The 57,671-nt window shown below is 57.8% G+C and carries 41 protein-coding genes and 1 pseudogene (1 of these 42 running past the window's edge); 10 read left to right on the forward strand and 32 right to left on the reverse strand.

Annotated elements, in window-relative coordinates:
- Both AC2I9W_RS15120 and AC2I9W_RS15125 read right to left on the reverse strand, forming a co-directional pair.
- Window positions 1-836: tyrosine-type recombinase/integrase (locus AC2I9W_RS15120; RefSeq protein ID WP_486410749.1), on the reverse strand; the 836-nt coding region annotated here is incomplete at its 3' end.
- A 26-nt stretch (window positions 837-862) separates the two neighbouring features.
- Window positions 863-1,021, reverse strand: a pseudogene (locus AC2I9W_RS15125) (Arm DNA-binding domain-containing protein); the annotation flags it as partial.
- Window positions 1,022-1,438: 417 nt separating this feature from the next.
- Here AC2I9W_RS15125 and AC2I9W_RS15130 point away from each other — a divergent pair.
- The 3 genes from AC2I9W_RS15130 (at window position 1,439) to AC2I9W_RS15140 (ending at window position 3,658) form a co-directional block, all read left to right on the forward strand.
- Window positions 1,439-1,894: a thermonuclease family protein gene (locus AC2I9W_RS15130; RefSeq protein WP_486410750.1), complete on the forward strand. Its 456-nt coding sequence runs from the start codon at window positions 1,439-1,441 to the stop codon at window positions 1,892-1,894.
- A 195-nt stretch (window positions 1,895-2,089) separates the two neighbouring features.
- Window positions 2,090-2,491, forward strand: a complete 402-nt coding sequence (locus tag AC2I9W_RS15135; protein WP_486410751.1) for a LexA family protein — start codon at window positions 2,090-2,092, stop codon at window positions 2,489-2,491.
- Window positions 2,492-2,881: 390 nt separating this feature from the next.
- Complete coding sequence (locus AC2I9W_RS15140; RefSeq protein ID WP_486410824.1) at window positions 2,882-3,658, forward strand: Abi family protein; 777 nt, start codon at window positions 2,882-2,884, stop codon at window positions 3,656-3,658.
- 14 nt (window positions 3,659-3,672) lie between these two features.
- Here the strand turns inward: AC2I9W_RS15140 and AC2I9W_RS15145 are convergent, their stop codons facing one another.
- The 3 genes from AC2I9W_RS15145 to AC2I9W_RS15155 are packed head-to-tail and all read right to left on the reverse strand — an operon-like array spanning window position 3,673 to window position 5,119.
- Window positions 3,673-4,194 (reverse strand): hypothetical protein, encoded by a 522-nt coding sequence (locus tag AC2I9W_RS15145; protein ID WP_486410752.1) that lies wholly within the window; start codon window positions 4,192-4,194, stop codon window positions 3,673-3,675.
- Complete coding sequence (locus AC2I9W_RS15150; protein WP_486410753.1) at window positions 4,191-4,826, reverse strand: glycoside hydrolase family protein; 636 nt, start codon at window positions 4,824-4,826, stop codon at window positions 4,191-4,193. The genes AC2I9W_RS15145 and AC2I9W_RS15150 overlap by 4 nt, the downstream gene beginning before the upstream one ends.
- The gene (locus AC2I9W_RS15155; RefSeq protein WP_486410754.1) at window positions 4,823-5,119 is read right to left on the reverse strand and encodes a hypothetical protein; all 297 of its coding nucleotides are present in this window, start codon (window positions 5,117-5,119) and stop codon (window positions 4,823-4,825) included. Before AC2I9W_RS15155 ends, AC2I9W_RS15150 begins: the two co-directional genes overlap by 4 nt.
- Before the next feature lie 152 nt (window positions 5,120-5,271).
- Here AC2I9W_RS15155 and AC2I9W_RS15160 point away from each other — a divergent pair, with 152 nt between their 5' ends.
- Window positions 5,272-5,679 (forward strand): hypothetical protein, encoded by a 408-nt coding sequence (locus tag AC2I9W_RS15160; protein WP_486410755.1) that lies wholly within the window; start codon window positions 5,272-5,274, stop codon window positions 5,677-5,679.
- 35 nt (window positions 5,680-5,714) lie between these two features.
- Here the strand turns inward: AC2I9W_RS15160 and AC2I9W_RS15165 are convergent, their stop codons facing one another.
- From AC2I9W_RS15165 to AC2I9W_RS15220, 12 genes are all read right to left on the reverse strand, one after another.
- A complete protein-coding gene (locus AC2I9W_RS15165; RefSeq protein WP_486410756.1) occupies window positions 5,715-7,529 on the reverse strand; it encodes a hypothetical protein in 1,815 nt (604 codons plus the stop codon).
- Window position 7,530: 1 nt separating this feature from the next.
- Window positions 7,531-7,965, reverse strand: coding sequence for a hypothetical protein (locus AC2I9W_RS15170; protein ID WP_486410757.1), 435 nt, complete (start codon window positions 7,963-7,965; stop codon window positions 7,531-7,533).
- Window positions 7,966-7,973: 8 nt separating this feature from the next.
- A complete protein-coding gene (locus tag AC2I9W_RS15175) occupies window positions 7,974-10,223 on the reverse strand; it encodes a hypothetical protein (protein ID WP_486410758.1) in 2,250 nt (749 codons plus the stop codon).
- A gap of 41 nt (window positions 10,224-10,264) precedes the next feature.
- On the reverse strand, window positions 10,265-11,431 hold the full coding sequence (locus tag AC2I9W_RS15180) for a hypothetical protein (RefSeq protein ID WP_486410759.1): 1,167 nt from the start codon (window positions 11,429-11,431) through the stop codon (window positions 10,265-10,267).
- Complete coding sequence (locus AC2I9W_RS15185) at window positions 11,425-12,120, reverse strand: hypothetical protein (protein ID WP_486410760.1); 696 nt, start codon at window positions 12,118-12,120, stop codon at window positions 11,425-11,427. Before AC2I9W_RS15185 ends, AC2I9W_RS15180 begins: the two co-directional genes overlap by 7 nt.
- Window positions 12,121-12,124: 4 nt before the next feature.
- A complete protein-coding gene (locus tag AC2I9W_RS15190) occupies window positions 12,125-13,363 on the reverse strand; it encodes a hypothetical protein (protein ID WP_486410761.1) in 1,239 nt (412 codons plus the stop codon).
- A gap of 10 nt (window positions 13,364-13,373) precedes the next feature.
- Window positions 13,374-14,174 carry a hypothetical protein gene (locus tag AC2I9W_RS15195; protein WP_486410762.1) on the reverse strand — a complete coding sequence of 267 codons (801 nt, stop codon included), beginning with the start codon at window positions 14,172-14,174 and terminating at the stop codon, window positions 13,374-13,376.
- Window positions 14,175-14,250: 76 nt separating this feature from the next.
- Entirely contained in the window at window positions 14,251-17,529 is a 3,279-nt protein-coding gene (locus AC2I9W_RS15200) for a type I restriction endonuclease subunit R (RefSeq protein WP_486410763.1), read from the reverse strand.
- Between the two features lie 35 nt (window positions 17,530-17,564).
- Window positions 17,565-18,893 carry a restriction endonuclease subunit S gene (locus tag AC2I9W_RS15205; protein WP_486410764.1) on the reverse strand — a complete coding sequence of 443 codons (1,329 nt, stop codon included), beginning with the start codon at window positions 18,891-18,893 and terminating at the stop codon, window positions 17,565-17,567.
- Window positions 18,890-21,214 (reverse strand): type I restriction-modification system subunit M, encoded by a 2,325-nt coding sequence (locus AC2I9W_RS15210; protein ID WP_486410765.1) that lies wholly within the window; start codon window positions 21,212-21,214, stop codon window positions 18,890-18,892. Before AC2I9W_RS15210 ends, AC2I9W_RS15205 begins: the two co-directional genes overlap by 4 nt.
- Window positions 21,215-21,438: 224 nt before the next feature.
- Entirely contained in the window at window positions 21,439-31,434 is a 9,996-nt protein-coding gene (locus AC2I9W_RS15215) for a PLxRFG domain-containing protein (protein ID WP_486410766.1), read from the reverse strand.
- A gap of 204 nt (window positions 31,435-31,638) precedes the next feature.
- Window positions 31,639-32,079, reverse strand: coding sequence for a hypothetical protein (locus AC2I9W_RS15220; RefSeq protein WP_486410767.1), 441 nt, complete (start codon window positions 32,077-32,079; stop codon window positions 31,639-31,641).
- A gap of 265 nt (window positions 32,080-32,344) precedes the next feature.
- Here AC2I9W_RS15220 and AC2I9W_RS15225 point away from each other — a divergent pair, with 265 nt between their 5' ends.
- Window positions 32,345-32,959 carry a hypothetical protein gene (locus tag AC2I9W_RS15225; protein WP_486410768.1) on the forward strand — a complete coding sequence of 205 codons (615 nt, stop codon included), beginning with the start codon at window positions 32,345-32,347 and terminating at the stop codon, window positions 32,957-32,959.
- 287 nt (window positions 32,960-33,246) lie between these two features.
- On the opposite strand, the gene AC2I9W_RS15230 is transcribed toward AC2I9W_RS15225, so the two are convergent.
- Window positions 33,247-35,328 carry a heavy metal translocating P-type ATPase gene (locus tag AC2I9W_RS15230; protein ID WP_486410825.1) on the reverse strand — a complete coding sequence of 694 codons (2,082 nt, stop codon included), beginning with the start codon at window positions 35,326-35,328 and terminating at the stop codon, window positions 33,247-33,249.
- Between AC2I9W_RS15230 and AC2I9W_RS15235 the strand changes: the two genes are divergently transcribed.
- Together AC2I9W_RS15235 and cadR are read left to right on the forward strand one after the other, a co-directional pair.
- A complete protein-coding gene (locus AC2I9W_RS15235; protein ID WP_486410769.1) occupies window positions 35,327-35,710 on the forward strand; it encodes a hypothetical protein in 384 nt (127 codons plus the stop codon). The two genes, AC2I9W_RS15230 and AC2I9W_RS15235, sit on opposite strands and share 2 nt — an antisense overlap.
- Before the next feature lie 114 nt (window positions 35,711-35,824).
- The gene (gene cadR / locus AC2I9W_RS15240) at window positions 35,825-36,259 is read left to right on the forward strand and encodes a Cd(II)/Pb(II)-responsive transcriptional regulator (protein WP_486410770.1); all 435 of its coding nucleotides are present in this window, start codon (window positions 35,825-35,827) and stop codon (window positions 36,257-36,259) included.
- 100 nt (window positions 36,260-36,359) lie between these two features.
- Here the strand turns inward: cadR and AC2I9W_RS15245 are convergent, their stop codons facing one another.
- The 4 genes from AC2I9W_RS15245 to AC2I9W_RS15260 form a co-directional block, all read right to left on the reverse strand.
- The gene (locus tag AC2I9W_RS15245) at window positions 36,360-36,704 is read right to left on the reverse strand and encodes a DUF4148 domain-containing protein (RefSeq protein WP_486410771.1); all 345 of its coding nucleotides are present in this window, start codon (window positions 36,702-36,704) and stop codon (window positions 36,360-36,362) included.
- Window positions 36,705-36,894: 190 nt separating this feature from the next.
- Window positions 36,895-40,056, reverse strand: coding sequence for an efflux RND transporter permease subunit (locus AC2I9W_RS15250; protein WP_486410772.1), 3,162 nt, complete (start codon window positions 40,054-40,056; stop codon window positions 36,895-36,897).
- A gap of 12 nt (window positions 40,057-40,068) precedes the next feature.
- Entirely contained in the window at window positions 40,069-41,433 is a 1,365-nt protein-coding gene (locus AC2I9W_RS15255) for an efflux RND transporter periplasmic adaptor subunit (RefSeq protein ID WP_486410773.1), read from the reverse strand.
- 2 nt (window positions 41,434-41,435) lie between these two features.
- Window positions 41,436-42,773 (reverse strand): TolC family protein, encoded by a 1,338-nt coding sequence (locus AC2I9W_RS15260; protein ID WP_486410774.1) that lies wholly within the window; start codon window positions 42,771-42,773, stop codon window positions 41,436-41,438.
- Window positions 42,774-43,035: 262 nt separating this feature from the next.
- On the opposite strand from AC2I9W_RS15260, the gene AC2I9W_RS15265 reads away from it, so the two are divergent.
- Together AC2I9W_RS15265 and AC2I9W_RS15270 are read left to right on the forward strand one after the other, a co-directional pair.
- Window positions 43,036-43,722, forward strand: a complete 687-nt coding sequence (locus AC2I9W_RS15265; protein WP_486410775.1) for a heavy metal response regulator transcription factor — start codon at window positions 43,036-43,038, stop codon at window positions 43,720-43,722.
- The gene (locus tag AC2I9W_RS15270; RefSeq protein ID WP_486410776.1) at window positions 43,719-45,083 is read left to right on the forward strand and encodes a heavy metal sensor histidine kinase; all 1,365 of its coding nucleotides are present in this window, start codon (window positions 43,719-43,721) and stop codon (window positions 45,081-45,083) included. The genes AC2I9W_RS15265 and AC2I9W_RS15270 overlap by 4 nt, the downstream gene beginning before the upstream one ends.
- Before the next feature lie 203 nt (window positions 45,084-45,286).
- On the opposite strand, the gene AC2I9W_RS15275 is transcribed toward AC2I9W_RS15270, so the two are convergent.
- The 9 genes from AC2I9W_RS15275 to AC2I9W_RS15315 all read right to left on the reverse strand — a co-directional run bounded on the left by AC2I9W_RS15275 (window position 45,287) and on the right by AC2I9W_RS15315 (window position 55,934).
- Entirely contained in the window at window positions 45,287-47,209 is a 1,923-nt protein-coding gene (locus AC2I9W_RS15275; RefSeq protein WP_486410777.1) for a hypothetical protein, read from the reverse strand.
- 8 nt (window positions 47,210-47,217) lie between these two features.
- Window positions 47,218-47,892 carry a phage adaptor protein gene (locus tag AC2I9W_RS15280; protein WP_486410778.1) on the reverse strand — a complete coding sequence of 225 codons (675 nt, stop codon included), beginning with the start codon at window positions 47,890-47,892 and terminating at the stop codon, window positions 47,218-47,220.
- 1 nt (window position 47,893) lies between these two features.
- Entirely contained in the window at window positions 47,894-48,349 is a 456-nt protein-coding gene (locus AC2I9W_RS15285; protein ID WP_486410779.1) for a hypothetical protein, read from the reverse strand.
- A 92-nt stretch (window positions 48,350-48,441) separates the two neighbouring features.
- Entirely contained in the window at window positions 48,442-48,918 is a 477-nt protein-coding gene (locus tag AC2I9W_RS15290; RefSeq protein ID WP_486410780.1) for a hypothetical protein, read from the reverse strand.
- Between the two features lie 85 nt (window positions 48,919-49,003).
- Complete coding sequence (locus AC2I9W_RS15295) at window positions 49,004-50,293, reverse strand: phage capsid family protein (RefSeq protein ID WP_486410781.1); 1,290 nt, start codon at window positions 50,291-50,293, stop codon at window positions 49,004-49,006.
- 79 nt (window positions 50,294-50,372) lie between these two features.
- Entirely contained in the window at window positions 50,373-51,353 is a 981-nt protein-coding gene (locus tag AC2I9W_RS15300; RefSeq protein ID WP_486410782.1) for a hypothetical protein, read from the reverse strand.
- Between the two features lie 223 nt (window positions 51,354-51,576).
- The gene (locus AC2I9W_RS15305; protein WP_486410783.1) at window positions 51,577-53,886 is read right to left on the reverse strand and encodes a portal protein; all 2,310 of its coding nucleotides are present in this window, start codon (window positions 53,884-53,886) and stop codon (window positions 51,577-51,579) included.
- A gap of 12 nt (window positions 53,887-53,898) precedes the next feature.
- Complete coding sequence (locus AC2I9W_RS15310; RefSeq protein ID WP_486410784.1) at window positions 53,899-55,209, reverse strand: PBSX family phage terminase large subunit; 1,311 nt, start codon at window positions 55,207-55,209, stop codon at window positions 53,899-53,901.
- Window positions 55,206-55,934, reverse strand: coding sequence for a hypothetical protein (locus AC2I9W_RS15315; RefSeq protein ID WP_486410785.1), 729 nt, complete (start codon window positions 55,932-55,934; stop codon window positions 55,206-55,208). The genes AC2I9W_RS15310 and AC2I9W_RS15315 overlap by 4 nt, the downstream gene beginning before the upstream one ends.
- 241 nt (window positions 55,935-56,175) lie before the next feature.
- On the opposite strand from AC2I9W_RS15315, the gene AC2I9W_RS15320 reads away from it, so the two are divergent.
- A complete protein-coding gene (locus tag AC2I9W_RS15320; RefSeq protein ID WP_486410786.1) occupies window positions 56,176-57,402 on the forward strand; it encodes a hypothetical protein in 1,227 nt (408 codons plus the stop codon).
- Between the two features lie 194 nt (window positions 57,403-57,596).
- Here the strand turns inward: AC2I9W_RS15320 and AC2I9W_RS15325 are convergent, their stop codons facing one another.
- Window positions 57,597-57,671 carry the 3' portion of a ferredoxin reductase family protein gene (locus tag AC2I9W_RS15325; protein ID WP_486410787.1) on the reverse strand. The gene runs 1,296 nt beyond the window's last position, so the window shows 75 of its 1,371 coding nt (coding positions 1,297-1,371); the start codon falls outside the window, past its right edge; the stop codon is at window positions 57,597-57,599.

The raw sequence follows: 57,671 nt of genomic DNA on the forward strand, positions 1-57,671 counted from the left end.
ACCGCTGGTTTTGCGGGGGGATTACCGAGGCTATACAAGGCCGTACGCACAGAGTTATCTGACATGGGCCTATCATGATCTCGCTGGCCAGGGAAAACATAACGGCCACGTCCACTGAGAGGCTTCAACTCACGAAGCATCGCCACCGGCTGTTTGGGCAACGGCACAACATGCGGCTCGCCGTTTTCCTTCTCTTGCACAGAGCGCTTCATTTTTGCGCTAGGAATCGTCCACAGCTGCCCATCCAAATCAAGCTCCTCCCACTCCATCATCCGCAGATTGGCTGGGCGCTGATAAAGCAACGGTGCCAGCAAAAGTGCCGTTCGCACGAATGGGCCACCTTTGTAGGCATACATTGCCCTCAAAAGTTCGCCAAAGCGCTCCGGCTCCACGATCGCTGGGAAATTGCTTCCACGATAAGGGGTCAACCGTGCCTTCAACCCCTCTGTGATGTCACGCTGAGTGTTGCTGGCCGTTGGTAGCCAATAGCGCCAGACTTGCCGAGCTAGCATCAAAGCACGGTCTGCTGTTTCAATCGCACCACGCTCCTCCACCTTTTGAAGTACCGCTAAAAGCTCCATGGGCTGAATCTGTGACATTTCCCTATCACCAATCCAGGGGAACAAGTCACGCTCCAACTGCCGAAGTGTGCGCTCCGCATGCCCTGGACTCCAGCGAGCAACCTGCCGCCCATGCCATTCCAAAGCCACTGATTTGAAAGAATTGTCAAACCCAGTCGGATTGACCAGCTTTTCAACCTTGCGCGCTTTAGCAGGGTCAATGCCTTCAGACTTTTGCAGCCGAGCAATGTCTCGCGCTTTGCGCGCAGCTGACAAGCTGACCTGCGGGTATAACTTCCCAGCGCCAAACGACCTTCTTTACCGTCTTTACGGTACTTCCAGAACCAACGCCGTGATCCTGCGGGACTGACCTCCAAGTACAGCCCTCCAGAGTCAGAAAAACGCTCTCTCTTAGCGCCGGGGGAACAAGTGGCATTTCTGCACTGAGCATCGGTCAACATGGGGGAACAACGGGGGTAAATCTACCATTTCCATCGTCTGTTCCCCCATCTGTTCCCCCTCTCGTTATTGGCAGAGGTGGAATCTCTTTAGACTCAATTGCACGCTAAGTCATTGATTTTTCAAAAGAAAAAGGGGTTCAATGAATTTCATTGAACCCCTTTGGATGGGTGGATGGTGGAGCTGGCGGGAATTGAACCCGCGTCCGCGCTTGGCTCCATGCGGCTCTCAGGGCATCAGTGCGAAATCGGTGCGATTTCTCAGTCCTCACACGACACAGCAGGACACCGAATGCGCTTTTCACAGCACCAGAACCGTTGCTTTATTGCCCAAAAAACGAGCCTTTAGAGCATCTGGATGCGGGTTATTTGTATCAATTTGAAATGCAAAATTCCCACTCACTCATACCAAAATAGTCCATGCTTGCGACTACCCTCATCTACCTCGTTGTCGGCATCTCAGACGGCGACACCCTGACCGCCCGATGCGGAGAACCTGGTCAATATCAGCAGGTCAAGGTAAGGCTGCAGGGCATCGACGCCCCTGAGCGCAAGCAGCCCTTCGGTGAGCGAGCCCGGCAAGCGCTAGCCGAGCTGACCTTCCAGAAAGAGGCTGAGTTGCGCTGCACCAAGACTGACCGCTACAAGCGGCAGATTTGCTCAGTATGGGTAGCACCGGCACCAGCCCTAGATGGCCCTCGCACGCTGGATGCTGGTCTGGCCATGGTCACTCAAGGCATGGCCTGGTGGTACCGAGCCTATGCGCAGGAGCAATCCCCACAGGAGCACGGTCAGTATGAGTTTGCCGAGCAGGAGGCTGTGGCGCGCAAAGTAGGGTTGTGGCGCGATTCCGATCCAATCGCGCCATGGGTATGACGCAAACTCACGCGGGAGCAGCGGCCACCACGCTGATTGGCACAAGGACTGAGATACAGACCGGACTGCTGAAAGTCACTGCTCACTATCCCAAACACAGGTCGAAATAGTACAGAACTCCGGCAGGAATATACTGTATGTATGTACAGTTAAACAATAAAAACCGGCGAACCAGTACCGGTGACGGCATCCCTGATGTCGCTCATACTGGCAGACAGCTCTGTGCGCGCAGGGTTTCCAAGCCCTGCTGAGGACTTCGGAGGGCGCCGTCTCGACCTCTCCGACATCCTGATCGAACACCCGCAGACCACCTTCCTGATGCGCGTGGCGGGTTCCTCTGTGACTGAGTACGGTATTGATGATGGCGACCTGATCGTTGTGGATCGCGCTTTGCGCCCTCGCCACGGCCAGATCGTTGTAGCGGTCATCGATAGCGACTTCACGGTCAAAAAGCTCCACCACGCTTGTGGGAGCATCAAGCTCAAAGCAGGCAACCCTACCTATCCAGACATCGTGCCGAAAGAAGGCCAGACGCTGGAGATCTGGGGCGTGGTGACCAGTTGCATCAAACGTTTTTCGCAACGCAAGGCGGCGTAGCGCTAGGAGTCTCAAATCGCAACAAAACAACAACAGTCACTAGATATAGCGCTTTCCACATCTAATCCACAGAAAAAAACACTACATCTAGTGCATCGCGCACCTTACCACCCAATCACACAAGCTCTAATCTGTCAATAAAAGGTTTAATTTATTAAAGCAGTGCGTTACACTTCACAGCAACACACCCGCCACACGTCTTAGCTTAGGTTAAGGTCTGCCCTCAAAGGCAGCGTGCAAAAGGCGGGTTTTTCATGCCCGAAAGTTCTTAGTGTGGCCCTAACCACTTTCACAAAAACAGCATCTAGCCCTGCGAGCCTTCTATCGAAACTGGAAGGGCAGGGCCTCTCAATACCCGATCGAAAGAAGGCATTGAGCTATCTGCAGTATGTGGGCGGATACAGGCTCAAGGGCTACTGGCACCACCTAGTTGACCCCGCAACAAAACGATTCCCACCAGGTCTCTCATTTGCCGTCATAACTGATCGGTGCGAATTTGATCGTGAACTACGCGCAGCGACAATTGAGGCTATCGACCGACTAGAGGTGGCCATTCGGACCACGATAGCCAACTACCTAAGTCAAAGTCACGGTCCCCACTGGTTTCTAAAACCTTCCGCTTTCAAGCCAACTCAAACTTGGGGGCTGGGTCAATTGCTACAAAAAATCGAAAGTGAAGTGCTTCGGGGAAAAAACACATTTGTTCGACACTACTTTCAAAAACACGATGACCCCTACCTACCTCCCAGCTGGTCAGTCAGCGAGTGCGTGAGCTTCGGGCTATGGTCTAGAACATATGAAATTTTGCGAGATGCTTCCGACAAAAAGGCTATCGCAATGAAGTTCAACATTGATCAACCCGAAGTCTTCAAATCATGGATACACGCAGTCACCGTGCTTCGTAATGTCGTTGCTCACCACGGGCAATTGCTCGGAAAGACACTTAGCGTAGGTCCCTCTGCATATACAAAACTTGGCATTCGATTTAGTCGCAGCAAAGAATTCTTCGCAGTCGCCACAGTCATTGAATACCTTCTGACGCAAACCGAGTTGCCCAATAGATGGCGATCAGATCTCAAGGACATTTTTGCTAGATACCCTGCCATAAGCCCCTCGGAAATCGGTTTTCCGGCATCCTGGGAAACGGAGCCCGGCTGGGTCATCTAGCCGAGCTCTCGCTATCAGTCTTCTATTAACTTGTTGATCAGCGCTCGGTCAGTACTGATCTGTCCAAGCAGCAACTCTACTTGGGCATCTCTGCGCTCGACCAGTCCGACAAGCTGGCCAACCACGCCCACGCCTTCAGCCGCCAAGGCTGCGAGTCTTTCGTGTCGATCTGCGAGATCTCGGCAGGCAGCGGCGTCACCGGCAAGCTGGGCGTTACGGGTGGCGGCGGCGCGGAGGTCGTGCTGCAGGCCTGCAATGCGGGCAGCATCAGCAGTGCGGCCAGCCTCCAGAGCGGCCAGTTGTTGCGTGTAGTCATGGGTGTTGTCTTGCTGGGCTTCTGCGTGTTTCAGCACCGCTGTTGCTTTCTTTTCAGTAGCTGCTTGCGCCTGCTGTGCCTGAGTTTGAGCCTGTTTTGACTGTGATCCCTCGGCGCGCGCAACGCGGGCGTCAACGCGCCATCCGTTGACGAGCCAGCCTGCAGCAAAAGCCAGTACCAGCAGCGAGATACGAAAAAAGGCAAAGACATTCGAGCTCATTGCGCAGCCAAACTCCACTCGCGGCATATCTCGTCGTTGGCGTCACCGCGCAGCTGCAGGCCAGGCAATACGGTCTGCACGCCCTTGACCGTGCCTTTGTTCCAGCGCGTGTTCTCACGGCATGCGCCCACCAGGTCCCCCGCATTGGCCTTGCGGCGCATGGTGCTGGTGCTGAAAGCGCCCTCCCCCTTGTTGTGCAGGAAGTCGATGAACGTGGCCTGGGCGAATGCGTCATAGCTGGCCCAGTAGGCAAGCTGGCGCGCGGCCACACGCTCAGACTGCTGATACCGTCCCTTTTCCAGCTGGTAGCACTGCGCAGGGCTGTACCACTTGCCTGCAATCACATCCTTGCCCGTAATACCGTTACACACGGTCAGCGTCTGGCCTTTGCCCAGCTTGTCGATGTAGGGGGTGCCAATGTGGCGGTTGCTGGATTCGTAGTACGCGCCCATCACCATGGCAATACGAACCGCAGTGGACACATCGGGGTCAGCAGCAACCGCCTGTATGTACTGGTTTTGCTGTGCCACGGCAGTCGCGGCCTGATCCATGAAGTAAGTGCTACTGCCCAGGCCCGCGAGTACCACCAGCGCACCCAGGCTGCTGCGAAGTTGAGAGGGAATCTTGCTCATGGCTCGCACCCCATGGCATGACCGGCCTTTTCACGCCACTTCTCTCGAGCTTGCTCCCGCTTGTAGTCTCGTCGCCACTTCCAGATCAGATAAGCAGCCTGTAGCAACACAAAGCCTATGGTGGCAATCACGGCCCAATCACTGAGAGGCAATCCGCCAAGGCGCGCGGCCCCTGCACTGGCCGCCCCTGGGGCTGTTTGGACTACTGCGACTGCAATGTCCTGTCTCTGCTCGGCACTCAGATGCTGGTGGATGCCCAGCAGCGCCAGCATGGATGCGAGAGCTTTTTTCATACCCCGGAGTGTTCCGGGACGGGACTCATAGGTCGAACCCTAGAGGGGGGCTATGTCTGGCGGCTTACGGCCAAAAGCTGCCCTTAGCGGCGCGTCGGGCAATAATGGCCGATCTACAAGCATAGGATGGGCTTGCCCATTCTTCTCAGGTGATGCAAACGCTGATATCAAATATCGACATTGACCTTAAACCGGGAGAAGACGCGCTTCTAGAAAGTCTTTCCATACTAAGAAGCGAACTGACAATTCTGCTCAAGGTGTACCCCATCGGCGTAACTTGGAGAATTCACTTTCGCTCGATCATTGGCGTAAAAATGCTTGATGAAATGAATATGCCTGAATATTGGCACGCCAATGCAGAGGTGACTCCCCATGGCAGCAGGTGCGCCGCGAGTCGAGTCTTGCAAGGGGGATGGTCGAAGCAGCTATGGAATGAGTCAAACTTCGGTGAGCTTCTCTATGGCGAAGTGTTTGAAATTCTTGTGGGTGGTGCGGACTATTGCGCCGTAGTGCTTGCCCGAGAAATGCCAGAAATTAGTGAACTACCTAGTTCTATCTGAATGACTGCTCAGGGTCGTATCCCGACACTCACCAACTACAGCGAACCGCTGAAGTTCCAGCTGGACGAGCCAGAGATACCCGCCGACGCCGACACCATGCTCCAGGCACTGGCCACACGCTGCGCCCCCGTCGTCAAGCCGATCTTGGCAGCCTCAAGGCGCGCGTTGTTGGTCTGGATCGCCACATCCGCATTCAGCTTAGCTGTCTGCAGGCTGATGTTGTTGCCCGCCTCATACTGCTTAATGTCAGCTTCCCAGCGGCGCATGTAGCTCGCGGCTTTGGCTTCGACGGCATTGGCGCTCACCCGGTAGCCGTCCACCAGGATGGCAGACTGCTTGGCAGCCGCATCCATCTTGGCCACTTCAGCAGACAGGCGCGCTTTCCAGCCGCTCCACTCCAGCTCCTTGGCAGAAATCTTGGCCTGCGCCTGGGCAATCGCCACACGGGCGCGCTCAGCCTGAGCCCCGGTGTAGGCGCTGTAGGCCTGGACTTGAGACTTGTAGGCGTCTTGTTTTGTGGCCTCGGCCTGGGTACGGGCCTTGAACAGTTCCACCTTGGAAGTCTCGGCATTGATCGTGGCCACAAAGGCGCGGATCTGTTCAGAGCCCGCCTGAATGCGCGTTTGCTCCAGGCTCACCAGAGTCTGCGCTGCCTGTACGCGAGCTTTGTAAATTTCCACGGCCGCCATGCGCCCGTCGATCTCAGCCTTGTAGCGCGCAACCAAGGACTGATTGATTTCGGCCTTGGTGTGCTCGGCCTGCAGCATGGCCTTGTAGACCTCGACCTTGTTCATCTCCGCCTTGATGACCGTTTCATAGGCCATGGCGAAAGCGCGGTACCCGTCCAGCAGCGCCTTGTAGCGCTCCAGCGCTGCGTTGTGCGCAGCAATGCTGTGGTCAGCAGCAGACTTTGCCGCCTCAAATGACAAGCGATCGAGCTGCAGCGCCTGGTCCATCAGCTGACCTTCCAGCGCCAGCCCTTGTGCAATCGCGTCCTTGACATTGGCCTGCTCCAGCTCCGCTTGCTTGATGGCAATGTCGCGCGACAGACCCGAGAGCTTGTCGTGGTACTCACGGCGGGCATCTGCCAGCTGGCCAGCCAGCACCCCAGACGGCAGCGGAAAGCCCAGGGCCTCGGCACCGCGCATCACCTCTTGCTCTCGCGCCAGTGCAATCTGAGTTTCGCGGTCGCGCGAGCGATCCCAGATAGCCTGCTCCACCACCGGGTTAAGGCCAGTGCCGCCTTGAATGCGGGCATTGATGACGGCTTTGAGGTTGTCCAGCAGCTGCGAGGCATACCCTGGGGCGCGCTTGAACTCAAAGGGTGCGGGCTCCAGCAGCTGCAGCTCGGGCACGTCATCGAGCTTTGCCAGCCAGCCCTCATGCAGATTCACCCCGCCGAACGTGTGAGTGGTCAGTGCCAAAAACCCTGGGGCATCAGGCAGGGTGACGTCTGGCGCATCGGGAATGGCCACGTCACGCATCTGGGGCAAGGTCGGGGCTTGGCCAATCACCACATCCGGCGCCGCGCCGAAGTCCATGGTCGGCGGCTGTAGCGTAAAGCCCTCCACCTCCACATCCGGCAGGTTGGCCAGATCCAGCTGGCCAGGCATGTCCCCCGGCACGTTAAAGCCGACCTGCGGCAAGGTTGGAAGATCTGGCACCTCCGGCAACGATGGCGCCGCAATCGTCCCCCAGCGCACACTGATGGTGGGCGTCTGAAAAATCAACCCATTGAAAGCGTCCTGCATGGACTTGGTTTCTCGCGCCGCCTGATCGGCTAAAGCAATCGAGCGCTGGTACTTGTCCTGGACGATCTCGGCGGGGCCGTTGTAGTCGAAGTTAGCCATTTCATACTCTCCGTGTTTTGGACTTCACGCTCATCACTTCCACCCGGTCCAGCGTGAAGGCCTGGCCGTCTGGGGTGCTCAGGCCAAAGCCAAGGTAGTTCTCGCGGATCCCCTTGCCCACCGGGCAGCGCGTCTGGCCGGTAGGGCGCAGTGGAAACCCATACGTCCATGCCTGGGCTCCTGAGCCAAAGACGGTGAACTTCGCCTCGCCCCCGCCCTTCATGGACAGGTACACCATGGCAATCTGCTGCTTCAGGGTGTTCTCGCGCAGCGTGGTCGGCAGGCGCAGTTGCGTGGCGATGGGCAGGCCCGCATCGGTATCGCCGCCGAAGGAAAAAAGACCGTCCACACCCGCGCAGTGCGTGGCCGAGACGCTATCAAAAGCGTGGCGCGTGTACTCAGATACCGCGCCGCTCAAGGTGTTGCAGACAATCATTGCTTTACTCAGAAGGTGTAAAAATCAAGCTGATCCAAGCCGGGTGGCCAATCCAGAACCCCGCGCGCATCACGCACTCCCGCAGCTTTGTCGATCAAGAAAACGCGCCCCGCCAGGCGCACCACCATGGCTCCCGTCTCTGGACACTTGGCATGCGTTACTTTCAAATCCATGTTCTCGTAGTTTGCGTAAACCTGTACTAGCGGCAAATCTGTGTCATACACGAAATCCACATTCGATTCAAATGAAGTTAAGGGCGTTGGCCAAATTGGCTCAGTCCGAGAAAAATAAAAACCACCATCACCATGAATTACATTCCCATTCCTGCTAATCGCACGCCCAATATTTGCGTATCCTGTGGTTTCGTATATCGGTTTAAGGTCCGTGAAGATAGTCCAGGAGACGCGCTGATCCCGATAAATAATCCACCCCTTTGTCGTGTGAATAGGCAGCTCCGTTGATGGCGTGTACTCCTTTTTCTCGCCTGCTCTTGAGCTGTCATAGCTCTCACTGGATTGGTGATTGAGGGTAACGATGGTTTCAACGTAAACAGTGACTCCCATCAAAGGATCGCGCAGCAGCACATTCCTCTTCTCAACCCTTGTTCGATACGTGGTCGTAGAACCATGGATATAAAAATCTTCTGACACGTCATCAGAGCCCTCTTGACTTGAGGCATACCCCTCATTCACAGCCTCAATACTGACCAAAGATACATCCAGCTCCAGGCCGTCCGTATACTTTCTATGAACCCTTTCAGTTGACTCAATATCCGTCCTGAACTCATATTGCCGTTGGATCTTAGGCGTAGAAAACGAACTCCCTGGTTCCCCAACAACTGGGGGGTTCCCTTTATCAAAAAAGTCAGCAGTTCTTATATTCCATGAGGTTGGACTGCTGAATTTTTGCAGATAGTCACTCTTTGTCTCTTCAACATACGTTCGTAAATTCCCCGCGCTATCGACACCTTCCAGCAGAGTGGATTTTCCTCCTGAATACTTCTTTAGATTCACAGTAAAAGTATCTGAACCGACCGACCACATCCTCCAGAAGTCCTCTTTGGGGTCTTTGTCGCTGATTAATTCAACTGCAGTAATCAGGCCTCGTGGACCATAAGCCTGATCTTCGACTCTCAACCCATACTTGCGGGAGTAATAAACCTGACCACCCACGGTAGTCACGACCTTTGGGACGGTCGGCTCATCCACGCTCCCAATTGGGATGGTCTGATTAAGCAAGTACCTGCCCCCACTCATCTTGTACTTTTGGGCCAGTATTTCCTCGACCTTATAGGTTTCAGGGAGCCAAGTAGCATTGTTCAGACGCGTCATTAACCTAATGAACCCATTGGAACTTTCTGACGGCTCCAGGTAAGGCCACGCACTAGCTGGGGACCAATAGCGCTGATCGTCGGGGGTCTTATCCGGTCCGTCATACGGATCCCCGAGCCGAGATTTGACCTCGCCGGTATCCCTGATAAGAGCTAGCGCCAAATACTCCCCCCGCTCGGAGCAGGTGAAAGTCTGTCTCCCCGGCAATGGCAGTTCTTTGACGCCAATCACCCCCTGGGTCAACAACTGAGAGGTGTGATCCGTTTCGATGATCTTCTTGGCAGCCGGCTCGCCACCAAACGCTGGCGGCGGCATTGTCTCGATCTTCTTTCTTGTCACATACTGTTCAATGTGGGTGCTGTTGTAATCAACGTACACGAATATGGCTTTACCGTCCTGGGTCACAAAAGACAGCTTTCCCCGGCTTCCCGCCATACCCGCCTCGTAGGTGTTGGTGTGGGCATAGCGCCCCAAGCCGTTTGTTCGGTACGAATACTTCCAATCGCCCGGAATGCGCAGAACGTCCGGGCGCTCCCTTCTGAGCGCGCCCAGACCAGCAGCATTGAGCTTCTGAGACTCGGTAATGTCCCTGAACCCCCACTTCGCAGTGGACTCGCCTGCGGGACTGGCTGTGTTGGTCAGCAGCCAGATGCGTCCATCGCTATTTTTGTCGAACACCACCCCACTGTTTCCGGTACCCATGATTTCAGTGGCCTGGGGCCAGATCCGCATCACTGCCTGCGGCCCCAAAACATCAATACGGTATGGCGTGCCATCGGGAAGCCGGCCTTGTTCGCAGGGATTGGCCACCTGGGACAAGCGAGTCTTGGCGCAAAAGCGCGCATAGGTCGCTTGCGCCATGGCGCGTTGCAACTCCGACGCCTGCTCACCCAGTGAGCGCAATGCAGGCGGAGCGGAAATCGGCATTGCGTCTCCCTGCACTCCAAATACAAATGGGTTGTTTAGACTCATCGCACCACCGCCACGTACTGAGGGATGCCGTTGAGCTCCCGGAACGCCGCGCTCACCTCCTTGGCCTTGGACTTGTAACGGTTCTCCGTCAGGCTGACCGTCTGCCCACCATCGAAGCCGGCCACCACCTCGCCACCGGCAATACACAGCGCGGCCACTCCTGAGCCCGTGCCATCGCCCAGTTGGATGCGCTCACCCGGCGCCTCGATGCCAGACCCCAACACCACCGGTCCGCGCCTGGTTGCGCTGTAGGTCAGAGAGTCAAATGTCTCTCCGCCCAGAAAAATCAGGTCCTGGGTCGTGCCTACATAAATGCCCGTCTCCACCGGAACGATGGCCGTAATGTCCGCGGTCATGGGTTTGAAGTCGCGCCAGTCACTCAAATGGGGAGTGGCCGGGCGGCTGGCCCACAGCACCTTGCCCTGGGCCACCAGCACACGCCCGCGCCAAAACGCCATCAGCGTGCCATCGGGCAGCACCTGGGCGCCCAGCGTGCGCGCCGGCAGCACCAGCGCACTATTGGCTGCGCCAAACTCAAAGCTGCGTCCCTGGGCCTGGCCCGCAAAAAACATGCCCTCGCCATCGCGCCCACTCAGATACACATTCAAGGCATGGCCCGGATACTGCGGAAGACCGTCCAGCCGCAAGCCGCCCTGCAGCACATCCAAAGACTCGGACACTCGCACCGGCCCCTCGGCGCGGTCGCTCAGGCGCACATGGCTCAGCCCATAGCGGTACTGCCCCGGCTCCAGCTCGCCAAAGGCAAAGTCATAAGCGCCAAGAGAGGCAGGCTCTGGCACCGTCAGCGGCCAGGCCACCGCCCCATCCGTGATGCCGCGCTGCAGCCCCGTCGAAAACAGCGTGCGCCCATCGGGCAGATTGCAGTACCACACACGTTCAGGCCCAATATTGGGCCAAAGCACAGTGGTGCTTGCGTCAGCAGCTATCGAAATCAAAGCACCTTCAGTCGTTGCCAGCTCAAAGCCCGCGCCTTTCCACAGGTTCTTGTGGCAGACCTCGGACAGCCGCGTATAGCCACTGCGCCGCGACACTTCGCCAGACAGGCCAATGTCCACATCCTCGGCTTGCAGCAGATCGGAAGCGCCAAGACGATGCTCGGGCTGGACATTGTTGATGCCCGTGAATCCTTTGAACGTCAGCATTGGTGATTCCTCGTAACGCTGGGTCGGCCCAGCTCCAGCGCAAGACTCTGGCGAGCGCGGACGATGTGGTCTATTGGACGAATCGCGCCGAAGACCAGTGCAGACACTCCTTCAGAGGCCTCGCATATCACCGCGCCTTGAATGGCTGTACTCCGCCCTGCCTTGCTCATGGCGATACCGGGCGATACAGACAGCGCCAGCTCTGTGCGCGCCAGCCCCAAAGTCATGGCGTCCTGCCCAACTGCCTGCACGACCACCACCGATGACGGAATGCCCAAAGCGAGCGCGCCTGCTCCCGCAGCCCTGACAACGCATTCACAACGGGGCTGGCCCATACGCAAAGCGTCGGAGCCGACGACCTCGACGGCGAATGAGCTGATAACCGCTGGCACCCCCATACGCGTCGCGCGCTGACCTTTGACCAGCACATCAACGGATGCCGGCGGCTGTTCAAGCACCGCCTGACTCATGCCAGCGACAGCCATGGCGATACCCCATGGCGCCAATGTCACATCAATGCCGCTGACCGCCTTGGGCGTTCCGAGCGTCAATGCATCGTTGCCTTGGACATATTCGGTGCGAACCATGATGGAAGCACTCGACATCGCCATGGGGATGCCCTTCGTGCCTCCATCGCCAGCTTGCGCGTTGGAGTTGATGGCTGCGCCATTGATCAGCGGGTAGCCCATCGCCTCAGTCCTCTGACTTCATGGAGAAAAAGAGGCCTCTCCAGTAAAAAAAGCCACGAACCGATCCACCCACAGCGGCCTGGTTGACGGTGAATTTCAACGCGTTCGTCAGCGGCCCGCCAACCGACAGCGGGATACGGTGGACGCTGGACTGCTCCTCATCCTCCTCGTGGTGGGCCAGGCTACTCAAGCTCACTGCGCTCACGTACTTGGTAGGGTCGTCATACGAGCCCACCGAGATAACCGGCATCTGTGTAACGCCCTGATCCACCACGCCGAAGAAGCCTACCTCGGTCGGAATCATTGAGTGGTTGAACATTAGAGTCTGCACAACGGGCATAGGAGTCGGCACGAAGTTCCCCATGAACTCGTCACCATCTATATCCCTACGCATCTCAATGACAGCACTCGGGTCCGTATAAAAGTCCGGCTCTACCTCGGCAGAGAAGTTCCAGGAGGACCCCGTCTCAATGAGCTTATCGAACCAATATTGGTAGCCGTTGGGTGTCACGGGCAGGCACACCGCCCCATGGTTTAAACGTCCCGCTACCCAGGTCGGAGGTTCCCCAATATCTACCGGGTAACTATTGCCCGAAGCCTCGTGAGAGAAGCCCGCCCCGTGGTCCCTGTAATCAAAGCGGCTGTGCGGCTTGATCGCAGGCACCGGATGAAGAATGGGGTAAGCACTGAACTGCACCAGCTCGCGCAGGGGGGATCGCGCCTTGTACAAAAAGCTGCCGTACCCCACTAAATCATTCTCTTCGCCGTCCAGGTCACCGGGGGTGTCCGTGATAAAGATAGCTTGATACCCCGACTTGAGCGTAGCGGTCGATCCGTCCTTCTGGGCGAAGTTTTGCAGCATCCCTTCAGTGACATTCGCGCTGACCTTGGTGCCCACTGGCCAGAAGGGGCCGCCGGTCCCTTCAGCCCCACGCTGATGGACATGCAGTACGTTGCCCTCGATGGACTTCACATAGACGATCTCAAACACCCCTGGCACGCTCTCGTGGGTCAGCGTGACCGGGAAAATCTCACCTCGGTCGTTTGACGACGAGATCCAAGGTAGGTTTAGCTCTTTGCCATCGGCTGCCCTGACCTCAAGCGTCATGGGCAGACCGTCAACCGCGTTATCCCAGCCTGGGGGCTCTACGGGCGGATAACCCCATTCGTCGTTGTAGCGCCCTATATCACAGAGGGGTGTGATAAGGAACGACTCGGAGTTGTTGCAGAAGATCATCTTCATGCGGTTCTCCTTACGCCGTTCCCAGCAGGCTGACGATCTTGTGCGGGCCATCCGCCCAACGCATTTGCAGGCCACCGCCGCTGGGCGTCAAGGGAAAGCCCGACACATTTGTGATGTGCATCACCAACGGAGAGGCAGAGGCAAGGCCTGTGTCCTTGTAGATCACAGCCGAGCCGATGGTTCCGGCTGCCACGGAGTTCCCGAAGTCCAGGTCATCGGCGTCAAAAACGCCGCCGGTCACCGTGCGCCCGTTCAGCGCCTGAGCCGTTCCCAGCGTAGCCCCCACATCACCCAGAAACTCGTGGGCAGCATCGTACTGGTAGCTGCTGGGAAGCAGCGCCACCATCAGGCTGTCTGTCGCCAGATTCAGCGCCGCGCCCATCAGTCGCTGAGCAGCCTTGGGGTAAAACGGCAACCCCACGGCCGCGATCTTGTTCGGCCCGCTGTCCCATGGCACGCGTACCTCCCCGCCGCTGGTATCCATGGGCAGCCCCTGCACCGAGTCCATAAAGAACAACAGCGGCGATGTCGAGGCGTTGCCAGTGTCCAGGTACAGCACCAATGCCTTGACCCTGCTGCCTGGAGCCAGCACACCAAACTCAACCGCTGCAGCGTCGAACACACCACCAGTAATGCTCTTGCCAGTCAGCGCCTGGTCGGTTCCGACACGAGTGACCGACGACAGGAATTCATGGGCTGCGCTATAGGTATAGGCTTCAGATACCAGGGCCGCCTTGATGGCGCCTGTAGCTAAGTTGATGGCACCTGAGAGGATCTTCTCGGCACCCTTGGGGTATGCGGTGTTGGACATTGCTGCTCTCCTGAGATTGCAAGCAATGTCCAAGAAGCAGGGTTCGATGGCGAACCCTAGCGGGGTGCGCTATCTCTCAGGCCGCTGGATTGGCGGGGGGATTGCCCTGCACCAGCAGATCAAACACTATTCGCGCAAAATTGGCGGCCTTGCTCGGGTCGGCCAGCAACTGCATCATCTGGTTCTGGTGGGCTTCGCTGCTGTCCATGATGGCGTCGTCTATCGCCTTGGAGAAGTCGCCCAGCATGGCCTGTTCGGGAGAGTTGTTCTCGATCTGATTCATCACCTTGATGTTCTCGCCCACCTTGTCGCGGATGGTGTAGACGTAGTTCACCATGTCCTTGTCGGTGAGCCGGTCGGTCACAAACACCTCGTTCAGGCGGTGGATGATCTGCGACAGAAACTCCTCCTTCTTGTCCTGCGGCTTAGCCGTGCCCAGGCCTTCGCCAGGCTTCAGCTTGAAGTCCTCGTTGTTTTCTTTCAGCACCAGATCCTGCTGGCGGATCTTGGCCACGCGGTAGTGGCTCAGCACCACATTGCCCAGGTCAATGTCGTCTTCGTCCAGCAAGGTTTCGCGCAGCATGGGCCGCAGGTTGCGGGCGTACAGGCTCAGCTTTTCCAGGTCGGTATCGTCGTAATCCACGATCTGCGACATGAATTCGTAAAACCGCACAAAGGTGCCCAGGTCTTTCTTGAAAATTTCCAGCGCGTCCTTTTCCTTCTGGCATTCCTTCAGGCTGTTCTCGGCATTGGCAATCAGTACGGCATCGTCCGTCTTCTTGGTGCGCTCAAACATGTCCTTGGCGATCTTGAAAGCCTCCACCGCTGATTTGTAGCGCTGCTGCCAGCGTTGCACCGCCGGCTTGCAAATGTTGGCAATGGCCGCGTTGCTCTTGTTCTTCACATAAAACGCCGCGCAGAACTGCTCCACCTCCTGCAACGTGAAAATGCCCCCTGCCAGCAACTTGTCCTGCAGCGCAAAGATCAGGTTCGGGTCCGACACATCCAGCAGCTCCGCCGTCTGGTAGTACGGTTGAAACGCCTCCAGAATCTCAACCGGTTCGTTGAAGAAATCCAGCACATAGGTGCCCGTCTCGCGCTTGTTCGGGTAGGTGCGGTTCAGACGCGACAAGGTCTGCACGCACTCCACCCCGGCCAGCTTTTTGTCCACATACATGGCGCACAACTTGGGCTGGTCAAAGCCGGTCTGAAACTTGTTGGCAACGATCATCACCTGGTAGTCGTCCGAATCAAAAGCCTTGCGCATGTCGCGGCCCTTGAGGTTCGGGTTCATATTCGCCTCGGTGAACTTCTCGCCGATCAGGCCCGCCGCAGCCGGGTCTTTGTCGGTGAACTCCACCTCACCCGAAAACGCCACCATGGCATGAATCTTCTGGTAACCCTTCTCCGCTATGTACTTATCAAAGCACTGCTTGTAGCGCACCGCCTCCTTGCGCGAGCTGGTCACTACCATGGCCTTGGCCTGCCCGCCCAGCAAGCCCATCACGTTGTCCTTAAAGTGCTCCACAATCACCATCACCTTCTGGGCAATGTTGTGATCATGCAGGCGCACCCATTGGTTCAGCTTGACCTTGGCGCGCTTGCTTTCCACCTCTGCATCGGAGTCCTGCACCTTCAGGGCCAGTTTGTAAGCCACCTTGTAGTTGGTGTAGTTCTTCAACACATCGAGGATGAAGCCCTCCTCAATCGCCTGCCGCATGCTGTACACATGAAACGCTGCGGGCTTGTTTGTGCTTGACGCCACCTCGTCCGGGCGCGGCACGCGGCCAAACAGCTCCAGTGTCTTGGGCTTGGGCGTGGCGGTGAAGGCAAAGTAGCTCAGGTTGCCCGATGCACGGCGTGCGGCGACCGTGGCGGCAATGATGTCGTCGCTATCCGGTTCCGCAGTCTCATCTCCCGCTTCACCGGCTTCCTTCATCAGTACCTCTTTAAGCTGCCGCGCCGTGGAGCCGCTTTGCGACGAGTGCGCCTCGTCGGCAATGATGGCGTAGCAGCGCTCCTTCAGACTCACGCTGTTTTCAATCGCCTTCAGCACATGCGGAAAGGTCTGGATGGTGACGATGATGATGGGCTGGGCAGACTCCAGGGCTGCGGCCAGCTTTTCCGACTTGGAGCCATCGCCTTCCTTGTTGTTGATGCGCCCCACCACGCCATCGATGTGCTCAAACTGGTAGATGGTGTCTTGCAACTGCGCATCCAGCACCGTGCGGTCCGTCACCACGATCACCGAGTGAAACTGCTTTTTGCCGTCCTGCTTGTACAGGGCCGAGAGCTGGTGCGCCACCCAGGCAATGGAGTTGGACTTGCCCGAGCCCGCGCTGTGTTGAATCAGGTATCTCTGCCCCGGCCCCTCGGTGCGCGCCGCTGCCAGCAGCTTGCCCACCACGTCCCACTGGTGGTAGCGCGGGAAGATCAGGCTTTCCTTCTTGTACTTGCGGCCTTCCCAGTCTTCCTTGTCCTCAATCTGCAAGTGCACAAAGCGGGCCAGGATGTTGAGCAGGTTGTGTGGCAGCAGCACCTCGTTCCACAGGTAATCGGTGGCGTAGCGGTTCACGTCCTCTGGCACATCGTTGCCCGCGCCGCCATCTGCCGTGCCTTTGTTGAAGGGCAGAAAGTACGTGCCCTCCCCCTCCAGCTTGGTGGCCATGTGCACCTCGTACTGGCTCACCGCAAAGTGCACCAGCGCGCCACGCTTGAAGGTCAGCAGCGGCTCCGGCTTCTTGGCCACCGGGTCCATTGGCAGGCGCGTGGTTTTGTACTGCCGCACGGCCCGGTCCACCGCCTGCTTGAACTCGCTTTTCAGCTCCAGCGTGGCCACCGGCACGCCGTTGACGAACAACACCAGGTCAATGCGCCACGCCTTGGCCTTGGCGCCTGTCTCGGCAAGGTGAGCATCCGTCGCCCATGGGCTGTACACCAGCTCGGGCACCACGCGCAGGCGATTTTTGGCGTAGCGGGCCAGCGTGTCGGGGTTCAGGTTGTGTTCTGGCTTGAACTGGCACAGCGACAAACGCGCATTGCGGTCGCGCAGCTCGTGGCGCAGCACCCCCAGCGTGCCAAAGGTGCGGCTGTCTTTGTGTGTGGCGTTGGGGTCGGCCTTGCCCAGTTGCGCAGCGATCAGTTGCAAGAACTTCTGCTCCGCATCCTTGGGGTGGTTGGCGCAGAACCTTTGCCACTGCGCGTCTTGCGTCGCCTTCACAAAGCCCAGCGCATCCTCGGGGTAGAGGGCCAGTTCGCGGTTGTATTTTTCCGCCGAGCCTAGCAACCAGCCATTGGCCTGCAACTGGCGAATGACGTCGTTTTGAAAAATGCGTTCGATGGCTGGGTCGCTCATGGTCGGGAAAGGTGGGGCTGTGTGGATGAAGGCCGTCAGGCGGCTTGCCAGTCGCGCACGTCGATCTTGCCGGTGACGGCGGCGGAGATCAGGGCGGTGCGGCGTTCTTGCATAAGTTCAATTTGCTGATCTGCGATAGAAATTAGTTTGTCGAGATGAGCGGACTTTTCTTTGACGGTATTTGATATTTCTTCTTGCTCAGCAATCGGCGGCAATGTGATGTGCATTTGCTGGAGGTGGTAAGGGCCGAAATGCTGAATCGTTGACCCTGACTGGAGTAGCTTAATTTGTTCAAAGAAAAGGTCTGATTGAACAAGATAGCGGATGAATTCTTTGGTGATGGAAGCCTTAACTTGCGGACGCAATCTAATCAAGCCTGTGTATGGAACAGCCCCAGCCGTATCGTCCCCAACTTCAGATACTAGGCCTGTGGTTGCACTGCAGCTAATAATTAAATCTCCTTGCGAGACACGGAAGTGGTCCCACTTTGATCGAACTTTGGATGGGGATAGATAGGTCTTGTATTCACTACTTACAAAATCATCTTTTACGTTTTGTATGCGCAAAAGCGGCACACCCTCATCGTGAAAATCATTCGCCAAAATCCCCGGCCCTTCGAGTAAATCAATCTCATAGTGGAATTTTGTCATTCCCCAATGCGCGGGCACTTCACCCAGCCACTCCACGCCGGACTCTTTCATCGGTGCGTTGGGGTTGAGGCCTTTGGTGACGGCGTGGCTGATGACGGCTTGGCGCTTTTCCTTGAGCAGTTCAATCAGCCGCTGCTGCTTCTCGATCAAGGCATCAATCTTCGCCGTTTCGTGGTCGAGGAAATCAATGATCTTTTTCTGCTCTTCCTTGCTCGGGATTAATAGCTCGATTTTCTTAAACTCATCGGGATCCAAGTCCCATTGATTCACCCGGATGCCCTTCGACTGTCTCAAGTATTGAGCAATATAGATTGGGTGGCGCAGGAGATAGTGAATGTATTTTGAAAGAGCCAGATCAAACATTCTGACATTCGGCTCATAAACAAAATAAGCGGGACTAACGATGCCTTCATATTCAGAAATAGCTATCGACCCCTGCCACGCCTTCATTTTGTTCATGACCAAGTCGTTTGGCCCGACCAACTGATAGGCGGACAAATCTTCCGAAGGCTTGTTATTGTTATCGTCTCGGCTCGCAGTCGGTACAACGCCATGATCCCTATATACCGAAAGAAGCTCTTTGTCGGCGTAATTGGTTCTCTTGATGCGTTGGTACAAACGCCCCACAGGTATGGTTATCCAATGCGACGGAGCGTCGCCCAGCCACTGCACCCCAGAGTCTTTGTACTCCGGATAAGCCTTGTACCGACTCATGAATACACCTCGCGCAGCAGCGCCATGATTTCGGCGCTCACGGCATCCAGATCGGCATCGATTTCCTCCAATGGCCGCGGCGGCTGGTATTGGTAGAAGTGGCGGTTGAAGGGAATTTCATAGCCCACGATGCCAATCTCGCCATCCTTGGCGTCGCGCTTGCTGGCGTCTATCCACGCATCGGGCACATGAGGCTGCACTTCGGCGATGAAGTAGGCCTCGTTGGCTTCATTCACCGTGCGGCTGGGGTCAAGGGCGATGTTTTCAAAATCGCGCAGCTCGCCATCGGCTTGGTATTCGATGACTTCTTGGTTCACGGCAAACAGGCCGTACAGCGGGTTGGCCTTGCCTTTGTGCACCTTCTTGATCACCTTGGCAGCGGCGGGGTTCTTCCAGCTCACGGCCTCGGCGATCTGCTTTTTCTCTTTGGCGTCCAGCGTGATATCTGCCCGCTTGCAGGCGCCCTTGACGGCTTCGTCATAGGCATTGAAGTCGTCGTGCTGGGCGCTGCCGATTGCGCTTTGCAGGGCGCGTGCCTTGAGCAGCACAGCCTTTTGTGCCAGCCAGGTGCCGGCGTCGAGCAGGTCTTTGATCTGCTTTTCTTTAAGGTCGGCAAAGTCGCGCTTGAGGTGGGCACGTATTTCTTCTGTGTAGTCGGCCAGCTGGCCGTAGAGGTCACAGTCGGCAGCGTCTTGCCAGTAGGTCTGGCCGTACTCGGCGTAGACCCACTGCATGGCCGCATTCAGCGCGCCAGACCCAAAGCGCAGGCTGGCAATGCGTTCATCGCTGAACTGCCACGACAGGCGCAGGGGCCGCTCGATGGTGATGCGGCGGTAGCCAAATTCGTGCGTAGCAAAAATTTTGCTGGCAAAGGTTTTGGCGGCTTCGGGCTTGGGGTTGGCGGCTGGGCGGCCCCGGTTGCTTTTGGCTTCCGCCGGTTTGTCGAGCGCCTGCGCTTCCACCACCTCAAAGTTACCAAAGCAGCGGATGATGGTGGAAATGTCAGCCTCGTCCATCACATTGCGCTTGCTGCCCAGCGATTTGCGCATCTTTCCGCAGAGGTTGACACCATTGATGAGCTGCACCTTGCCTTTGCGCTCGGCGGACTTTTTGTTCGACAGCACCCACACATAGGTGGCAATGCCGGTGTTGTAGAACATGTCGGTGGGCAAAGCGACAATGGCGTCGAGCAGGTCGCTTTCCAGAATATGGCGGCGGATTTCCGATTCGCCCGAACCTGCGCCGCCAGTGAACAGCGGTGAGCCATTGAGGATGATGCCGATGCGCGAGCCACCGTCCTTCACATCGCGCATCTTGCTGATAAGGTGCAGCAGAAACAGCAGTGACCCATCGGACACCCGCGGCAGGCCCGGACCAAAGCGGCCGTCAAAGCCTTTGAGCGTGTGTTCGTCGGTAATGTCGCCTTCGATCTTTTTCCAGTCCACGCCAAAGGGCGGATTGGAGAGCATGTAGTCAAACTTGCTGGCGTAGAGGTGGTCGTTAGAGAGCGTGTTACCTAACTTGATGTTATCGACCTCTTGCCCTTTGATGAGCATGTCACCCTTGCAGATGGCATAGCTCTCGGGGTTGAGTTCCTGACCAAATGCGCGCATGACGGCTTGGGGGTTCAGCTCGTGAACATACTCCATGCCCGCCGAGAGAAAGCCACCAGTGCCCGCCGTGGGGTCGTAAATGGTGCGGATGATGCCCGGCTTGGTGAGGGCTTCGTCGTCTTCCATGAACACCAGCGAGGTGGTGAGGCGCACGATGTCACGCGGGGTGAAGTGTTCACCCGCAGTGTCGTTCGAGCTTTCGGCAAACTTGCGAATCAGCTCTTCAAACACCAGTCCCATCTCGTAGTTGGAAATCACCTTGGGGTGCAGATTCATGGTGCGGACTTTTTGCACCACCTTGTAGAGCAGGTTGGCGTCGTTCAGCAGGCCAATGAATTCAGCGAATTTGAAGTGGTCAAAAATCTCGCGGGCGTCCTTGGAAAAGCACTGGATATAGCGCTCCAGATTGGCTTTGATGCCCGACTCGCCCAGGGTGCTGAGGTCCATGGGCGAGGTATTAAAGAAAGACAGACCGCCGGTGGCGCGCAGGATCAGCTTTTCCTTGGCCTCTTCGGCAATCTCCATCTTCTCGACCCTGGCGGCTTCGGCCAGCACAGCGGGCTTGCTGCTTTCCAGCACACACTCCAAGCGGCGCAGCAGCGCAAAGGGCAGGATGACGCGGCCATATTGGCTCTGCTTGAAGTCGCCGCGCAGCAGATCGGCAAGCGCCCACAGGTCGGTGGCGAGGTTATTGGTTTCTTGGATCATGTATTATGAACGAGGGCTGGGGAGGTTCACCCGCACGAGGGTGAGTATTGCACGGGATTGGGGTGAATTTCCGAACCGATGGACAGGCGCTGACCTACAAAAAAGCCTGAACTGTTGCCAGATGACGGACTCAAAAACCGGTGGGAGAAACTTCGATCTGCTGTTGGCGCTTGTCGCTTTTATCCAAAGTGAAGTTCTTCGCCACAGATTGCCCCCCTACTCCACTAGCCCCTTGACGCCGCCAGCTCCCGCATCTGCTCGCGCAGTGCCTTGGGCGCAGTATCCGCAATGCGGTCGCTGCGGTCCTTGCCCATTTCGCGCACGCGCTTCCACACATCCGGCATCTTCACCACGATGGGCTGCTCCGGGTTGTCGCGGTTCCATTTGGCCAGGCGCTCGCGCACCCGCTCCAGTGCCACCTCGTCCTTGCGGAACAGCGCGTCTGCCCACTGTGCTTTGATTTCAGAGCTGGTCTGGATATAGAAGGACTTGCTGCGCTGCATGAAGCTATTGGCCTCCTGCACCTCGGCCACGGTCTTGGGCTGGAAGCCAATCGCTTTCGCCGCTGCTTCGGCCAGCGTCGTATCGATCACCTTGTAGCCCTTGGTGTCGCGGTACATGCCCGTGGCGGCCATGTCGGCGCCCTTGGCCAAGTTGCGCACGGCGGTGGGCGAGACTTCCAGCGCCGCGCCGGCCACATCGCCGCCCAGCAGTTTGCGAGCACCCGTAAAGCCGCGCGCCACCAGATCACCGGCTGGGCCCACCATTTCCATCAGGTCGCGTTCACGATTGGGCTTGTTCAGGAACAGGCCGGTACCGGGCAGCAGGTTGCCCATGCCCAGACGCCCCGACACATCAATGGGTGCCCCAGGCAGGCCCGAGACGCCCTGCTCCATGAAGTCCGCCAGCTCCTTGCCCACCACGCTGGCCAGCAGCTCCTTGCGCCACTGCTTGGCGCTGATGTTGTAGCCCATGAGCTGACCGGCTCCGTCAATCAGATCCTCGGCGTCCTCCATGAAAGGCACGCCACCGGCGCCACTCATCAGCACCAGCATGGCCAAGGCCCAGCCCACAGCGCGCTTGCCCTCGGGTCCGCCTTGTGTCCACATGCGCTGCATCAGCTCCAGATAGCTGACCGAGTAGGTCTTGAAGGTAAACAGCGTCCCGCCCACCGCCCCACGAGCCCAGCGCGGCTTGTTGGCCTTGGAATAGACAAACTGCGTCTCCAGCACCGCCTGGCGGGCGAACTCTGCCGGGTTGGCAATCCCCTGCTCCTTGGCCGTGCGGTAGGCCGCAATAAATGTAGAGCGGCGGTTGAACTGCTCAGCCAGTGCAAAGGGCTGACCCCACAGCACCTTGCCCTGCTCCCACAGGTTGCCCGCCTTGGCGCGCATGTCGCCTGCCTTGGTGCCATCACCCGAGCGCAGCATGCCCGAGCCGCGCGCCTGGGCCATCAGCTGGTGGATTTCCTGGGGGCTCACGGTGCCGTCATCCTCGGCAGACTGCAGCGCCTTGGCCAAGTCCGCCTCGTACTGGTGGCCCTTGGTCGCCATATCCTTGAGGGCACGGGCCAGTTGCGCGCTGGCCTTCTTCATGCCGCCGTACTGGCTCAGCCAGGGCAGCGTGACCGCAAATGGCTGGGTCGTGTTCACAAAGGCCGAAGCGATGGAGCCGCCCAGGTACTGGGCAAACAGCATGCCGCGCACGGCCTGGCCTTCTTCCTGCGGGTCGCGGATATAGCTGCGCAGACCCATGGCCAGATCCTTGAGCTCGCCTTGCTCCTTGGGAATCGCGCCAATGGCCTTGTCCATCTTCCCCGCGTTCAAGCCCATGGCCCCGGCGCGTGCATTGGAGTACACAAAGCTAGCCACCACCCGGCCTACGTCCTCGCTGAAACCTGCCACGCCCTTGCGGTGAATCAGGCGCTTCATCGCGTTGTGGTTGTTCTTGGTCAGCTTCAGGAACTCTTGGAAAGCCTTGTCCTGGGCTTCATTGCCCTCGGCCTTGAGCCCCAGCATTTCCCCGAACTGCTCCAGCGTCTCAGGCGTCACGCCGGCAAACAGTTTGTAGGCTTCTGCACTCATGGTGCCCTGGGTGATGGTCGCGCCCTTGAACTCAGAGGCCAGCTGCATCTTGGCCAAATTGGACTCTCGCTGGCTCTCATACATGCCGAAATATTGGCGCTCGCCGTTGGCGTCCACCACATCCACGGTGTACCGGCCAAAACGGGTCAGAGGGGCATAGCCCGCTTTTTGCAAGTCCGCGGCTGTTTCCATGCGGCTCTTGATCTGCTGCATGTACAGGCCCAGGCGGTCTGCCGAGTCAGGGTCGGCCTTAGCGTCCTGCGCCAGGGTGTCCAGCAGCAGCTGGGCGGCAGACTCCACGGAGGGCTGATCCAGCACCGCCTCGCGCATGGCCTCGTACTTGTCGCCCACCACACGCAGCATGTCGGTGCGCGCCGTCATGTCGATGGAGCGGTCAATCGCCGCGCGCGTTTCACGGTACAGGCTGATCTGGTTGTCCGTCGCGCCGAACTGAGATTTAAGCTCAGCATCGCTCCAGACAATACCGGGCTTGAGTAGTTTGCTCTCAAAACGAGAGTTAATCAGCTTCTCAAACTGCTCCGCCGGCAGGCCTTGCCACATGGCCAGCACGCCCGCATCAATCTTGCCGTGCTTGAGCAGCATGGCCGCCTTGTTATGAGCCGACAGATTGGCATAGCGCTTTTGCAGGTCGTCCACCAGGGTGGGCTTACCGTTCTCGTCGCGCGCCCAGATCAAGGTCCCTTCAAACAGCGGCTTGGCCACTGCCTTGTTGTCGGCTACAGAGACAGGCTTTTTGCGCAGGTCGGCCAGGGTTTCCACACGGGGCAGGATGCGTGGCGCCATATTGGCAGCATCGTTGGCCAGCATGCTCACATCGTCAATGTTCTGGCTTGCTGCCTCGTACACCGGCTTGAAGGCTGGCACGCGCTCGGCCAGGTGGCGCATGGTGCCCACCGACTTATCCCACAGCGATACCTTGCCCTCATGGGTAAAGGTCTTGCTCAACTGGTCCAGGGCGCTGGTCTTGATCCGGGTGAAGTCGTCTGCACCGAAGTTGGCTACATCGCCTTCACTGGTATCCAGTTTCAGCAAACGATTGAGCTCACGGGCCACATCGGCGGCCGATGCCTTGATGCGCTGAACCTCGTTTGCTACACTGGCCTCGTCTCCTGAACTCGTTGAGCCAGACCGTTCGGATGCCGCCTTGGCTGCATCAACACTGGATACTCTCGGGTTCAGGAGATTTTCTTTGAGCGAAACGCTGTGCAGATACATGCGCTGCGTGTTGTGGTCACGGCGTACCAGCACCGTCACGATGTTGTCTCTGCCAGACAAGCTCACAGGCGCAGACACGTAAAAGCTGTCCTTGTTGCCCACAGTCGTGCTGTAGACCAGCGCCCCCTTCTCAATCACATCCTTGACGGCCGCGAAGGCAGCTTTCTTGGCCGCGTTGGCCCCGCCATGCGCCAAAGAGCCCTTGGCAGAACGGGCATCCAGCACCACCTCACCGATCTCCGGGTTACTTGCCACACCGCCTTGGCGCGCGAACAGATCCGCCGCCCACTGCTCAATCGCCGCATAGCCGCCGGCGGGAACATCCTCCAGATTCAACACCGAAACCGGCGCCCCCTGCAGAACGCGCGCCCGCTGCAAATCGCGCGATTCCTCAACCATCTGCGCGCTACTACTGCTACGCGTCCCCTGCTTGCGCAGCGCCATGTCCTCGCGCATAGCCGCCACCCCCAGCTTCAGAGCCTGCGACAGTGCATTGGTAGATTCGTTGGGCAGGCCCAGGATGGAGCGCAAGATTCGCACAAAGCCGTCCCAAGCGCTCTTGATAGTGCTGCCCGTCGGCGCCTTCATCTTGCGCAGTGCGGCCTGGAAGTCGGGATTCGTGAAAACTTCGGCCACGAACTCATCCACATTGCCGTTCTTGTCCGAGATCCCGTAGAACCCTGCCACGCCCGGCTGCTTGCGCACATGCGCTGCCAGCTTTTGCAGCTGCAGACGTGCCAGGCCCGGCTTGGCCAGGGCACGCATGGTGGCCGCGTGCATGGCCTCGTGCATAAAGATGCGCTCTGCCGCGTACTCGGCACTGCCCGCGATGGCAATGGTGTCAGTCTTGCCACGGTACTGGCCGTGGATGGGGTTGCCCTTGCTCTTGCCAATGTGGCCGAACTCGATATTCGGCGTAATGCCGGACTTGAGCAGCAGACGCGCGACTTGGCGCAAGAACGGGTCTTTGGAGCCACTGGCCACCACGCGCAGCACATCGCGGGCGCTCTTGCCCTCTGCGATGGCCTGCATCACGGCCTTGTACTGGGCGCTGGCAGGGCGTCGCTGGGCCGCGCCCTCGTAGTTTGCGGAGTCTGCTTCTACAGCGCGCGGAGCCAGTTGCATATCGCCCGCAGGCTTGTCGATCACCACCATGCGCGCAGCCACGCCTGTGTTGACCGGCAGGCTCGGGTCCATGAAACTGCCTTCTGGCAGCTTTTCATTGGTGGCGCCGCGCTCATCCAGCCAGTCGCGGAAGGCTTCGGCCCGCTTGTTGGACTGGAAGAAAGCGCCCTCACCCATGATGGCCACAATGCGTCCGCCGGGGCGCAGCAGGCTGTAGGCATGTTGAACGTGGGCAATGTCGCGGCCATCCGAGAATGGCGGGTTCATGATGATGCGGTCATACCCAGACCATGTGCCGTTCTGGCCAATGCCGGTCAGCTCGCCTCGGTCGTAAAGACCCAGGCGGTTGCCGTCCTTGTCTTCCAGGCGCACACGCTGGCTGCCCATGCCGCCCACTCCGCGCATGATGCCCTCGACGCCATCGGGCGCTCGGAAGGTATCGCCATAGGTGAAGAAACGGCGCGGCTCCATGTTCAGGAAGTCATTGACCTCGGCCAGATGGAACCCCTTGGCCTCCAGCAGCTCGCGGCGCTGGCCAGAAATCTCCACCACGTCCGGCCACACGCCGGTTTCTGCCACGATGGCATCAGCAATATGTCCCATGCCCGCCGACGGCTCCAGCACTGCCATACCTTCGGAAATTTCCGCCGCGTCCAGCATGCTTTGCACCACTGCAGGACTGGTTGGAAAGAAGTCCAGGCCGTCATTGGCGCGGCCCACCATGGAGCGCTCAAGCTCCTTGATGCGGTCGGGTGTAGCCATTTCCTGCTGCAGCGATGCCAGCTCACGCAGGGCCGAGCGGAACTCGGCGCGCGTCAAAATGCCCATGCGTTGCAGACGCTGGCGGTTTTCGTAGGCGCTCTCCAGCTGCCAGGGCAAGGCCAGCGCCTTGGAGCCCTTGCGCTTGCCCAGCTTCACCAGATCCTCGATGAACTCAGCGCCAATGCTCATACGCTTGTCGCCATCGCCCTGCCACAGCCCCTGCTGCATGGCCTCGCTGGGCGACAGAATCACCCGGTTCTGGCCACGCTTGATGGGCAGCACCACCGCCTTGCCCACCAGACCACTGCGTTTGATGGCGCTCTCTGCGTCGTCCTTGCTCGCAAATTCTGCGAAGCCGCCCTGGTGCTTGCTGCCAAAGTGGCTCACACGCAGCAAGTTCTCCTTGGCCCAGTCGGTATAGGCCTCGGTCACATCGTCGGTATGGCGGGCCAGCGTGGCGCCCAGCTTCTTGCCACCGTCCAGCGCCAGCAGCTGACGCGCCAGACTGGCCCAGTCGCTTCGGTACATCTCATAGGTGGGGAAGGCGGCAAAGTCCACAGTTTCCGCGTCAATGGGTTCGCCCTGGCGTTTCATGCGCTCGCCATAGTCAGGGTACTTGGCCTGCAACTGGTTGCTCTTGGCAGTGCGCAGCTGCCCGATCAGGTACTCCACCTGCACCCGCTGGCGCACGCCATCCAGAAACTGCGTGGTACCGGCATCAATAGCTTGGGCAATATTGCGCATGGTGCCGGCCAGCGCCTGCTGGCTGCGAGCTGCCGCGTCGGCCGAAGCCGCAAAACGGGCGCGGCGGGCCGTATTCACCTTGCGGTCTGCCCCCAGCGCTTCTGTGGCGCGCTCGTCCAGCGCGTCGGCCATAGTGCGCAGGCGCTCGGCAGCGGTCTGGCTCTTGTCGTCGTCAAAGGCATCGCGGCGCTGGTTTGCCAGCTCCTGAGCCTGTGCGGTATCGCCGCCCACCAGCTTCTGGAAGGCCTCTGCCGCCTCGCGGGTGCGGAACTGAAAGCCTGGTACCGCACCATTGCCCCGGTAGCTGCTGTAGCTGCCGCCCATGCGCTTGGCGCTGCTGTTGAGGGTGTCGTAGGCGTCACGCTCCACGCGCTCGGCCAGCTGCACCACATACAGGTCATGCCCGTGCTTGGTGTGCTTGGTGGCAATCACCTCGCCCGCCGTGGTGTTGCCGGCGCTGACCACGCTCACCTGGGCGCGGCGCTTGGCAGCTTCTCGGGCCTCCTTGCTCTGCGCCGCTTCCAGCGCGTCATACTGCTGGCGCTGTTCGGGGCTCAGGCGCAGATAGGCCTGGTTCATGGTTTCGCCGCGATCCATCCAGTGGCGCATAAAGCCCCGGAAATCCTGCAAGCTCTTGGGGTTGGCCAGCGCCTCGGCAGCCGCGTCACGCTGGGCCTTGACCTCATCGCGCGCGGCCTTGATTTCTGCGGCGCGGGCGGCCAGATCCTCTGCCGTGGTGTTGCCCACCAGCTCGCGCAATGCCCGGGCCTTGTCCGCCTTGTTCTTGGCAATGGATGCGGCTGACAGGAAATAGCTGCTGGTCCCATAACTGCGCCCCAGTGCATAGGTGTCCAGCATCTTCTGGTAGGCCGCCAGCACAATGGCGTCCTTCTTGTCGTCCTTCATGCGATAGGTGAACATGGCCCCGCCCGCCTTGAGCAGTTGAGCCTTGGTCAGCTTGCTCAGCTCAGCCAGCACCGCATCTTGATTGGCCTCCAGCTCAGCAAAAGCGCTCTTGTAGTCATCAAGCTCCAGAGTGCCCGCATTGATACCGTCTTCGATGGCGTTATGGCGATCCAGGTAAGAGGCAGCCTCGACAGAAGGCTTCACCTTATCGGCTGGCTTTGTCACCTCAAACATCACTCTCCGAGCAGAGGCCATATCTGCCTTAAAGGATGTACGCCCACCACCTACTGGGTCATACACATGAACCTCACCCTTGGGAGAAATGCTCTCGATCATCACGGGCTTGCCACCCGTCAGATAGTCAAAGTCAGCGGAAGGCGTGATGGTGTCGCCCTGTACTGCGCCATTGAGGAAGTTGTCTGAAACCTTGGCGATCTTCTCTTTAACTTTCTCCGCATTGGCTTCGCGCATCTTGGCCGGAACGCTCTTAGGCTTCTCCGTCGCGGCTTCTTCCTTTGCTGCCTTGGCCTCCTTCATTTTCTGAGGCACTGACTTAGGCGCCTTCTGCGCTGGCGCAGCGTTCTCAGCACTCGCGCTGGGCGAAGCCTTCACCGCCTCCAGCGCCTTCTCCACCGGTGCATCCAGCACGATGGTCTTGACCTGCTTGCCTTCCTCGGCTGCCGCGACAGCCTGGTGGTGACCATCAATGATGTGGCCGTCACTGGAAACAATCACCGCCCTGTCACCTGTCGCGCTCTTGGCGGCTTCCACCTTGGCAGGGGAATACTCTGCCTGTGTGGGCTTGAGGTCTGCCGCGTCCACGGTCTTGGTTTCATGGGCAATGCCCTGGGCATTCAGGTGCTTGACCAGACCGCCATGGCTGGCCGTTGGCACCTGGGGCATGTCAGCGCGCGGAATTCCCAGAGTGCCTGACTCTGGCGCGAACGCCTTGGCATCGCCCATGTTCTGAGCTTGTCCGGACAACGCTGCAGGCGCTGCCTTTGCTTCACTTTCGATAGCTTCTGGCGCTTTATCAGCAATGCCCGCACTTGGATTCACCAAAGACTCCACCAGCTTGGCGCGTGTCTTCTCGCCAATGTCTGCCCAGGCTCGCGTGTGCAGGTTCTTGCGGGCAATCGCGTTCAGACCGGGTGCATTGCCGGCCACGGCTTGGCGCTCTATCGTGGTCATGCGTGTCCAGCGCTCCGAAGCATCCAGCTGACGCTGAAGCTCTTGCTCGCGCTGGGCATTGCCCTCCTTGGCAATCGACTCAGCGGCGCTTACCTGCTTGGCTGGCGCTGCTTGCGGGCTTGCCGCTTGGCTTTTCGCTGGAGGCGCGACTGGCGCTTGCGCTCCATCGTGTTGAGCTGGGGTGGCATTGGTGGCTACTCCTTGGGCTGCAGACTGGGTTGCAGGCGCGCTTGCTTGCGCTGCTCCTGCTTGCGCTGATTGCGGGCTGCTTTGCTGGGCTTGATCGGCTTGATTGGCATTGGTTGTTGCTCCTTCGTTGATAGCTGTAAGCGGTTTCTGCGCAAGCGCCTGGAGTGCTTTTTCCAGTTTTTTCGTGCGCTTGTGATTGGGGCCGTAATGGGCAATGGCCTGCTGCATCTCGCCCGCGCTCATGTCGGGGATCTGCTTGGCCAGAATCTGGGTAATGCCGGTCAGCGCGGCTGGTGCTGGCGCGCCCGTGGTCGATGCGCCCTGCTTGGAGCCCTTAGCGGCCTGCACCTCCAGCTTGGTGAGCTGGGTTTGCAATGCATTGCGCTGGGCCACCATTTCCTTGTTCCAGCCCTGGGCCGCACCCTGCTGCTGCATATAGGCAATGCGGTCCTTGACCTCATTCATCTGGGCCTGCAGGCTGATTTCTCCGGTATCCGGGTCCACACCAGCGGGCACCTCTGGCGCGGCCTGCTGCTGCACTGGTGGCTGCGCGGCTGCAGGAGCTGACTGGGACTGCACCACTGGCGAAGCCCCAGAATCCACGGCCATGACTGCCGCCTTGGACAGCGCGCCTGCATTGGGATTGAGGCCCATGCGCTGGCTCAATGGCACCTGCTGCTGGGGCTGCGCATCGCCCACCAGGCTCAGATTCCCGGTATCCCACTGGCGCGCAGGTGCTGCATTGGACAACGGTGCCAGGCCGGTATCGACCTCAATGCGCCCTGTATCGAGCTGGGCCGGCATGACCAGCCCGCTCTTTTCGCGCAAGTCCTCATGGTCCAGCACAGGGGGAACAGCGACAGGTTCAGTGCTCTGCAGGCTCAGGCCACCGGTGTCGAATTCACGCTCAAAAGGAATTTCGTTGCCCACGGACTCAGCAGCCGCGCCGGGCAAGGTTTCATAGTCCAGGTTGGGCGCATTGGCCTCAGAGGCTGGGGCCGTGCCAGGCTGCAGCTCACCTGCCGCGCCGGCGCTGGTTGTCCAGTTCGCATCTGCTGGCTTGGCATCTGCACCCGGTGCACCAGAAGCTGCAGCCGCTTCCTGCTGGGCCTTGGCCGCATCACGGATTTGCTTGTCAGTGAAACCGCGATAGCCTGCCGCGCCTGCCCCCATGGCACCGCCCGACAGAATGCCCATCACCACAGCGTCATCCAGCCCCTCAGACCAAGACTTGCCCAAAGCCTCGTTCTGCAGAATCTGCTCAGACACAGACTGCGGCAGTTCTTCCAGCACACCTTCGGCAATCGCGCCCTCGCCCATCTGGCGAAGAATGCTTTTCTGGGCGGGCTGCGCCAGCGGGTTCACGGCGGCAGCTGTCGCGCGCTCGGCGGCATCCTTGGCCATGCCCTTTTTGCCCTGGGCCATCATCATGTCGGCATCGCCAATGCCAAGGCGGTTAGCAACCTTGTTGCCCGCAAAGCCCAGAGCGCCCGTAGTCAGGCCAGTCGCAGCTGCCAAGCCGGCTTGCTTGCCGTTCAGCAGACCATCATCGGTTTCTTGGCGGATTTGCTCGGCGGCAGAGCCTGCCCCCACCACGCCTTCACCAGCAGCGCCAGCCATGGCCGCGCCCTTGGCTCCCATCTGACCCAGACGGGTGGCAGCCAAAGCACCGCGCCCGACTACACCACCTGCCCCCATCAGACCCAACGAGGTGCCAATGCCCTTGGCAATTACGCTCGGATTCTGGAGTGCTACCGCCGCCTTATCGACAATTCCGTCCGCATCCTGAAACTTCTGCTCTGCAGCTTGGGTAGCATCTGAGTACAGCTTGCTTGTGATTTCTCGCGCCTGCTTGGGACGGAAGCCGAACGAGCCACCCTCATTCTCTAAAAACTTGCCTACACGACCACCAGTCGGAATGTCGAGCAAACCGACGGCAGCCTCGGGAACTCCAATCGCTAAATCGAGTGTGCCCGCGCCCAAATCCTTTGCCCATCCTTTGAGGCCGCGCGATGGCGGCTCTTGAAATGGGACAGCCCTGGAAGGGTTGAAGTCACCACTGCCTCCCTCCGCAGGGACTGAGCGTGCCGGATTGAAGTCATCTTTTTGCATACCCGCGATGACACCTCAGAGCAGGCACAGCGTCCAACCCTAGCGGGGGACATTCAGCTCAAGACTGCAGGCCGGTCAAGCGGCCACGGCAAGCGGCGGCCAACCGAGCTGGACTCGGCCAGAGGCCTCGTCATAGACCTTCTCCAAATGCTTGATCTTTCCAGATTCATTCATATGGAGCGCAAAAACAAAGGGAATCGTGGCTTTCTTCATAGTCGCAGGGATGGGTCCACCAGCGCCTGTATGGTGTGCCAGTGAGTCACCATACATCAGCACTACGCGCGCTTCAGGGTCGAAAGCAACCGCATGTACTACCCCGCTTGATCCAGCAAAGACAGTGCTGAAAGCCGCGTGAATTTGCTCGCAATACGCCTCGATCGTATGGATACCGCTGTAACTACCTGCGGCACTGTGAAAGGTTGCCCCATCGGCCACATATTCCTTACAGCCAGCCCACCCCAAAAATTGCATTTCACAAGCGTCAAAGAAGTCTCGAGCCGTCTTGATGGCTTCCATAGTTGCCTCCTGGGTAATCACTGGAAATGAAAGCAGGGGAAAACTGAGTATTTCCCGATGCGGCCTAAAAACTCCGGCTAAATGTCTCCAGGTCGTTTTAGGGTTGGGAAAATATTGGCAGTAGCTCTCCTATCGTTCATCGTCTGGTTAGGCTAAGGATTTACCTGAAGGCGTCAGGCTTCGCATGTTCATGCCTATCCGAAGTCAACCTAATAGACAGCCTAGTGCTATAGACTTTTACGCTTTCAACCAAGAGAAAGACCTGATGAAGATCATCAAAAGTGTTGCAGTTGCTGCCCTCGGCGTGATTCTGGCTGCGTGCGGAAGCCCTCAGGATGCGACAGAGAGCAACTTCAAGAAGGCTATTCAGCCTTACTTAGATACCCAGCAGCTATGCGTAGACCTGCCAGCAAATGCGGCTCCTTTTTCTTTGCAAGATGGGGACAATCCTGGCCAGAAATCTTTCCAGCGAAAAAAGGCTGAGGCCTTGGCTGCTGCAGGCCTGCTTTCGACGAAGCCTACTGAGGTCAAAGCGCTCTTCTCCAATAAATTAGTTCGAGGTACAGAATTCCAAGTCACTGAACTAGGAGAGAAATATCTGCAGCCCTCCAAGCCTGGACGTAATTCCAAGTTCTGCACTGGCAAGTATGAAATGGGTAATGTGACCAACTTCACACCCCCTAGCGACGTGATGGGAATGAAGATTTCCCGCGTGGATTTCAACTACAAGGTACGCGATCTAGCCGAATGGGCCAAGAATGAAGCCATGGTTACTGAATTCCCACAAGTGGCTGCACTCACCTCGGATGAAGTCAAGGGCAAAGCCACCCTAGTACTGACCAATAACGGTTGGATGCACGAGAAGCTGTACAGAAAGTAATTGAGCACCTGGCGGCAGCCTCATCAGCGACCGCATGACGAAAAAGCCCAGCCTTCAAGAAAAGTGCTGGGCTTTTTTGTACTTTGACGTAAACCCAACGGCAACAGAGTGAGCTGAAGTGATACAGCCTACGGATTCCAGTCTTACTTGATCACCGGCTCCAGAACTCGTGGACAGGCAACAAAATTACGTGGATACACAGCCGGTCAACTTGGACGGCAGCAAACGACCCAAAGCGGACCTTCCCGCATCCGGTGCAGGCAGACATTCGACATCAAAGCGAGCACCTATTTTTTTGAGGGTAGGCGTAGTAACCGGAGTCCATTGAACACCACCAGCAGGCTCGCTCCCATGTCTGCAAACACGGCCATCCACATCGAGGCGTTGCCAAAGACAGCGAGCACAAAGAACACCGCTTTGATTCCCAGCGCCAAGATGATGTTCTGCCACAGAATCGAGTAGGTTCTCTTCGAGAGCAAGACAGTCTCTGGCACACGACGCAAATCGTCATTCATGATGAGGACGTCCGCCGCCTCTTTGGCGATATCCGTTCCGGCGCCACCCATCGAGAATCCAATGGAGGCGGCAGCCAGACTCGGAGAATCGTTGACGCCATCACCGACCATGCCAACAGATTGCTTGGCAACCAGTCCGTTGATGACTTTGAGCTTGTCTTCAGGCAGCAAGTTGGCCTTCACGTCGTCAATGCCCACCTGGGCTGCGATGGCACGCGCTGTTGCCTCGTTGTCGCCGGTCAGCATGACTGTGCGGATGCCCAGGGCCTTCAGTTCGGCTACTGCCTGTTTGCTCGACTCCTTGGTCGTATCAGCCACTGCGAACAAGCCGAGAACGCCTGCAGGGCCGGCGAGCACGGATACGGTTTTGCCCTGATTTTCCATGTCGAGCATGAGAGTTTCAACGGCGTCTGAACATTGACCCCGCTCGTGAATCCAGCGATGGTTGCCAAGAACGTAGGTCTGTCCGTCGATGTCGCCGCGAACACCCCGGCCAAGTTCTGCGGCAAAGTTCTCGACGTCAACGGTGGCACCATCAATCCCAGAAGCAACAGCCTTGGATACAGGGTGGTCTGAGCGACCTGCGAGGCTTTTGGCAATGCTTTGAATGCGTTCATCACTTTGCAACGATGACAGGAATCGAGTGTCCACCAGCTTCGGCGTTCCGGCAGTAATAGTCCCAGTCTTGTCGAGCGCCACAACGCGCAGCTTGCGAGCCTCTTCAAGGTACACCCCACCTTTGACAAGAATGCCTCTGCGAGCAGCAGCCGACAGCCCGCTCACCACGGTGACCGGTGTCGAGATGACCAATGCGCAGGGACAAGCAATCACGAGCAGCACGAGCGCTTTGTAGATGGCGGTCAGCAACGGCCAGCCCAGCATCAGCGGTGGCACTACCGCAACGGCGATGGCTAGCACGAACACGGCGGGTGTGTAGATGGCCGCGAACTGGTCCACGAAGCGCTGCATGGGCGCACGCTGACCTTGCGCTTCTTCCACGGCGTGAATGATGCGGGCCAGTACCGTGTCAGTGGACAGCTTGTTGACAGTGAATTCCAGCGAACCGCTTTGATTGATGGTACCCGCGAACACAGTGTCTCCAGGGGCCTTGTCCACGGGAATGCTTTCGCCGGTCACTGAGGATTGGTCGACCGCGCTTTGCCCGGTGGTGACTATGCCATCCAATGCAAAGCGTTCACCCGGCTTCACCCGTGCGAGCGAACCGACAGCAACCATCTTGGCATCCTGAACCTGCCAGGAGCCATCGACCTGCTTCACTTCAATTTGCGGAGGTGACAGTGCCAGCAATTGTGCGATGGCATTGCGTGCGCGTTCAACGGAGCGCGCTTCAATCAACTCGGCAAGCGAGTACAACGCCATCACCATGGCGGCTTCCGGCCATTGGCCGATGACGAAGGCACCAATTACCGCCACGCTCATCAATGCGTTGATGTTCAATTGACCGCGAAAGAGCGCTGCAAGTCCCTTCTTGAAAACCCCGAGACCGGACAAAGCGATTGCGACCGCGGCAACAGCCATGCCTGCAATCTTCCAGATGGAAGATTCCGGTGACAGCAGATGCAGCAATTCGGCCGATGCTGCAACCATGAGTGCCGCAATCAATCGAAACAGCTCGCTGCGCTGAGCTTTCTTGACATCTGCAACGGACGGTGGAGTCGACAGCATCTCCGTCTTGAAGCCCGCTGATTGAATCATGGCTGAGACCGCCACCCATTCCTCGGGGACCGCGTCGATTTTCAAAGTGCGCGCTGGCAAATCGAACTGAAGTCGTTTGACGCTGGCCACTCCTTCAAGAACCTTGCGGATTTGCGCTTCTTCCACAGGACAATCCATGGCAGGAATGCGCAGCAGCAAACCGCCATCCGCCGAGACATTCAACCCGGACGACGAAGCGGAACTGTCTCCCGAACATGCGCCACCAGAGCAGCAGCTTGCCTCCACATGCGCAGGTGTTTGTGCAGGCGAAAGTGGAATCGGTGCCGAGGGTCCACAGCCACATGAGTCCATCGCTTTGGCAACCACCACCGGCGACTTCTCTGCCGTTTCGGCGCATCCGCCAGGAGCACAGCAGCTTGTCGTCGCCACTGGCGTTTCCTTCGTTGACTCTGTGCAGGCGGACTTGACCGTTGCGCCTGCGTCGCAGCACGTAGTCGATGCGCAGCAGGTTCCTTGTGAGACATCACGTGCCCTGGATGTATCGGGGTCTGAAGTTTGAAGCGACATGGTTATATGGTGAATCCTGTTGCATCGATTTGAAACCCTGTAGTGACTACAGAGTCAAGCGTTTCCCGATAAACTTCCGGTCGATGTGGTTTTGAAAGCAAGCGATATGAAAATCGGTGAACTGGCGTCAGTCTCCGCTACCCCGGTGGAAACCATCCGCTATTACGAGCGCGAAGGCCTGTTGCCCGCCCCAATGCGAACACAGAGCAACTACCGCATGTACGAGGCCCAGCACTTGGAACGGCTGAAGTTCATTCGCAATTGCCGTGGACTGAAGATGTCTTTGGATGAGGTGCGAGCACTTCTTCTGTACAAAGATGGCCCAACGGAAGACTGCACAACGGTAGACAAATTGCTGGAAGAACACATCGGTCACGTAGCACTCCGCATTAACGAACTACGCATTCTTGAAGACCAGCTGAAGGAACTGAGGACCCGTTGCCGCGGTCCTCAGAATGTCGAGCATTGTGGAATTCTTGCCGGGTTGGCAGAAACCAAAACTGAAGTCAGCTCATCCAAACAGCAGCTTCATATTCGTTAAGCAGGTTCCTGTCCATACGAACCCCGCTAGCAGCAAATTCATTTTTGTTGTTGCGCATGAATGAAAAGCGACCTGATGAGCTACCTTGCAGTTAGGTGACCTAGCCTCGGTACATAGCTTCACGGGCTTTCCGTTGCGCAGGACTTTCATTGACTAGCTCGTCAATCACCTGCTGGCGGGTTTTGCTCGACGCCTCAGCACTGTTCGCTCGCGGATACTTGTTACCGCGGAAAGAGTCGGCACCTCCATTCTTTACAAGTTCTGCTGCTTCTGCCTGGACTTGTTCGCGTGTTTTGTCGCTCTTGAAATGTTCAGGGTAGACAACGTATCCTTTCTCTGTATTGGTCGAGTGAATGTAGCCGTTGGCAGAAGCTGCATTCATCGCAGTCATGGACAGTGCGGCTAAGGTCATGGAAAGAAGGATAGAGGTGCGGGACTTTTGCATATCTGCGTTACCTTTCAGTCAGATTGAAATCAACTCGATTGCGGTTGCTGTCGAGATGGTTCTATTGTTGAAAATTCACGCTGACGAAATGCACACTGGAAGATGACATTACTGCAATGGGGCGGGCCTTCAAGCGCGACTCATATGAAAAAGCCATGACTAGGAAGTCATGGCTTAGCGTCAATTGCAATTAAGCAGTCTGAACATTTGATTGAGGTAGCTCATCCTCTGAGGGGTCATGTCGATGGACGAGGCGGTAGAGCAGCGGCAATACAAGCAGCGTCAATATGGTGGACGAAAGAATTCCTCCAATCACCACAGTCGCAAGAGGACGTTGGACCTCCGCGCCTGTGCCGGTTGCAATGGCCATGGGCACGAACCCTAGGGATGCAACCAATGCAGTCATCAGCACAGGCCGCAAACGTGAGAGTGCGCCGGTATGCACCGCATCAGGCACTGCCATTCCGGTTTCACGCAGTGCCCGTATAGATGAAATCATCACCAGTCCATTGAGCACAGCAACGCCTGACAGTGCGATAAATCCGATAGCCGCAGATATTGATAGAGGAATGTCTCGCAGCCAAAGAGCAAGGATGCCACCTGTTAGTGCAAACGGAATGCCCGTGAACACGACAAGTCCATCGCGTGCATTACCGAACATGGCAAAGAGCAAAGTGAACACCAGCAGCAAGGCAACAGGCACCACTATTTGCAAGCGCTTCTGCGCTGATTGCATGTTCTCAAAAGTGCCCCCCCAGCGAGTCCAGTAGCCGCTAGGCATTTGAATAGTGTCCAAGTCACCTTGAGCTTGTTCTACAAATGAACCAATATCTCGGCCTCGTACATTGGCACTGACAACAATGCGACGCTTTCCGTCTTCGCGGCTGACCTGGTTAGGACCAGGAGAAAGGTCGAAAGTTGCGACTGCAGACAAAGGAACAAATCCTTGTCTAACCCCGCCTTGTTGAGGCAAGGCTATAGGCAAGCGCTCCAAAGCACTCAGGTCAGAGCGAACTGCTTCGGGCAGTCGGACTTGAATATCAAAGCGTCGGTCCCCTTCAAACACCGTTCCTGCTTCTTGACCGCCAATGGCTGTAGCGATTGTTTGCTGCACCTCGCCCATGTTTAGGCCGTAGCGGGAAGCCTTTTCTCGGTCCACCTGCACTGTAAGCATAGGCAAACCTGTCGTCTGCTCAACTTTCACCTCAGATGCACCCGGAACCTTTTGAAGCATGGTTGCGATGGATTGGGCGGTACGCTCCAGTACCTGCATGTCATCACCAAACACCTTCACCGCGACATCGCTTCGAACGCCTGAGATGAGCTCGTTGAATCGCAATTGAATCGGTTGAGAGAATTCATAGTTACTTCCAGGTATTCCTTCAACGACTTCCTGAACGGCTGCCAACAAGTCGTCTCGACTGCGTTTGGGGTCAGGCCATTGCTCTCGTGGCTTGAGCATGATGTAGCCATCGGATATGTTCGGAGGCATGGGGTCCGAAGCGATTTCTGCTGTGCCAGTGCGCGCGAATACGCGCTCGATTTCTGGGAATTGCTCCTTTAGCGTGCTCTCCAGCTGCATCTGCATGTCTACAGATTGCGTCAAACTTGTACCTGGAACGCGCAAGGCCTGAATCGCAAAATCACCTTCATTAAGGTTGGGCGCAAATTCGCTACCCATTCGCGAAGCCAAAAGCAGACTTAGGGCGACCGCAACCACCGCAGTAGAAATCACTACCAAGGGCATACGCATTACGCTTGCCAGCAATGGCTCATATGCATTGCGCGCCAAAGCCATTAGACGATTCTCCTTCTCTGCTACTTTCTTACCGATAAACAGTGCGATAGCAGCGGGAATGAAGGTCATCGAAAGAATCATGGCGCCTGCAAGGGCGAGTACCACGGTCATTGCCATGGGGTGGAACATCTTTCCTTCAACACCTGTCAGAGCAAAGATTGGCAGGTAGACGACCATGATGATGAGCTGTCCGAAAAGCAAAGGCCTGCGCGACTCCTTTGCAGCAGCGAATACTTCGTGAAATCGCTCACTGCGTGTCAGTAGTCGACCCTTTTGCTCTTGAGCATGTGCAAGTCGCCGCACACAGTTTTCCACGATGACTACGGCTCCGTCGATGATGATGCCAAAGTCCAATGCACCAAGGCTCATGAGGTTGGCGCTAATTTTGTACTGCACCATTCCCGTGAAAGTGAACAGCATCGACAAAGGAATGATGAGCGCGGTAATCAATGCTGCTCGAATGTTCCCGAGAAACAAGAACAAGACCACAACGACCAGAGCTGCGCCTTCTACTAGGTTCTTTTTTACAGTCGCAATGGCTTTTTCCACTAGAGTGGTTCGGTCGTAGACCGTCACAATCTTCACACCTTCAGGCATGCTTTTTCGAATGGACTCCATGCGCGCGTCGACTGCCTTAGAAACGATGCGGCTGTTCTCGCCAATAAGCATGAACACTGTGCCCAGGACAACTTCACGACCGTTATCCGTGGCTGCACCAGTGCGGAGCTCTCGGCCCAGCTCCACGTCGGCTAAGTCACGCACACGCACTGGTTGACCTTGTGCTGAGCTCACGATGACCTCTTTCAGGTCATCGATACCCTTTACCTGACCGGGTGCTCGAATCAGATACTGCTCACCTTCGCGCTCTATATACCCCGCACCGACGTTCGTGTTGTTGTTCTGTAGTGCGGCAACCAACTTATCCATGGAAACGCCATAGGACGCGAGCTTGTCAGGGCGAGGCGCAACAAGGTACTCCTTGGAGAATCCGCCAATTGAGTTGATTTCCGTCACGCCAGGCACATTGCGTAGCTGTGGCTTGATAACCCAATCTTGGATTTCTCTCAAGTCCATTGGTGTGTAGGGTGTACCGTCCACCTTCTTGGCACCATCTTCCGCCTCGACTGTCCACAGATAGATTTCGCCTAGTCCTGTCGAGATTGGTCCCATACTGGGTGAAATCCCAGAGGGAAGCTTCTCGCGAGCTTCTTGAATGCGCTCGTTGACAAGCTGCCGTGCAAAATAGATGTCTGTACCATCCTTGAAAATGACAGTGACTTGCGAGAGTCCATATCGTGACAGTGACCGGGTTTGCTCAAGGTGTGGCAAGCCCGCCATAACAGTTTCAATGGGATAAGTAATCCGTTGCTCTGTCTCCAGCGGTGAATATCCAGGCGCCTGTGTATTTATTTGAACCTGGACGTTAGTGATGTCCGGTACGGCGTCGATGGAGAGTCTTTGATAACTGAAGACTCCCAGAATAGCCATCGCAGCAGCGGCCAGGATGACAAGCCAACGTTGCTCGATGGCAAAACGAATGATGCGCTCAAACATGTTGATTCCGCCTTAATGCGCGTGCTCGGCAGATGCCTTGCCCAATTCGGCCTTCAACATGAAGGAGCCATCCTTCACATATTCCTGTCCAGCCTTAAGCCCAGAAATGACCTCTGTGGTCTTGCCATCAGAGCGTCCCAATTGGACAATTTGAGCTTTGTAGCCACCTTCAGCCGGTACAAACACCACACTCTCTTTACCGTCAGGTCGTTGAATTGCTTTTGTGTCCACAGCAATGGCCACCTGCGACTCCGCGGCAAGGACCTTCACATCCACAAAAAGACCTGGTCTCCATACACCTTGTGGATTGGCCAGAGCGACACGGGCTGGTGCAGTACGAGTTTGCTCTCCAATCAAGGCGCCAACATACGCTATCTTGCCTTCAGCAACGGAATCAAAAGCTGTGGCACGCACAGAAACAGGTGAACCGACACGTACGTATGGCAATTGCGGTGCGGATACGTTCATTTCCGCCCAGACCGCGCTCAGGTCAGACACAGTAAAGGATGCGGTGCTCTCAGTTACTGATTCACCCACAGTCAAATGCTTTTCCACAACGACACCTGCCAATGGTGCACGCAGTTCATAGCGGCTTGAGCCAGCTGCTCCAGCAGAGCCAGCACCGGCGCCGATGGCGGACAGCTTCTGTGAGGCATTGGAAACAGCAATTTCAGCCTCCTGCAGTGCTTGACGCGCTAGAAGGTAGTCTTGCTCTGCAGAGATTTTTTCTTCCCAGAGTTGCTTTTCGCGTTGGAACGTTGTCTTGGCAAGTGCCAGGCGCTTTTGAGCCGTTTGCAGCTCACTGCGCTGGTCGGATACCGTGGAGCTTTGTATTACCGCTAGCAGTTGTCCCTTCGCAACCGATTCACCCAGGCGCGCATGAACCGAGGCAACAACGCCTGCGACGCGAGGAACCACGTGTGCAGTTCGGTCTTCATCGAAACGAATCTCGCCTGGCAAGAGTACTTCTTTCCGCACAGAAGCTGCACCGGCTTTCGCAAGTACCACGCCTACCTTTTGAGACTGCTGCGCACTCAGTTTGACTAGTCCTTCAGACTCTTCGTGGCCGTCCTCGTCCTTCTTCGCCTCTACTGATGGAGGCTTATCTGCCTTATCTGCTTTCTCGTCATGGTGCTCTTCGTCGGCATGGTCATCGGCCTCTTTGTGGTCATCGTGCTTTTCAGCAGTGCTCTCGTGATGTTCTCCATCCTTGTGCGAGCTCGAGTCGGTATGACCTGTCCCGGAAGATGGTGAAGAGGCATTTGGTGCTTTCAAGATGAGGGCTCCCCCCACCATGCCGCAGGCCAGAATTGCAGCAACGGCAATCCAGTGCTTTGGTGCGGCTAATGACGAATCGAATTTACTTTTTTCGGACATATTCAGATTCCAGTGTTTTGATTACCCGTAGACGAAATTCCGAGTAGTCGGTCGATTTCTGCGCGTGCTTTGTGTGAAGCCATCATTTGCTCCAGCAGCTGGCGTTGGCTGTCAAATAGCGTGCGCTGTGCGTCTAGAACATCCAAAAAATTGAATTTCCCCAAGGCAAACCCGCGTACCGATACGTCATAGGCTGACTGCGCAGTTGGAATGACTTGGTCCTTGAGCAAACCAAGCTGCTGGTTACTACTAAGCAATTGCTGACGAGCTACAAATACCTGGGTTTGAAGTTGAAGGCGCTGCTCCTGCAACTTCTGTTCAGCTTGGTCAATCTTTCTTAGGGCTTGAAGCTGATTGCCTGCATTGCGGTCAAATATCGGCAGCGGGATGCTGACGCCGACAACTAGTTGGTTGCGGCCAACCTCTTGAGCGCGCTTGACACCAAGGCTTACGGTTGGGTCTTGGACTCTTTTCGCACGCTCGAGGTCAGATGCAGCGCGGCTCTGGTCCAGAACGTGTCTTGCGACGACCATGGCTGGGGCTTCTTCCAAGAGTATTTCAAGTTGGTCCGCGCTCGGCGCATCGGGTATGACTGAGAAGTCACCGTTCGCCTCGCCGACATCAGAACCTTTGCCTCCCCAAAGTGAGGCCAAGTTTTGCTGCGCTACCACAATCGACGATTTGGCTTGTTGCAGTTCCATTCCGGCGTTCGCTTGCGCAACCTGCGCGCGACTGGCTTCGAGAGGTGGAACTTTGCCTGCCTGGACGCGCTTTTGCGCGGCCTCGGCTGCCTGTTGTGCAAGCTGGTAGGTTTTCGAAGCAAACAACAGTCGTTGTTGTGCTAACAGCAGTTCATTGAAGTAGCTTACTAGTTGGAACCTTAGAGCTGCCTGCGTTTCGAACACTGTGGCGTTTGCAGTGGCTCTTTCGCTTTCTGCTATCCGCATACGCGCGTCCCGCTTACCACCGAGTTCGATGACCTGATTAATTTGGACTGTGCTTGAGCGGCTGTTTGAGCGCGTATCTTCCTGGCTAAATGCAAGTTCAGGATTCGGGCGTGCTTTGCTCTGCAGTACAGCTCCTTCTGTTGCAGCTGCTCCGTATCGGGCAGCCTGCAAGGTCGGGTTCGCCGCTTTTGCCTTCTCCCAGGCTAGTGCCAAGGTGGTAGAGCCACCCAGACCGGCTTCCGCCAAAGCAGTTTGTTCGGCTGTAATTTCTATGGTTGGACTGGTTGGCGCCGCATAGGCTGAAAAGGAGCAAGCGATGGAGAGTGCGAGGGGGGATATATACGGCCTGAGATGTAGGCGCTTCTTTGTAGAACAGCCTGATAGGGTCACCATGTGTGCTTCTCCTGAAAATCTGAGTAGGCGCACATGAACCCCAAAGACCCGCAAGTTAGCATTGGGCCTGAATGAATAATTTGAACATTCGCACTGGCGTATCGCACAAATGCTGATGCCAGCACTATGTACCGGCTTCCTTGGAGGTAGCTTCGATGTGCGATTGCGCAGACTTTAGAAACCTGAAGCCAACACAATCCCGACAGGAAGATGACAAATTTGTAATCTGCGAGCCTGACGCGAAACCAGGAAAATGGAACCCATGAAATTGCTGTTGATTGAGGACGAACCCAAGCTTGGCGAGTACCTTCGCAAAGGTCTGACCGAGGAGGGATATACAGTTGACATTGCAACCAATGGCATAGATGGGCTGCATCTTGCGGTGGAGCTGGACTACGACCTCATAGTCCTGGATGGAATGCTGCCAGGCATTGATGGCTTTGCTGTACTTGCAGCCCTGAGGCAAACCAAATCAATGCCGGTGTTAATGCTCACCGCGAGGGCCGATGTTGAAGACCGGGTGCGAGGGCTGCAAAGCGGCGCTGACGACTACATGATTAAGCCGTTTGCCTTTTCTGAATTGGTCGCGCGTATTCAGGTACTGTTACGACGGGTCAATGCGCACCAGGTAACGCAAGAGCCTACTTCGCTTAGGGAGGCCGACCTCGAAGTGGACTTGATTCGCCGGAAGGCCGTGCGAGCAGGAATGCGACTGGACCTCACTGCTAAAGAATTTAACTTATTGGCATTGCTTTTGAGGCGGCATGGAGAGGTACTGTCTCGTACGGAGCTGGCCTCACAAGTTTGGGATATGAATTTTGACAGCGAGACAAACGTTGTCGAAGTGGCAGTGCGACGTCTGCGTATGAAAGTGGACCAGCCGTTTGAAACTCCACTCATTCATACGGTTCGAGGAATGGGCTACGTGCTGGAAAGTAGAGCCCCGTGACAGCACAAGCAAGCGCATTGCCTCACCTTGGACGGCAACTGTCTCGTTGGGTGGCCTTGCTTTCGATGTTGGGCTTAGGTGCAGTCAGCATTGCTGTGTATTTGGTATTTGATACCACACTCGCCGCTCGACAACGAGAAATGCTAGACCAAAAGCACCAGGCACTGGTTCATGTCCTTGTGGACGACAACATTGAGCATCGCGACAAATCACTCAGTCATGTACTGACGGATTTCTTAGCAGGACATGCTGACTATTCAATTCGCATCGAGGATAACAACGGCTCGGTGCTATTCGATAGTCCAATAGCGGGGCTTGGGAAAGAACACTCTCTTCAACGCACCTTTGCCGTAAAAATCAGTTCGAACAATCTGGGGCATGTGCATGATGCAACAGCCACCCTGGTTATGGACCGTCGTCCAGACGATGCGTTGCTACGCGCCCTTGCGTGGACACTATTCGTCTCGATGATTGCCGGCTCATTTTTTCTTTCCCTTTTCGGCGGTTTTCTTGTCCGGCGTAGCCTGCGTCCTATTCAGTCACTTGTCTCGCAAATCAGCGGCCTTTCGGCAAAAGACCTGGAACGCAGGTTGGATGGCGGCGGATTGCCTCAGGAGCTTTTGCCCATCGTTACGCAGTTCAATGCTTTGCTTGACCGCCTCGCGGATGCCTATCGGCAATTGGAATCCTTCAATGCAGATGTGGCCCATGAGCTGAATACGCCACTCGCCACATTAATCTCGAGTACTGAAGTGGTTCTCCGAAAGCCCCGCGCCATGGAGGACTTGAGAGACGTTCTCGAGTCCAATCTAGAGGACCTAAGGCGTGTTGCAGGGATGGTTGGGGACATGCTCTTCCTCTCACGTGCTGACCGTGGAGTGGGTACAAGAGAGACAAAGGTTGTCAACTTGGCTTCAGTCGCTAATGACGTTGTTGAGTTCTATGAAGCTGTTGCCTTGGAGTCAAATCTAACTATTGAGGTTCAGGGAGATGCCCGGGTCAATGTTGATGCGCCACTGATGAGGCGAGCAATATCAAATTTGTTAAGCAATGCCACTCGATATGCCGAGAGTGGTTCCCAAATACTTATTCAGATTGAACACCGTGTACACAATGACGGAATCGAGGTTCAACTGTCGGTGACGAATTCGGGCGAGGATATTGAAGCGCACCATCTACGCCATCTTTTCGACCGTTTCTATAGAGCAGACTCCTCGCGGCACAATATTGACAGAAATCACGGGCTTGGTTTGGCCATAGTAAAGGCTATAGCCACAATGCACAGAGGAACGGTGTTTGCGTCATCTGAAGGTGGCGCAACGACTTTTGGCTTATTGCTGCCTATGGCGCGTGCGGATTGACGTGGTTTTGAACTTCCTAGCCTGTGTCCTCCGGTCGGAATGACTGCTTTAGAGTTCGAAGCTCGCTGGGCGCCAATGTCTGCTATTGGCCGATAGCCGCCGTAACAGGGTGTCCAAATGAAGTGTTGAGCTGTCCACGAAATATTGGAACTGCTCCATATTGAAGTGGAGTCTGCAACAGCCATCCTTAAACGGTGCGATGGTTAAACCTTCTCCCACCCCTGAGCCGTATAGCGGCGCTTGGCACCTGTTTGTGGATCGGTGTAAATCTTGCCAACTTCGAAGGCGGCAGGCGGTTGTCCTCCCATCCGCTTCATTTCCCCCGTCCGCTCATTGACCGCGCCCAGCAGGCTCTCGGTCTTGTTGCCTTGCGCGTCGGTACCGCCTTGCAGCGCGACTGCCTTCCAGCGGTCTTCCTCCATCTTTCCGTTGTAGGCGTGAATCTGAGCCGCAATCTCTGCCTTCTCCTGGGGAGTCTTGGCATTGATATACGCCTCCTGCATCTGTCCCAGGCGCTCTGCCGCCCGAATCTGAGGAGCGCGCAGGCGTTCATCGCTATTGATTCGCTGAGCATCAAGCTGGTTGCGCTGGGCCCCCAAGGCCAGTTGACCCATGCCTAGGCCCAGTTGCCCCTGAGAGCGGCGGTCTGCCCCTGCCTCTGCCATGGCAGTACGCTGCAGGCCTGCATTGATCTCATTGGTCTTGAGCTGCAGGTCAGGAACCTTGCCTTGCGCAGCCAGGTCGGCGCGCTGGGCGTCGATGAAGTTCTGCACGGCAGGGTTCTGTAGTGCGTTCTTTCCGCCCCAGCGCTGGGTGTTCATGATGGAGCTGGCCGAAGTCTCCATATTCTTGAGCCGCTGGCGCGCCGCCCAGTCGTTACCGCTGTGAGCCACGGTCGGTGCATTCAATCCCAAGCCTACTTCCTGCGCCTGCCCTGCTGCTGGCGCTGCAGTGCTCGCTAACAGATTCGCCGCAGCTGCCATGTTCTGTGCATTGGGCCGCCCGGTGAAGCCTGCAGGCAGACCCATGCCTGCCGCTTGGTCGCTGTACTGGCCGCGCCCGTGGTTATAGACACCGGTAGGCAGACCACTCGACTGGCTGGCGCTGGCTGCCGCATCTGGCTGTGCTGCTCCCGGTGCACCGGTCTGAACCGAAAGCTGGGAAAGGTCAGGCGGCCCCATGACGCCTTGCGATTTCTGGGTATAGCCAGCAGCAGGCGCGGCCTGGCCGCTGACAGCTGGTGTCACTTTGGCGGTGTTCGCTGGTGCTGGCGCGGCCTGGGCCTCATCCATAGCAAATAGCCCTCGGGCAAACCCGCCAATGGCATTGGCTGCAGGGGTAAACGTCTTGTCCAGGGCTTCCACGCCAGCCATTCCCACGGTGCCTATGCCTGTGCGCACCGCGCTTCCAAGCGCCCCAGACACATTGCCAGCCTCCCATTGCTTGGCTACATCAGCAGCACCATCATCAAAATAATGGGCAGTCGGGCCTGCAGGCGCGGCGGACAGTTTGACGGTCGCGGCTGGCGCGCTCCCGCCTGTCTCAGGGGCAGGTGTGCTCACCTGAGTCACTCCGGCGTTATTGGTAGCTGCTGCAGCATCCCCGAACGAATTGGGTTTGGACGTGGGAGGCTGAATCACGGGGCGTGCTGACGCTGCGGGGTTACCGCCAATACCTGCAGGCACCTGGGCCAGCTTGCCACTGCTTCCCAGCTGGTCGCGCGACAGCCCAGCTCCCGCATAAATATTGGCCCCAGCGCTGGGGCTGGCTTGAGGGAAGGTATTGCTTGGCGACACGGGCGCCCGCTTGGCCAGTTCATCCTCTGGCGCGCCGCCATTGTCAAAGAACACCTCGGGCTTGAATCCCATCTGAGGTGCAGCCTTGGCTTGTGGGCCTTCGGGAGCGCTCGGAGCATTCAGGCCAAAAGACGGCTGCACAGGCGTATGGGTTGCATCGACCACGCCTTGAAGTGCCTGCTTACCGCCCATGGCATGCACCGTATCAGGCGGCAGCACAAACTCACCGGGCTTGAACATGCCGGGAATGCTGTCCGGCGCCTGGTTCTGCTGTTGCGCCAGCTTCGCATCAGCCTGGGCCTTGGATTGAGGTTTGGTCAGTCCGAACATGCGGCACCTTAAAAAATATAGGTCGCATTGACCTGGGGTTCATCGTGGCGAGTAGCGCGGCGCAGGTCTGCATCAGGGCGCACCCCGAAGTAGGCCGTAAATGCAGCCTCGGCACTGGCCGCGCGCTGTGGGTCAAACCCATCGCTGTCGGGCTGGCTGAATGCACGGTGCAAGGCCCAATACACCAGATAGGCATGGCTGGCCGCATGGATCTCGGGCTTGTCCGGGTCATTGGCCAGAGGCTTGAGGGGCAGGCGGTAAGCCTCCAGCACCAGAGTGCCAGCCTCCTTGGGCGGGGGCACCATGCGCAGCGCGCCCTCGGACTGGATGGCATACAGCGCATCGCAGTCCATGCGGGTTCGCCAGTCCGGGTGCTTGCGGTCCAGCCACTCGCGCGTTACCAGCTGCACCGACTTGGCCCGATGGGCTGCCGCACTGGGCTGCCACTGCAGGTGGGCGATTTCATAAACCTTGGGGTGGAGCTGATAAGAGGCCTGCCCTGCAGTCACGGCAATCGTGGTCACTGCAGGCGTGCTGTCATCGAGCAGCAGACGGGCGCGCACGGCGGCCTCGTCTTGGGCCTCATTGAGCCAGCGCTTCACAGTCTCGTCCTCCCACAGATAGGGCTCCACCTTGTCGGTGGCATCCTCACGGAAGGAGGCAATCAGTTCCTCAAGGGTCATGTCAGCGCACTCCGAATTGGTGAATCAGGCCGTTGACGGTGATACGCATGTCATCCACCTTGGCCTTGGAGTCAAAGGCGTGGTCGTACTTCTTGGCATATTCGGTCAGCGCGGTCTTGTTCATGCCCTGCACGGTGATAAGCATGGCTTCACGCTGGTCGTCCACCTCCTTGGCCTTGTCGTCCAGGGCTTGCTGCTCAAGCGCCGCGATTTCCTGCTCGGTCAGCTCAGCAGGCTTGTCGGTGGTAGTGGCTGTAGTGGTCGAGCCCTGCTCTGCGCCTTCCTCGGCGGACTCAGGCTTGGCCAGCTCGGCAGTGCGCTTGAACTCCACAAACTTCAGCAGGGGCTTGGCAATGGCTTCGCTGACCAGCTTTTCTTCGTCAGGAGTCCAGATATGGCCGGTGGCGCGGTCGCGGTAGAGCTTTTTGCCGATATAGGTAATGCGTACAAAGTTCATGATGCTGTGAGAGTGTGAGTAGATGGACAAATGCGGGCCATGCCACGATGGACAGGCCCGCATTCAAGGGTCAGCGCGCCTAAGAAAGCTCTTTACAGCGCGCCGGTGGAAATCGCTTGCACCACCACATCCACACGGCCGGCCTTGTCATTGGCCGCGCCTGCGGTGGTCAGCACCAGGAACGCATCTTTGGGGAGCGTCACCGGTGCCTTGGTCGTCGCATTGCGCAAGCGCGCCTCAGTGGCCAGATCCAGCGCTGCGCCGAAATAAGCCGCGTCCTGAGGCACCTTGGCGTCATCCACACCGTCCACGTACTCAAAGCCCAGATTGCCGGTCACAGCAGCAGTCAGCGCCGTGGACACCACTGCCTGAGAGTCCACCAGCGTGGAGCCAGCAGGCAGCACGCCCAGGCGCACCTTGTCGCCCACGGCCAGAGGCGCGGCAGAGTCTGCGTCGGTCGCGCCGCCTGCAGCATTGGTCTGAAGGGTGAACATCAGGGCATTGAGATTGCCCCAAGGGGTGGCACCGAGCTGATTGCGGTGCTTGGAGGTAGAAGTCACGATGGCCATGGTTGGCTCCTTGATCGAATCAAAATGAGAGAACACACCCACACGCACCAGGCGCAGCCCTGAAGCCGCGCCCGGTGCCTATGGATTACTGGCGTTCACCGATGATGGGCACAGCCGTATCCAGAGCAATCACGCCGTGGTCGGTGAAATGCTTGGTGTTGTTGCCCTGGTCCACAGCCCAGCGCACCTTGGAAGTGCCCTGCACCGCACCAATCAGCAGCTCGGCCTTGTCACCGTGGTCAAACTCCTTCTCTTTCCAGAAGAAGGGCATGCCGCCGTGCTTGGAAGCCGCGAAGGCCTGGGCCAGCGCCTGGCCACCCAGCAGCAGCGCGCGGTCCACGGCATGGGTCTTGCCAAAGCTGGCAGGCACCACGCAGGAGCTCTCGGCATCGCTGGTGTACTCGGCGCAGTAGCGCACCACGTCGCCGGCATAAAAGCGCACGGGTCGGGGCTGCTTGCAGATCAGAATGCCGTTCCACAGGCCCACATCGCCCATGAACAGAGGGTGGCGCTCGGCCTGGCTGGCGCGGGTCAGCGCGTTGGCCTGGAACTGGCGGAATTCCTTGTCCTGGGCGAACTGGTGGTACTGAGCAGGGCTCACCAGCAGCATGCGCAAGGGGGAGTCATCGGCCGCCTGGTCACCAGGCAGGCGAATCGCGGGGGGAGGCAGAGCAATCGATTCGACCAAAGTGCGAACCGCGTCCACGATGGTCATGGTCATCGCGTCCGTGGAGGCAATTTCCATTTCACCGGCGTTGACCGCAAAGCCCTTGATCGAATCACCATCGGCCACGTAATGGCGGTTCTTGGTGGGCGCCAGCACGGGGTTGACCGCAATGGCTTCAAAGTCCGCATGGCCCTCGGTGGGGATGGCCCATTCGATGTTGTCATGGAAGCCGCGCGCGCCGGCCAGGTGCATCAGAATGCTCTGGTCCTGGTAGCGGTCCATCAGGTCCTGAGCGATGGGGCGGCCCACCTTGCGGAACTCCACAGGCGAGCGAATGTCGGTCATGGCATCGCCCACATCCACGGGGAAACGGGCCTGCTGAACACGCACACGGGCCTTTTCCAGCGAAATACCAGTGCCCTTGCCCTCAGCCATGCGGCTGCCCATGATGGGGTAAGCGCCTACGGGCTGAATGAAGTGGAACTCCACCTCGTCACCCTTGCCGCGCCCCAGGTCCACGGTTCGCACAATGGGCATGTCCGTGGTGGTCTGGTTGCGCAAGGTGGTCGCGGCAGAGCCTTCGCCCTTGGGCATGGTGCCCACCATCTTGTTGAGCTTGGATTTGCGCTGCATGGACTGCGCAAACAGTCCAGCAGCTTGTACGTGCTGCGCGTTAGGGGAGCCTGCGCCTACATTGGTCTTGGACATATCGAGTCCTCCTGCTATGGGACAAGGGCGCGCTCATCACGAGCTGGCCCGGTAAAAGGTTTGCGGTGGGCCTTGCGGCTTACACCACGCTGTTCATCAGTTGCGTCTGGCGCTCTGGCGGCAAGCTGCTCATGTACTCCAACAAGGCAGCGGGATCGTTGGCCAGCGCTACAGCGCGATCTGCTTCTGTGGTGCCTGCGGGCGCTGCACCGGGCAGGCTCGACAGACTCACAGGGGGCGCGCTCTTGGCCTCAGCCATGGCCTTGGCCACTGCAGCGGCGGTGGGGTCGCTGTAAGTGGCGCCGCCTGCATAGGCCTGCTTGAACTGGCCTAGCAGGTCAATCACATCCTGGGCGGTGCCCGCATTCAGGGTGCGATCAATGGCTGCCTGCATGAATCCGGGCTGGCCAGCCTTCCAGGCGGCGAACTCTTTGGACTCTGCGACTTCAAAAGCGTCTTTGTGCGCATTCAAGATGGCTTGGACATGCGCTTGCTCTGCCGTCTGGGCCTGAGCACGGGCTTGCGCCTCGCGCTGGGGCGCCAGTGCGGCTTCAACTCCGTCAGCCACGGCTTTGAGAATCCCCTTGGCCAGAGCTTCTTCAGAGAAGTCCCCGAACAAGGAAACATCTACGCCATCCGCCACCAGGGCTTGAGCGGCTGCCAGGTTCTGGTCAGCCTGAGTCGGTGCCAGCCCGGCATCCGCGCGGGTTTGTGCCTCGACCTGGGCTTGCTGCATGTTGGCGGCCTGTGCGGCAGTCAACTGCTCCAGCTGGGCGCGCAACTGGTCGCGCTCGGCAATGGCCGAATCGCGGGCGGTGCGTGCTTCTGTCAGCTTTTCATAGGGGATGGTGTAGCCACCCGACTTGCTTGCGATTGGCGCGCCTTCGGGCTCTTCCTGAGCGGTGGCGGCCACTGCGGGTGCAGCGGTCTGGGTGGATTCGGCGGTGGTCGCCTCGGCGGCTGGTGCCGCGCCTTCAACGACAGAAGACCCGGAAGCATCCGCATCCAGATCCAAAGTGCCGTCAAAAGCGGCTGCTAAGAGTTGTTGAGCTTGATTCACTCTGCTGTGCTCCGTTCCCAGCTATCCGGCTGGGCCTGTTGGTGGGGCACACCGATTCGAGGATCAGGCCAGGGCCGAAGCCCTGACCTTCACACTCTCCAGCGGTGGGAATGGGCCGACTCATCACGAGTGGGCTGTATCTCAGCGGTTTAGCGCTTTGATGGAATGAAGTATCTGGCGATGTGAAGCGCGCCGCGAACCCTAGTGGGGTCTTGGCGTTTCCTCAGAGGTTGTCAGCGGGGCTGGGTGTCTCAATCCCCTGCATACCGGCTCCTGCATCCTGGGGAACTGGGGGAAAGGCGGGGCTGGTGTTCTGGTGCACTTGCATGCCGGGGGCAAGTTCTTGCCCTGACTCTTGCCCTGTTTGCCACGCGGAATCGGCCATTGGCGCGGCTGACAGAGGTGTTTGCCCCATCGCTTGCCCCGTTTGCCCTGGCACTTGCCCCGACTCTTGGCCCGGCATGGGGAAGTTGGGGTCATCACCGACTGGGTTGGGAGCCTGGTAGCCCGCTCCCTTCATGATTTCATCGGCAATCGGCGCAATCATCGGCATCTGAGCCACCTGAGCACCGCCCTGCATCGCGCTATAGGCTGCCTGTACGCCGGTCTGCACCTGCTGGGCCGCCATCAGCTTTTCCTTGGCAGCAATCTCGCGCTCGCGCAGATCCAGCTCACGCTCCTTGAGGTCGCGCTGCAGCTCTTGCTCAATCTGCTTGCGCAACTGCTCTGGGTCGGTCTGCTGAGTGGCTTCCTTGATGACCTTGATAATTTCTTCCTTGCGGGGCAGGTCCATCAGGTCCAGCATGAAGGGCATCACCACCTGCTGCATCTCAGCTGGCAGCGCCTTGACGGCTTCGGAAAGGGCCGCGAGCTGCTGGGCGCGGAAGCTGGACGAGCTGGGCACATCGGACAGCGCCACCTTCAGGCGCGTGCGCTGCACATCGTTGTTCAGGTACTGCAGCCCGCTCTCATCCTGCACGACTTCATTGAGCACCACCGTTCGGGCGGGGTTGATGGTGTCGCCCTCGATGACGATAACTTCGCGCTCCTGGCCCAGATCCTCAATCTCCAGCGCCAGAATCAACTCGCCCACCATGGCGCGCCCCTCCTTGAAGTTGTCCATCAGGTCGGCAATGCTGATTTGCGACTGCTCCACCTGGGTCTGCTCCTGCACCCCACTGGTCGCGCTGCCCTGCTGGCCCTGAAACGCAGCGGTGATCGATCCCACCCGCTGCAAGGCCGCGCGGCTGTCGGCCATCATCTGCAGTTGCTGGTTGTTGAGCTGAAAGTCGCGCTTGACCTCAAAGCGCGCACCTTGCTGAGCCATGGCCACAGGGTCCAGCAAAATATCAGCATCCGGGCGGGCAATCTGACGCCGGAATTGATCATCGCTCATCGCCACCGCGCCCTTGGTGCGCTCCGTGCGGGTGCTGGCCATGCCCCAGCGCAGCTTGGCAATCGAGCTGTTGAGGTTGTCCTGCGGGAAGATCATGTCGCGCACCAGACCGAAAGGCGCGCGGGTCATATCCTCGCGGTAGCCCCAGAACGGCACATAGGGGAAGTGAGGATGAGGGTAAGGGCTGGCGCTGTCATGCAGCAGGTGCGGCCCCATCCAGTAAGAGCGGCGTACACGCACCACGGTCGAGCGCTCCAGCTTGCCCTGGCCACTGGCCACAGCAGCTTGGTGCATGGTGTTGCTGCTGTCGAACTCCACGACGCGGCCGCCGCGCATCTTGAGCAGCAGCACATTGACCCAGCGGCGGTACCACAGCTCCACCAAGCACACCTCGTCCGATTCGCGCCGGTACCAGGCTTGCTCTCGGGTGGTCCAGGCCCGGCTGGCATCCGCGCCAGATAGCAGCCCCGTCGATGTGCCGCCCTCGGTCACATAGCCCCCATAGCCACCCAAGCCGCTGACAGACTCAGCCTGATTGATCAGCTCCGCATGTTCCTCAAAGGCGCGCGCCGCCCTCTCCTTGCTGATGAAGCGCTCGCGCAGCAGCCAGCGTGCATCTGACAAGTCCTTCTCGCTGGCGCGCATGTCCCAGAAGATTTCATTGCGGTGGATGTAGCGGCACCGAGTCTTGTACTCCAGCGGATTGCTATTGCGTGCCACCTCAACCCAGCCCAGGCCTACAGCGGCTTGGGGCTTGAACGCCTCACTCATGGCCGCGTCTGCCTTGGAGAAGCGCTCTGCCTGATTGAGTCGGTAGTTCAGTGCGTCGGCCACATCCTTTCCCGTGGGGTCGCCATCCGGGGTCACACGCCAGTCGGTGCGCGTCTTGGCCTCAAACCCGCAAATCGCCGCGATGGCCGGGCCAATGACGTTCTCCTTGGCGGGAGGAACGCCCGTGGCCTTCATTCGCTTGAGCAAATCCGAGTCAAGCTGATTGCCATCCGCATAGTCGGCCTCTTTGTCGGCTGCTGCACGCCAGTGAGGCTGGTCGATGCACTCCTCAATGATGCGAGCGAATTCATGCACTGTCAGGGCTTGGCCCATGTCTGCGTTCTGAGGGGGTTTGGTGTATTGCATGGTGGTGGCTCCCTATCGCCAGTCCGGCGCATCAGGTTCTTGGTAGTCATCGCTGGCGTTCGGTATGCCAGCCATCTGCGGCACCCACAGCGCCACATAGCGCATGCAGTCGGCGCCGTGGCTGAACTCGTCGTGCAGCGGCTCCATGGGCTCATGGGTGACGGCATGAATACGCCGCTGGTAGCGCTTCAGACACTCCAGCAGTCGCGCGGTCTTGGTGGCATCGAAGTAGCAGCGCGGCATGAGCATGCGCACCTGCTTGATGCCTTCCCCCACATCGGTGGCCCGCTCTTGTGACCGGACAGCGCGCCGCCCCAGCTCGCGCAGCAGTTGCTCGGTGCTCTTGCCGGTCTGGAAGTTCTTGGTCTTGCCGTCATGCGGCAGGTAGTCCGTGCCCCATCGGTAGGGCAGCTTCTCCAGCTTGGCCACGTACCAATCAAGGGTGCGGTGGCTGTCTTCGATATAGCCAATGATTCGCACATCCTGGGGGCCGCGCTGCACCAGGGCGATGCTCATGGCATCGTTCCAGCCCAGATCCCAGACCGTATGCACCGGCAGCGTCGGGTCGTATGGAACGTCGCGCGCCCGGTGGTCCAGGTACACGGACTCCATTTCATGGCGATAAATGGCGCCAGCGGCCACACGCCGCGCCTTGCCTTCCCAGATATGGGCGTAATCGTCTGGCAGCATGGTGCGCTTGGCCTTGCGGCGTTCTTCATCGAGCACACGCGGAAACCAGGGGTTGTCGCGCCAGTTGATCTCGACCACCCAGGTGTCCGGGCTGGGCGTGGCAATGAAGCGCTGGTAGGTTTCATCCGTCTCCATGTCCGGGTTCAGGGTCAGCCATATCTCGCTGCCCTCCTTACGGATCGTTGGAATCAAGGTGTCCCACGACTTCTTGCTCACGCCATGGGCTTCTTCCACCCACACGATGTCGCAGCCCTCAAAGGACTTGATGGAATCCACAGTGTGGCTCTGCAAGCCTGAGAACAGAAACAGCGAGCCATTGATGCCGCGCACCTCGGTTTCCAGCACCTCATAGAAGGCTGTCAGGTTCAGCCGCGCAATCACATCCTTGAGCAACTGGTGCACAGACTGCTTGATTGACTTCTGGATCTCTCGGGTGCAGAGAACGCGCAGTGGGCGCGCGGTGGCCATCACCAGCAGCACGGCGGCCACGGTCCACGACTTGCCGCCGCCGCGCCCGCCGTGCATCACCTTGTAGCGCTTTGGCTCCCAGATGCCGGCCAACTTCTCGGGGATGGCCAGCACCGGCACGCCGGGCATGCCTTGCGCTGTAGAGGGGATAGGAGCGAGCTTCATTCCTGCTCTTCCTCATCAGGCTCGTGCACCGGCGCCTTCACATGCACGATCTGGATGGCCGGAGGCACATAGCCAGCCGTGCCAGGAGCTGGCTCATCCTTTTCCTTGTCGTCCATGCTGAAGGCCGTGCGCTCCATGTCCACCAGCATGCGCAGACTCTCCGAGAGGGTCTTCATGGTCTTGGAGCGCTCAGGCAGGCTGATGACCTTGTGGTACAGGTCGTTGAGCCGGTCAATCCCGTTGTCATCCGGGTTGCGCATGTTTTCGCCCAGCTGCTCCAGCAGGGCTACGGTATCGGGGTCGGCCTGCTGCTCCAGCTCGTCCAGCAGTGCATTGGTAATGCGCCGTGCTCGGTGAATGTCTCGGCGGTGGGCCAGGCGCACATCGGCAATCGCCTGGGCATTGGCATCGACAACGGCTCTCTCTGCAGCTCTGGTTTCCTTGGATACCTCGCTGGATACTGCTGCTTTGGATACCAGCGCGTCCGCCTTGCGCTGGATTTTTTCGGACAGGTCACGCTCCCATCCATCACGCTTTGCTCTCTTGTTGATAGCACCGTGCGTAATGCCGTTCTCATCTGCGATCTGACGCAGCGTTTTTACGCCTGCACGGTAATCCAGCTCGATGCGCTCCCAGTCTGCGGGCGCGGCTTTGCCAGCCACCTTTGCGCCGGTGGCCGACTGGATACTCTTTTGGGGTTTGGATACTGCCTCACTGGATGCCATACCAGTGATGGTCTCGCCGCCCCTCTGTGGTGTCGAACCCTAGCGGGGTGAGAGTCTAAGCATGGTGAACTGCCAAAGTCTCATAACGACCCTGTGCAGCCGTTGGTGTAATAGCTGCAAAGCAGTCACTCGTTGCACAGGTATGATTTGTAGCAATTACACACATGTCCCCGAAGGCCGCGCAGTTAGCAAATCAGGACAAGCGAGTTCGCTTTGCCCCGACTAATCATTGAAATTGTTAATGACGACGCAAGAACCCGCTGATCTTCCTCTAGAAGTTGTTAGAGCCCGCGAAGTCGCGCTGCGCCTACTAGCTGATCTGCCGCCAGCCGGCTCACCTCGCTCGGATGTTGAGGGCCGCGGATTAATGCTTTCGTCACGCACGAGTGCAAGCAGGCGTTTGCCTCCCTACTACTTGGTCTACTTTCTTTTTGTCGATCTGCTCCGCTATCCCCGCATGGGTCAAGGTGAAAAATCTGCATGGACTGTGCCAGTTCGGTATCAAGGCAGAGTTTATGGAGTCGAGCATCGCAAATTTGGACTTGGCATATTTGCGCCAAACTTGGACCCCAATGCAAGGATGAGCGGCACACCTAGTGCTCAGGCGGAGCAAGATGCATGTGTGATAGCTGATTTAATTACTAGGGCAGTTTCTGCAGCAGAACCGTACTTTCGCTGGAGAGCAGAGCAAGCTGTATCCACACCAAACCTGAACGTAATTAATAGAAGCGACAGTCTCTTTGATCGTTACCAATACTTTCACGACCGGTTTCAGCAACTATCAGCGGAGGCCGAGCTTCGGAAGGACGAAAAGGTAGTAGATAAATCTATATTGGCTGATGGTACGACGCTTATCAGCACAAGCTTTCCTAGCTTTGTGTTGCGACAGGAGGCAGATTGGAACGCACAGGCAGCGATCGAGGCCTTCTTTAGCTGGACCGAGCATGTTTTCATCCACATCGCAATCCTCCTTGGCCAACTCCGATCAGGAGATGAGGTAGCACGACTTGCTGATTCGGACTGGAAGGCGAAGTTCAAGGCTGCGTTAGACATTTCCGATGATCAGACCAAAGCTCATTACGACAATTTGCTAGATCTTCGCGCCCAGGTTCGGAACTTCATGGCACATGGTTCATTCGGTAAGCGAGGGGAGGCCTTCACTTTTCACTCCGGTGCTGGAGCAGTGCCTGTCGTACTTACTGAAGACCAGCGCCACAAATTCAGCCTGACCGGCCGGATCGCTTTTGACGAAAAGACGGCAATCGCTGGCATCGAGTCATTCCTAGAACATCTCTGGTCAGGTGATCGTGCTCCGATGCGTCTCCATGTCTTTAGTGGACTACCTAGCATCCTCACGTATGCGCTTGATGGAACCTACAGAGATGCGCTGCGATCAGAGGAGGCTATGGATGATTTTGTCAAATATCTGCACGGTGTCTTTGATCGCGCAGCGGACATGGACTGGTAGATAAAAATATGACAGCAGCCGCAGGTTGATTAGCTGGAATCTTGAAGGCAGCTTCCCACTTCCTCGGCTGACTGCTATTGGCCGATCTGCGACTGTCGCTGAATGACCTAACCCAGACCTTTGCAGCTGGATTGAGGCACTGGGTCTTAGCGGCCAATTGCTTGGGCGAGAGAGCCGTTCGCTCAAGGACTTGTTTAACGAAACTCGAAGTGTTCCCTGTGCAGTTGCCAGGACGCAGCTGGCAACGATTGCCTGAGTGCTCGCTCCAA

Source organism: Comamonas sp. FUJ_7, from assembly GCF_057369555.1.

What these genes read in the sequence shown, in the direction of transcription:
- AC2I9W_RS15130 (WP_486410750.1), top strand. Translation starts at nt 1,439, where the DNA reads ATGCTTGCGACTACCCTCATCTACCTCGTTGTCGGCATCTCAGACGGC.
- AC2I9W_RS15135 (WP_486410751.1), top strand. Translation starts at nt 2,090, where the DNA reads ATGTCGCTCATACTGGCAGACAGCTCTGTGCGCGCAGGGTTTCCAAGC.
- AC2I9W_RS15145 (WP_486410752.1), bottom strand. Translation starts at nt 4,194, where the DNA reads ATGAGCTCGAATGTCTTTGCCTTTTTTCGTATCTCGCTGCTGGTACTG.
- AC2I9W_RS15150 (WP_486410753.1), bottom strand. Translation starts at nt 4,826, where the DNA reads ATGAGCAAGATTCCCTCTCAACTTCGCAGCAGCCTGGGTGCGCTGGTG.
- AC2I9W_RS15155 (WP_486410754.1), bottom strand. Translation starts at nt 5,119, where the DNA reads ATGAAAAAAGCTCTCGCATCCATGCTGGCGCTGCTGGGCATCCACCAG.
- AC2I9W_RS15160 (WP_486410755.1), top strand. Translation starts at nt 5,272, where the DNA reads ATGCAAACGCTGATATCAAATATCGACATTGACCTTAAACCGGGAGAA.
- AC2I9W_RS15165 (WP_486410756.1), bottom strand. Translation starts at nt 7,529, where the DNA reads ATGGCTAACTTCGACTACAACGGCCCCGCCGAGATCGTCCAGGACAAG.
- AC2I9W_RS15170 (WP_486410757.1), bottom strand. Translation starts at nt 7,965, where the DNA reads ATGATTGTCTGCAACACCTTGAGCGGCGCGGTATCTGAGTACACGCGC.
- AC2I9W_RS15175 (WP_486410758.1), bottom strand. Translation starts at nt 10,223, where the DNA reads ATGCCGATTTCCGCTCCGCCTGCATTGCGCTCACTGGGTGAGCAGGCG.
- AC2I9W_RS15180 (WP_486410759.1), bottom strand. Translation starts at nt 11,431, where the DNA reads ATGCTGACGTTCAAAGGATTCACGGGCATCAACAATGTCCAGCCCGAG.
- AC2I9W_RS15185 (WP_486410760.1), bottom strand. Translation starts at nt 12,120, where the DNA reads ATGGGCTACCCGCTGATCAATGGCGCAGCCATCAACTCCAACGCGCAA.
- AC2I9W_RS15190 (WP_486410761.1), bottom strand. Translation starts at nt 13,363, where the DNA reads ATGAAGATGATCTTCTGCAACAACTCCGAGTCGTTCCTTATCACACCC.
- AC2I9W_RS15195 (WP_486410762.1), bottom strand. Translation starts at nt 14,174, where the DNA reads ATGTCCAACACCGCATACCCCAAGGGTGCCGAGAAGATCCTCTCAGGT.
- AC2I9W_RS15200 (WP_486410763.1), bottom strand. Translation starts at nt 17,529, where the DNA reads ATGAGCGACCCAGCCATCGAACGCATTTTTCAAAACGACGTCATTCGC.
- AC2I9W_RS15205 (WP_486410764.1), bottom strand. Translation starts at nt 18,893, where the DNA reads ATGAGTCGGTACAAGGCTTATCCGGAGTACAAAGACTCTGGGGTGCAG.
- AC2I9W_RS15210 (WP_486410765.1), bottom strand. Translation starts at nt 21,214, where the DNA reads ATGATCCAAGAAACCAATAACCTCGCCACCGACCTGTGGGCGCTTGCC.
- AC2I9W_RS15220 (WP_486410767.1), bottom strand. Translation starts at nt 32,079, where the DNA reads ATGGAAGCCATCAAGACGGCTCGAGACTTCTTTGACGCTTGTGAAATG.
- AC2I9W_RS15225 (WP_486410768.1), top strand. Translation starts at nt 32,345, where the DNA reads ATGAAGATCATCAAAAGTGTTGCAGTTGCTGCCCTCGGCGTGATTCTG.
- AC2I9W_RS15235 (WP_486410769.1), top strand. Translation starts at nt 35,327, where the DNA reads ATGGCAGGAATGCGCAGCAGCAAACCGCCATCCGCCGAGACATTCAAC.
- AC2I9W_RS15230 (WP_486410825.1), bottom strand. Translation starts at nt 35,328, where the DNA reads ATGGATTGTCCTGTGGAAGAAGCGCAAATCCGCAAGGTTCTTGAAGGA.
- cadR (WP_486410770.1), top strand. Translation starts at nt 35,825, where the DNA reads ATGAAAATCGGTGAACTGGCGTCAGTCTCCGCTACCCCGGTGGAAACC.
- AC2I9W_RS15245 (WP_486410771.1), bottom strand. Translation starts at nt 36,704, where the DNA reads ATGCAAAAGTCCCGCACCTCTATCCTTCTTTCCATGACCTTAGCCGCA.
- AC2I9W_RS15250 (WP_486410772.1), bottom strand. Translation starts at nt 40,056, where the DNA reads ATGTTTGAGCGCATCATTCGTTTTGCCATCGAGCAACGTTGGCTTGTC.
- AC2I9W_RS15255 (WP_486410773.1), bottom strand. Translation starts at nt 41,433, where the DNA reads ATGTCCGAAAAAAGTAAATTCGATTCGTCATTAGCCGCACCAAAGCAC.
- AC2I9W_RS15260 (WP_486410774.1), bottom strand. Translation starts at nt 42,773, where the DNA reads ATGGTGACCCTATCAGGCTGTTCTACAAAGAAGCGCCTACATCTCAGG.
- AC2I9W_RS15265 (WP_486410775.1), top strand. Translation starts at nt 43,036, where the DNA reads ATGAAATTGCTGTTGATTGAGGACGAACCCAAGCTTGGCGAGTACCTT.
- AC2I9W_RS15275 (WP_486410777.1), bottom strand. Translation starts at nt 47,209, where the DNA reads ATGTTCGGACTGACCAAACCTCAATCCAAGGCCCAGGCTGATGCGAAG.
- AC2I9W_RS15280 (WP_486410778.1), bottom strand. Translation starts at nt 47,892, where the DNA reads ATGACCCTTGAGGAACTGATTGCCTCCTTCCGTGAGGATGCCACCGAC.
- AC2I9W_RS15285 (WP_486410779.1), bottom strand. Translation starts at nt 48,349, where the DNA reads ATGAACTTTGTACGCATTACCTATATCGGCAAAAAGCTCTACCGCGAC.
- AC2I9W_RS15290 (WP_486410780.1), bottom strand. Translation starts at nt 48,918, where the DNA reads ATGGCCATCGTGACTTCTACCTCCAAGCACCGCAATCAGCTCGGTGCC.
- AC2I9W_RS15295 (WP_486410781.1), bottom strand. Translation starts at nt 50,293, where the DNA reads ATGTCCAAGACCAATGTAGGCGCAGGCTCCCCTAACGCGCAGCACGTA.
- AC2I9W_RS15305 (WP_486410783.1), bottom strand. Translation starts at nt 53,886, where the DNA reads ATGCAATACACCAAACCCCCTCAGAACGCAGACATGGGCCAAGCCCTG.
- AC2I9W_RS15310 (WP_486410784.1), bottom strand. Translation starts at nt 55,209, where the DNA reads ATGAAGCTCGCTCCTATCCCCTCTACAGCGCAAGGCATGCCCGGCGTG.
- AC2I9W_RS15315 (WP_486410785.1), bottom strand. Translation starts at nt 55,934, where the DNA reads ATGGCATCCAGTGAGGCAGTATCCAAACCCCAAAAGAGTATCCAGTCG.
- AC2I9W_RS15320 (WP_486410786.1), top strand. Translation starts at nt 56,176, where the DNA reads ATGACGACGCAAGAACCCGCTGATCTTCCTCTAGAAGTTGTTAGAGCC.